This window comes from Stenotrophomonas capsici, from assembly GCF_034961085.1.
Taxonomy (GTDB): domain Bacteria; phylum Pseudomonadota; class Gammaproteobacteria; order Xanthomonadales; family Xanthomonadaceae; genus Stenotrophomonas; species Stenotrophomonas capsici.
Genome location: NZ_JAYFUH010000128.1, coordinates 1 through 57,349, shown reverse-complemented (window position 1 = coordinate 57,349; position 57,349 = coordinate 1). Strand labels below are relative to the sequence as shown.

The window sequence follows — 57,349 nt, the reverse complement described above, 5'->3', positions numbered from 1 at the left end:
AGCTGGAGCGGGCCTGGCAGCTGCGCGCGGCCAGGGCATTGTGCGAGCAGGGTGCGCGCCTGCTCGACCCGGCGCGCCTGGACCAGCGTGGCACGGTGAAGGTCGGCCGTGACGTGCAGATCGATGCCAACGTGGTGCTGGAAGGCGAGGTTGAACTGGGTGACGGGGTGAGCATCGGCGCGTTCGTGCGGCTGAAGGACGTCAAGCTCGGTGCCGGCACCGAAGTGCGCCCGCACTGCGACCTGGAAGGCGTGGTCAGCGAAGGCGCCGCGCAGATCGGCCCGTTCGCGCGGCTGCGGCCGGGCACGGTGCTGGCCGACGGCGTGCACGTGGGCAACTTCGTGGAGACCAAGAAGGCCACGCTGGGCAAGGGTAGCAAGGCCAACCACCTGACCTACCTGGGCGATGCGGTGATCGGCAGCGGCACCAACATCGGCGCCGGCACCATCACCTGCAACTACGACGGCGTGAACAAGTTCCAGACCGTCATCGGCGACAAGGTGTTCGTCGGCTCCAACAGCTCGCTGGTGGCGCCGGTGACCCTGGCCGACGGCGCGACCATCGGTGCCGGCTCGGTGATCACCCGCGATGCGCCGGAAGGAAAGCTGACCGTGGCGCGCACCCGGCAGCAGACCATCGATGGCTGGACACGGCCCGTCAAGAAGTCCTGAGCCGCGCCTGGCGCGGCCGGAGGAGCTGGCGCTGCTGCCGTTGATCGAGCAGCAGGCCGGGCAGCGCCTGCGCGGGCATCCGGCGTGGGCGGTGTTTTCCGCCTGCCCGACCGATGCGGCGGCGTTCGCGCAGGGCCTGCACGCGCGTTCGTTGTGGGTTGCCGAAAGCGCGCAGGGCGGGATCGCCGGCTATCTGTTGGCCGGCGTGCTGGATGAGGATTTCCACGTGCTGCAGATGGATGTCTTGCCACAGCAGGGCCGCCAGGGACACGGGCGGGCGTTGTTGCGGCATGCGCTGGCGCAGGGCGCCGGCCGCGGACATCGGCGCGCGGTGCTGACCACCCTGAGCGACGTGCCGTGGAACGCCGGCTTCTATGCGAGCGAAGGCTTTGCCGTGTGGCCACGCGAAAGCTGGAGCGCGGCGATGCACGCGGTGATGGCCGAGGAGGCCGCCGCGGGCTTCCCGATGGCGTTGCGCGTGGCGATGCAGCGGACGCTGTGAGCGAGGGGACTGTCGCCTAGTCGTGCGGCAGCAGCACCGTCACGCACAGACCGCCCTCGGTGCGGTTCTGCAGCGAGATCCGGCCGGCGTGGGCCTCGATGATCTCGCGGGTCAGGGCCAGGCCCAGGCCGGTGCCGTTGCGCTTGGTCGAGTAGAACGGCATCAGCGCGTTCTGCAACACCGCTTCGTTCATGCCGATGCCACGGTCCAGGATCTCGATGCGCAGCCAATGTGGCAGGCGCGCCAGGCGCACTTCCACGCCCTCGCCGGCGGCACCGTTGTCGTCACTGGCCTCGTGCGCGTTCTTGAGCAGGTTCAGCAGCGCCTGGGCGAACTGGGCCGGGTCCAGGCGGCTGCTCAGGTCCTCCGGCACCGGTTCCATGCGGAACGGGATCTGCTGCTGCAGGCCGTGCAGGAAGTTGGCCCAGATGACCGTCTGCAACTGCGGCTGCGGCAGCTTGGCGAAACGCGCGTAGCCACGGATGAAACCCTCCAGGTGGCGCGCGCGTTCCTCGATGGTGCCGAAGATGTTCTCCAGCCGGTCGGTGCGGTTGCGGCGCACCAGTTCGGCACCGGAGTGGGCGAGTGAGGCGATGGGTGCCAGCGAGTTGTTGAGCTCGTGGCTGATGACGCGGATCACCTTCTTCCAGGTCTGCACTTCCTGGCGGCGTAGTTCGGCGGTGAGCAGGCGCAGCAGCAGCAGTTCGTGCGGGCGGCCATTGAGATGGAAGTTGCGGCGCGACAGGTGGTAGATCTGCTCGTCGTCCTCATCGCCCTCGAAGGCCTCCGGATCGCGGACCGCGAACAGGCTGTCGCCGCCGCGCGAGATGGCGTTGCGCAGCTCGGTGGGCATGTTCTCCAGCAGGTCGGGCATGCGCTGGCCTTCCAGCTTCCAGCCACCGTGCAGCAGTTTGCGTGCGGCGATGTTGGAGAACGCCACGCGCTGGATGCCGTCGCCGCCGTCGGTCAACAGCAGCATCGCCACCGGCGTGTTCTGCACCATGGTGTCCAGCAGCAGCTCGCGCTGCACCAGCGATTGCCGCTGTTCGCGCAGTACCTCGCCCAGTTCGGCATGGGCCTGCACCAGCTGGGCGAACTCATCCTTGCCGCGCCAGTGCACGCCGAAGTTGTACTCGCCGTCGCGGTAGCTGCTGGTGGTGCCGGACAGGGCGCGCAGCAACGAGCGGATCGGCGCTGTGGCCCGGCGCAGCGCCCACCACATCAGGGAAAGCAGGATCACCGTGGAGGTGGCCACCACCCACCAGCCATGGTCCATCCAGTAGGCCAGCAGCCACGGCAGCGCGGCGGCCAGTGCCAGCACCGGCAGCAGGCGCAGGAACAGGGTGAGGGTGAACGAGCGCGACTTCAGCATGGCCGTGTCATTCGCGCGGGATGCCGTGGCGGTCCATGCGCCGGTACAGCGCCTGCCGGCTCATGCCCAGCTCGGCGGCGGCCTGGGCGATGACGCCACCGGCGTGCGACAGCGCGGCGATGATGCGTTCGCGGTCCGGTTCCTCGGCGCCGTGCGCGGCGGTCGGGCGCGCGGGGGCGCGCGGCAGGTTGAGGTCGGCCACCTCGATGCGCGGCCCCTGCGCGAGCAGGGCGGCGCGCTGGATCACGTTGCGCAGTTCGCGCACGTTGCCCGGCCAGGTGTGGCGCTGCAGCGCCTGCGCGGCCTGCGGCGAGAGCGGCTTGTTGTCCTGCCCGAGGAAGAACCGCGCCAGCGGCAGGATGTCCTCGCGGCGTTCGCCCAGCGGCGGCAGCACCAGTTCGACGGTGTTGAGCCGGTAGTACAGGTCTTCGCGGAAGCTGCCATCACGGATCATCGTCGGCAGGTCGGCATTGGTGGCGCTGACCACGCGCACCTTGACCTGGCGCTCGCGGTTGGAGCCCAGCCGCTCGAAGCGGCCGGTTTCCAGCACGCGCAGCAGCTTCATCTGCCCGGTCAGCGACAGGTTGCCGATCTCGTCCAGGAACAGCGTGCCGCCATCGGCGGCCTCGAACTTGCCCTCGCGCGCCTTGTTGGCGCCGGTGTAGGCACCGGCCTCGGCGCCGAACAGTTCGGCCTCGATCAGTTCGGCCGGGATGGCACCGCAGTTGAGGGCGACGAACGGGCCTTTGCGGTTGGGCGAATTGGCCTGGATGATCTCGGCGATCTTCTCTTTGCCGGCGCCGTTGGGGCCGGTGATCAGCACGGGCAGGTCGGAGCGGGCGACCTGGCAGGCCAGGGCGATCACCCGCTCGCTGGCCGGGTCGGCGAACACCACGCCGCGCAGGTCGTAACGCTCGTTCAGGCTCTTGCGCTGGGCCAGCTCGCGCTGGCGGCGACGGGCCAGCTCGCGGCGGGTCTCGGCCAGCTCCAGCAGGTTGTTGACCGTGGTCAGCAGGCGGCCATCGTCCCAGGGCTTGGCCAAGTAGTCGGCGGCACCGGCCTTGACCAGTTCCACCGCGCTGTCCAGGTGGGTCCAGGCGGTGAGCAGGATCACCGGCAGGTCCGGATAGGCCTGGCGGATGTCACGGAACAACGCCTGGCCTTCCTCGCCGGAGGTGGTGTCGGCGGTGAAGTTCATGTCCTGCAGGACCAGGTCGAACTCCTGCTCGGCCAGCATCGCCAGCCCCTGCTCGGGCGAGCTGGCGTGGCGGGTGTCGATGTCATGCAGGGAGAACAGCACCTCCAGTGCGGTGGCCACGGCGGCGTTGTCGTCGATGATCAGGATCTGCGGCATGGGAATCGTGGAAACCGGAAGGGAGGCGGCAACAGGACGTCGGGTCCAGCACATTACACGCTAGCGGTGGCGCTGGCAGCGGGGCCGGTTGCCGGCAGGCCTGGCGGCCCCGCTGCCGGAGCGGCGTCATCGTGCGCTGTCGGCGGCGATCGCGCGGTGCCCATAGCTGAGCACCCGCGTGATCTGCCATTGCCCATCGCGCAGGCGCCAGACGATGGTGAAGTCGGCCAGCCCTTCGCATTTGCCGCTGGCGGTGTCGCAGAAGCGGTGCTGGCCGCGCGCGATGGCACCGAAGTCCTTCACCGGGAAGACCTCCAGCGTTCCCGGCAGCAGTTCGCGGGTGAAGTGGCCGCAGGCATGCCTGGCGGTGTTGGCGAGCATGGCATCACGCGTCCAGGTGACGCCGCCGGTGTCGTGGTAGAACTCCACCGCCGCATCGAAGTAGCTGGCGTGGCGGCGCAGCTGCGCCGGGTCCGAACAGTGGTTGAAGCTGTCGAACACCGCGTGGTCCAGCGCGGTGATGGTCGCGGCCAGGTCGTCTCCTTCGGCGGCCATCGCCGGCGTGCAGGCCAGTGCGAGCAGCAGGGGGAGCAGGGGGGGGAGCAGGGGGGGGAGCAGGGGGGGGAGCAGGGGGGGGAGCAGGGGGGTCTTCATCGATACCTCGCCAGGTTCAGGCGCTGCGCGTGGCAACGGCCGGTGGGATGGAAGCCGCCCGGCGCGCCGGGCCGAGCACCGCCAGCTGGCCAAGCAGCCAGAGCAGCAGCGCGGCGACGGGCAGGTAGGCCAGCGGCAGGCGCGGCAGCTCGTAGTAGTGCATCAGCAGCAGGTTCAGGCCATAGGCCAGCAGCAGGCCGAGCACGATGCCGGCGCTGCTGAGCATGAAGTTCTCCACCTGGAAGTAACGCAGGATGTTGCCGCGCGTGGCCCCCAGCGCCCGCCGGATACCGATCTGCTTGGTGCGCTGCTGCACCCAGAAGCTGGCCAGGCCGAGCACGCCGAACGCCGTGACCGCCAACAGCGCGGCGCTGACGGCCAGCAGCAGCCAGATCACGGAGCGGTCACGCTGGTGGAAGTCGGCACGCATCTGTTCCAGCGTGCCCTGCTGTTCGATGAGGCGGTTCGGGTCGGTGGCGTGGAGCGCGTCGATGGCGGCCTTGAGCACCGCCTCGCGCTGGTCCGGCGTGGTGCGGATCGCGTACGCACCATTGGAGACCCGGATCGGGAACATCATGGAGTGGTAGCGGTTGGCGAAGGTACCCGCCTCGCCCGGCGCGAGCAGGTCCTCGATCACGCCGACCACCGGTGACGGCGGCTGCTTCTCGCCCCACACGTACAGCTGCTTGCCAACAGCGTCCTGGCCCGGGAACAGCGTCTGCGCCAGCGAACGGCCCAGGATGACGGCGGGGATGCCGGTGCTGACCTGGTTCGGATCGAAGCTGCTGTTGTCGATGTATTCGTCGGGGTTGAAGCCGCGGCCCTGGGCGATCCGCAGCGCGAAGGTCTGCTGCATGCGGCCATCGTCCATGTAGATGGCCGCGGTCGCGGAGGGACGGGTCTGGCTTGCCTCCAGACGCACATCGGAGGACCAGATGTTGCCGCCATAGGGGATCTGGTTGACGCTGCTGACCGCCTGCACGCCGGGGATCGCGGCCAGCGCCTGGAGGTCCTGCTTGCGCAGTGCGTCCATGTTGACGTCCGGCAGCAGGCTGCTGGTGGCCAGGTAGACCAGCTCGTCATTGGCAACGCCGCTGCTGAGCTGCAGCTCGGCGATGCGGTTGCGGATGATGAACACCGCGTTGCAGATGATGGCGCAGCTCAACGCGATCTCCAGCACGATCAGCAGGGCGGCGGTCTTGTGCCGCGACAGCGTGGTGAGGATGGGGAGGATTTCCATGGTCATCTGCCTTGGAGTGCGGGGAGCGCGTCGGACGATGGACGAGGCCCGGAAAAAAGGGGAGAGCCGGAGCGTCCCTCCCCAAGCAGGTCCGGTCCGAAGCGCATTACTGGCTCTTGAGCTGCAGGGCTGGCGGCACCTTCATCGCGCGCCAGGCCGGCAACAGGCCGGCAAGCAGGCTGACGGTGACGGCCAGGGCGAAGGTCAGCCACAGCGTGGTGGTGTCCATGTGGGCGAGCTTGGCGTACTCGTCGGGCTGCTGGCGGATCAGCCACAGGCCGAAGGCGGCGAAGCCCAACCCCAGCGCGCCGCCGACGAAGCCGATCACGCCGGCTTCGGTCAGGCATTGCCGGAAGATGTCCGCGCGGGATGCGCCGAGTGAGCGGCGGATGCCGATCTCGCCGCTGCGGCGCAGGAACTTGGCCAGCAGCAGGCTCACCGTGTTGAGCAGGCAGACCAGCAGGAAGCCGAACGCCAGCCACATCTGCAGGCGCACGTCGTTGGGCACGATGCGGTTGAAGTCCAGCCAGTCCATCACGCTGTACAGGCGCACGTTGGTGGGGCGTTCGAAGCGACCACTGGCGCGTTGGCTGTCGGAGTAGTCGGCCAGGTACTTGAGGTAGTCCCGCGCCTTCTGCGGCGAGTCCAGCTCTACCCAATACTGCAGCCATGCGCAGGGCGCGTTGAGGCCATAGTTGCCGCCGTCCACGCCGCTGCTGTTGCCCCAGCAATGCACGTTGCCCTGCGTGTCCAGCTTCAGTGCGCGCGAGGTGGAGAACGGCAGCAGCACCTGCTCGTCGCCACCGTAACGCTGGCTGCTCAGGTCATAGAAGCGCGGGGCCGGGCGCCAGTCGTCCATCACGCCGATCACCCGGAACACGCCCTGCGGCAGCCGCATTTCCTGGCCTACCGCTGCATCATCCCCGAACAGGGTGGCGGCCAGCTTGCGGTCGATGACCGCCACCTGCGCGCGGGCCTCGTCATCGGCCGCGTTCCAGGCATTGCCGCTGTGCAGCGGCACGTCGAACATCGCGAAGAAGTCGGCCGAGGTGTAGCGCGCCATCGCCCGGAACGGCTGGGCCGCGCTGCCGGCCGGCTGCACGGTGACCGCGCCGGCCGACATCACCGCCTGGCGGTCGGCGCGTTTCTGCCGCAGTAGCTCCTCGGCGTCATAGCGGCTCATCTGCCGCGGTGGATCCTTGTCCAGCGTGGCGTCCTTGCCCAGCGTGCGGGGTTCCAGCTGCGCGTAGTACAGCTGGCCGCTCTTGTGCGGGATGGGGTCGCCGGAGAGCACGAAGTACAGCCCCAGCGTGGTCATCGTCGCACCGATGCCGACCGCGATGGTCAGCACCATGAGCGTGGTCAGCACCTTGTTGCGGCCGAAGCCGCGCAAGGCCAGTTGCAGGTAGTAGCCGAACATGGGATCCCTTTGTCGTGGTCAGGCGCTGCGGGTGGCCACGGCCGGCGGGATCGAGGCGGCACGACGGGCCGGGCCGAACACCGCGATCTGTCCGATCACCCACAGCAACACCGCACCGACCGGCAGGTACAGCAACGGCAGGCGTGGCAGCTCGTAGCGCCCCATCAGCCAGTAGTTCAGGCTGTAGGCCAGCAGCATGCCCAGCACGATGCCGATGCCGGCCAGCAGGAAGTTCTCGGTCTGGAAGTAGCGCAGGATCTGCCCGCGGGTGGCGCCCAGGGCGCGCCGGATGCCGATCTGCTTGGTGCGTTGCTGCACCCAGAAGCTGGCCAGGCCGATGATGCCCACCGCGGTCACCAGCAACAGCAGGCCGCTGACGATCAGCAGCAGGCCGATCATGTCGCGGTCGTTGGCGAAGTTCTTGGCGCGCTTCTCCTCGAGCGTGAGGTTGGTCCACACCAGCCGGTTCGGGTCGTTCTTCTCCAGGGTCGCCAATGCCTGCTTCATCACCTCATCGCGGCGCGCCGGGTCGGCGACGCGGATGATGTAGCGGCCACCGCCGGAGAAGCTCATGCGGATCGGGAAGATCACCCCGTAGGTGCGGTTGTTGTTCTGCATGTTGGGGCGCAGCAGGGTCTTGGCCACGCCGACCACGGTGATCGGGATGCCCAGCATGTAGACGGTCTTGCCGACGGCGTTGCCATCGGGGAAGAACTGCCGGGCCATCGCGTCGGTGAGGATGGCGCTGGAGGGCATCTGTTCGGTGGCGGTGGTCTTGGACAGCTCTTCGTTGCTCCTGTATTCGTCGGCATTGAAGTCACGGCCGGCGAGCAGCTCCAGTCCCAGCGTCTTCACCATGTTCTCGCCGAACATGTACTGCGCGCCGTTGACCGACTGCGCATCGGGTTCGGGGCTGGCCGACAGCGAGGTATTCCACGAGCCGCTCTGGAACGGCAGCTGGTTGGTGATGGCGACGTTCTCCACGCCGGGGATGGCGCGCAGCGTGGCGATGTCTTCGGCGGTACGCGCATCGGCATCGACCTGCTCGCCGATGCCGCTCAGGCCGATCTCCAGCAGGTGGCTTTCGTCGATGCCGCTGGGGAGTTCCATGACTTCGATGCGCTGGGAGACGATGAACAGCGCGTTGCAGATGATCGCGCAGCTCAGCGCGATCTCCAGCACGATCAAGGCGGCGGCGGTCTTGTGCCGCGACAGCGTCGAGAGGATGGGGCGGATTTCCATGAGGGTTCTCCGGTGGAGCGAGGAGTAAGGTGAAGAGGTGCGAGGATGAAAGGGGAGTGGATCGAACCCTTCTTCAACCCCGCCCCCCGCCAGGCGTTGGGGACGGCACTACGCGGAAGGTCGTGGCGTGGCGGCTTGCCGCCGCGCACGCCCCGGACCGGTACCTCATTGGCTCTTCAGCTGCAGTGCGGGCGTGACCTGCATGGCCCGCCAGGCGGGCAGGACGCCGGCCAGCAGGCTGGCCAACACGGCCAGCGCGAAGGTGACCAGCAGCATCGAGCCGTCCAGGTGGGCGAGCGAGGCGTACGCGGCGGGACGCTGGCGTACCGCCCACAGGCCGAGCAGCGCGAACACCAGGCCGAGCATGCCGCCGGCCAGGCCGACGGTGCCGGCCTCGACCAGGCATTGCTTGAAGATCTCGCTGCGGCTGGCCCCCAATGCGCGACGCACGCCGATCTCGCCGCTGCGGCGCAGGAACTTGGCCAGCAGCAGGCCCACCGTGTTGACCAGGCATACCAGCAGGAAGCCAAAGGCCAGCCACATCTGCAGGCGCACGTCGCCCGGCACGACCTGGGTGAAGTCCATCCACTCCATCACGTTGCGCAGGCGGGTGTTGGCCGGGCGCTCGAAGCGACCGGAGGCACGCTGCTGCTCGGAATAGTTGTCCAGGTAGGCCTTGAAGTCACCGGCGTCGCTGGGCGAATCAAGCTCCACCCAGTACTGCACCCACGAGCAGGGCACGTTCAATGCCTGCGCGTCGTTGACGATCTCGCGGCCGAAGCAGTTCATGTTGCCGTTGCGCTCCAGCTTCAGGTCGATGAAGGTGGAGAACGGCAACAGCACGCTTTCCTCGCGGTCGAAGCGGCCGGTGGTGATGTCGTAGAACTTCGGGCGCGGATTCCAGTCGTTCAGCACGCCGACCACGCGCATCGCATGGCCTTCGATCAGCACGTCCTTGCCGACGCTGTTCTCACCCTTGAACAGCTTCTCGTTGAGGGATTTGCTGAGCACCGCCACGCGGCTGCGGCCGGCGTCCTCCCCGGCGCTCCAGCCGTTGCCGTACAGGAAGGGGGTCTCGAACATCGGGAAGAAGTCGGCCGAGGTGTAGCGCATCTCGACGCTGAACGGCTTGAGCGCGTCCACGCGCGGATCGAGGATGCCGCCGCCGCCGGTCATCATCGCCTGGCGTGGCGCCTTCTTCTGCCGCAGCAGTTCCTCGGCATCGAAGCGGGTCAGCTGCCGCTCCGGCTCCTCGCCCGGCTGGTAGCCCTCCTTCGTGTAGGGGTCCAGCTGCACGTAGAACAGCCGGTCGCTCTTCTGCGGGATCGGGTCGCCGGAGAGCACCTTGAACACGGTCAGCGTCGTCATCGCCGCGCCGATGCCCAGGGCGATCGCCAGCACCATCAGCGTGGTGAGGATCTTGTTGCGACCGAAACTGCGGATCGCGAGTTTGAAGTAGTAGCTGAACATGGGAAGTCCTCGGCGAGGTCAAACGCTACGGGTGGCGACGATGGGTGGGATGGCAGCCGCGCGCAGGGCAGGGCCGATCACGGCGACCTGCCCGAGCAGCAACAGCAGTACGGCGCCGACGGGCAGGTAGTACAGCGGCAGGCGGTCAATCTCGAAGTAGTGCATCAGTACCTGGTTGCCGGCGAAGGCCAACAGCATCCCCAGCACGATGCCGAAGCCGGTCAGCAACAGGTTCTCGGTCTGGAAGTAGCCGATGATCTGGCGCCGGGTGGCGCCCAGCGCACGGCGAATGCCGATCTGCTTGGTGCGTTGCTGCACCCAGAAGCTGGCCAGGCCGATGATGCCCAGCGCGGTCACCAGCAGCATCGCCAGGCACACGCCGAGCAGCAGGCGGGTCATCGCCCGGTCCTGGCGGAAGTAGGTGTCACGCAGCTGGGCCAGCGTGGCGCTGTAGTCGCTGGACAGGATGGCTTCGGGGGTGACCTTGGAGGCAGCGGCCACCGCGTCGCGGATGATCGCCGGCAGGTCCGCCGCATCGGCGCGCAGCACGTAGGTGCCGCTCTGCGCGTGGGTGAGGACCGGCACGATCACCGACCATTGCGCGCTGGCCACGCCGCTCTCGCTGCGGCCCGGGTCGGGACGGGCGAAGTTTTCCAGCACGCCTGCCACGGTGAAGCGGTTGCTGGACATCCAGAACTGCTTGCCGAGCGCCGATTCCCCCGGCCACAGGTGGGCGGCCAGGGCGCGGGTGATCCACACCTGGGCGCTCTCCGGCAGGTAGTTCTCCACGGGCTGGAAGTCGCCGTCGGTGAAGCTGCGGCCTTGCACCGGCTTGAGTTGCATCACGTCGATCGCGCCGGGGTCGAGCAGGTAGAAATGCGGCACGCCGCCGAAGTGCTTGCCTTCGGGGTCCAGGCTGATGCCGGCGGTGCCGGCACGCTGGCCGAACGGCACGGCGTTGACCACGCCCACCGCCTGCACGCCGGGCTGGCTGCGCAGCTGCTGCAGCCAGCGGCCGTTGAGTTCGGCCGGCTGGCAGCCGTCGCAGTCATCGAGGCTGAGGGCGGCGACGCGGCTCTCGTCCACGCCGCTGTTCATGCCGATCAGGTCCATGCGCGAAACCGCCAGGAACAGCGCGTTGCACAGCACCGCGCAGGCCAGCGCGATCTCCAGGGTGATCAGGGTGGCGGCGATGCGGTGGCGCGACAGTGCGACCAGGATGGGTTTGATATCCATGCTTACAGTGCCTTGATCTGCAGGGCCGGGTCGATGCGGGCGGCGCGCAGCGCCGGCAGCAGTCCCGCCAACAAGGTGGTGACAACGGCAGCGGCCAGGGTCGAGCCGAGCATGGTGAGGTCCAGCTGCATCATGTCCGCGTAGGCCAAGGGCTGCTGGCGGATGTTCCACAGACCGAACGCGGTCAACAGCAAGCCGCCCAGGCCGCCGGCCAGGCCGATCAGCGCCGCTTCGATCAGGCACTGCTGGAAGACCATCGCGCGGGTCGCGCCCAGTGCCCGCAGCACGCCGATCTCGCTGGTGCGGCGCAGGAACTTGGCCAGCAGCAGGCCCACCGTATTGAACAGGCAGATGCCGAGGAAGGCCAATGCCATCCAGGCCTGCAGGCGGACGTCACGCGGCACCACGCCGTTGAAGTCCAGCCACTGCATCAGGCTGGAAAGGCGCGCCAGTTCCGGCTGGCTGATGCGACCCAGCTGCTGTTGCTGCTGCACGTAGCCCTGCAGGAACCGCTCGTAGGCGCTGACCTGCGCCGGCGTGTCCAGCTGCACCCATTGCTGCAACCACACGCAGTTGCTGTTCTCCAGGTGGCCGGGCTGCTCGGGCAGCCCCCAGCAGGTGAACTGCTGGAAGTTGCCGGCATTGACCTGCAGGCTGCTGAACAACGGCATCATCACGTCCTGCGGCGCGCGGTAGAAATCGGCGGTGTCGCCCTGGGAGAAGCGGCCACCGGCCACGGCGTAGTAGAGCGGTGCCGGGCGCCATGGCTTGAGCACGCCGACGATGCGGACCTCGCTGTCGCGGATGCGCAGCATCTGGCCGACGCTGTCCTTGCCGCCGAACAGGCGCTGGTTGAGGTTCCAGGAGATCACCGCCACGCGCGCACGGCGCTCGTCGTCCTCGCGCGACCAGCCGCTGCCGTAGGCCATCGGTACCTGGAACATCGGGAAGAAGTCGGCCGTGGTGGACAGCATCGGGGTGATGCTGGCCGGTGCGCTGCTGGTGGGGGCGGACAGCTTGGCCGGGCTGTTGGCGACCAGAGCCTTGCGCTCGGCCGGGCCATCGCGCCAGAGATCGACCGCCGAGGTGTAGTCGAGCATGTCCAGCGGATCGACGCGCGGCTTCTCGCCGCGCGGGGACGCATCCACCTGCGGGTAGTACAGGTGCTGGCTGCGCCCGGGCAGGGGATCGCCCGAGAGCAGGTGCATCACCGTCAGCGTCGTCATCGACGCGCCGATGCCCACGGCGATGGACAGCACCATCAGCCCGGTGAGCACCGGCGTGCGCCGCAGGCTGCGCATGCCTTGCTGCAGGTAGTACGTGAACAGCGACATGCGTGGTCCTCAGCCCTGCGTGTTGGTTTCGGCGATGCGCGAGGCGTGGGCCAGCACCGGCTCACGCAGCAGGTCGGTGGCCTGGCCGTCGACGATGTGCACGTTGCGCTGGGCGCGTGCGGCCAGCTCCGGGTCGTGCGTCACCATGACGATGGTGGTGCCCTGGGAGTTGATCTCCTCCAGCAGCTCCATCACGCCGCGGGCCATCTGCGTGTCCAGGTTGCCGGTTGGTTCGTCGGCCAGCAGCAGGCGCGGGCTGCCGGCCAGGGCGCGGGCGATGGCTGCGCGCTGCTGCTGGCCGCCGGACAGCTCGGCCGGGTAATGCTTCATGCGCGAGCCCAGGCCGACGCTGGTCAGCGCCTGCTCGATGCGCTGCTTGCGCTCGGCCGCGCCCATGCCGCGATAGCGCAGCGGTACGTCGACGTTGTCGAACAGGTTGAGGTCGGGGATCAGGTTGAAGCCCTGGAAGATGAAGCCGATCTTCTGGTTGCGCAGGCGCGAGCGCGCGTCGTCGCCGAGGTGGCTCACGTCCTGGCCATCGAGCAGGTACTGGCCGCTGGTGAAGGTTTCCAGCAGGCCGGCGATGTTGAGGAAGGTGGTCTTGCCCGAGCCGGACGGACCGGTGACGGCGACGAACTCGCCTTCGCGCACATGCAGGTCCAGCGAACGCAGCGCGTGGGTTTCAACCTGTTCGGTGCGGAAGACCTTGGAGACCGATTGCATATGGAGCATGTCTATTTCCTTTGGGGACGAGGTTGCGGGGCAGCGGGGAACAGGGCGCGGGGAGCAGGGCGGTGGTGCTGCGCGGGGCCGGTTGGATGACTTGCCGTGCCCCGCTCCCGGGGTTCAATCAATTGATGGAGACGCGTTCGTTGTCGCCGAACAGATCCGCGCCGGAGACCACGATCTTTTCGCCCGGCTGCAGGCCGGACACCACTTCCACCTCGCCCAGGCTGCTCACGCCCAGCTGCACGGGGCGGCGGGTGGCGATGCTGCCGGTGACGACGTAGGCGTAACGGCCGCCGGATTGTTCGACGAACGGGCCGCGCTCGACCTTGAGCACGTTGCGGCGGGTGTCGAGCAGGATGCGCGAGCTCATCCGCTGGCTCTGGCGCAGGCCTTCGGGCTGCTTGTCGGAGAAGCGGATGCGGGCCACGACTTCGCCGTTGACCACCTCCGGCGACACCGCCGAGATCTCGCCGGGGAAGGGCTGGCCGCTGCCGCTGGTCAACTGCGAGGGCATGCCGATGGCCAGTTCGCGGGCGAAGCTCTCCGGCACCTTGATCTCGACCTCGAAACGGGACAGGTCGACCACGCTCAGGATCGGGGCGTTGGCGGCGACCTGGGTGTGCTGGGTGGCCTGCACCTGGCCGACCTGGCCATCGAACGGGGCGCGCAGGGTCAGCGCATCGACCTGGCGCTGCACTTCGTTGACCACGGCCAGCTGGCGCTCGGCCAGCAGGCGCTTGTTGCGGGCGTCCAGGTCGGCGCCGCGGCTCTGCAGGGTGGCGTCCTGCTGGGCGTGCTGCAGCTCGATCTGGGCCTTCTTCAGTTCGTCCTGGGCCTTGGCCAGGTCCACCTGCGGTACCGCGCCGCCGTCGAAGCCGCGCTGGTAGCGGTCCAGGTCGCGCTGGGCGGCGATGCGCACCAGGCCGGCCTGGTCGGACATCTTGGCGCCGGTGGCGCGGGCCAGGGTGGCGTCCAGGGCGGCGCGGCTGGCCTCGGCCTCCAGGCCGGCTAGGGTGGCCTGTTCCTGGGCCAGCTTGCTGCGCAGTTCCGGGCTGTCGATCACCGCCAGCTCCTGGCCCTGCTTGACCACGTCGCCGGCCACCACCTTCAGGGTCACGGTACCGGCGGAGATGGCGTACAGCACCGGGCTGTTGGCGGCGATCACGCGGCCATCGGCGGCGATGTCGCGGACCAGGTCGCCGCGGCCGACTTCGGCGATGCGCACGCGGCTGCTGTCGAAGGAGCGGCTGGCGCCGGCCCACTTGTTGGCGATGAAGCCGATGCCGGCCACCACCGCGACCGTGGCCACGGCGGGCCACAGCCAGCGGCGCCACTTGGGCTGTTGGGGCTGGGTGGAGACTCGGTCCTGGGCGGAGGTGTCGCGGATCATCGTGGGCTTCGCAGCAGAGGTTGGTATTGGTTAAGCACGCTGCGTGCCAACTTCAACGTATTGAAATTGTTGAAATAAATTCGATGGCTGGGGGTGTCCGGGTGTCCGCGGACACTTCTGCGGACAGTGTCCGCGCGGGTTGTCCGGCAATGTCTGCTGGATGTCCGAACCGGCTGACTTAGAATGTCCGCCTGTTATTCCAGATGGACGAACTATGTGCGGGATTGTGGGTGCGATCGCCGATCGCGATGTGGTTCCGGTACTGATTGAAGGACTCAAGCGTTTGGAGTACCGCGGCTACGACTCGTCGGGCATCGCGGTGTTCGAGGGGGACGGCATCCGCCGCGTGCGCCGTACCGGCCGGGTGGCCGAAATGGAGAGCGCCGCCGCCGCCGAGCATTTCCAGGCGCAACTGGGCATCGGCCACACCCGTTGGGCGACCCATGGCGGGGTGACCGAGTCCAATGCCCACCCGCACATCAGCCACGGCGTGGCGCTGGTGCACAACGGCATCATCGAGAACCACGAGGAGCAGCGCGAGAAGCTGCGTGCGCTGGGTTATGCCTTCGAGTCGCAGACCGATACCGAGGTCATCGCGCACCTGATCCACCACCACCTCAAGGCCGATCACGACGACCTGCTCGGCGCGCTGCAGCGCACCGTCAAGGAGCTGACCGGCGCCTACGCGCTGGCGGTGATCAGCCAGAAGGAGCCCGAGCGGATGGTGGTGGCGCGGATGGGCTGCCCGCTGCTGGTCGGCCTGGGCGACGGCGAGAACTTCGTGGCCTCCGATGTCTCGGCCATCATCCAGGCCACCCGCCGGGTGATGTTCCTGGAAGAGGGGGATACCGCCGAGCTGACCCGCCAGGGCGTGCGCGTGTTCGATGCCGACAATGCCCCCGCGCAGCGCGAGCAGCGCCTGTCCGACGTGTCGCTGGCCTCGCTGGAGCTGGGTCCGTACCGCCACTTCATGCAGAAGGAAATCCACGAGCAGCCGCGAGCGCTGGCCGATACCGCCGAAGCGGCGATCGACGCCGGTGGCTTCCCGGCCACGTTGTTCGGTGCCAACGCCGAAGCGGTGCTCAAGGACATCGAGGGCGTGCAGATCCTGGCCTGTGGCACCAGCTACTACGCCGGCCTGACCGCGCGTTACTGGATCGAGGCCATCGCCGGCCTGCCGTGCAGCGTCGAGATCGCCAGCGAGTACCGTTATCGCGCGGCTTACGCCAACCCCAGGCATCTGGTGGTCACCATTTCCCAGTCCGGTGAAACCCTGGACACGATGGAGGCGCTGAAATACGCCAAGTCGCTGGGCCACCTGCACACGCTGTCGATCTGCAACGTGCCCGAGAGCGCCATCCCGCGCGCCAGCGAGCTGGTCTGCTACACCCGCGCCGGCGCCGAGATCGGCGTGGCCTCAACCAAGGCCTTCACCACCCAGCTGGCGGCGTTGTTCCAGCTGACCGTGGTGCTGGGCAAGCTGCATGGCAAGGTCGACGCCGCGCAGGAAGCGGACTACCTGGAGCAGCTGCGCCACCTGCCGGGCAGCGTGCAGCATGCGCTGAACCTGGAGCCGCAGATCATCGCCTGGGCCGAGCGCTTCGCCGGCAAGTCCAATGCCTTGTTCCTGGGCCGTGGCCTGCATTACCCGATTGCCCTGGAAGGCGCGCTCAAGCTCAAGGAGATCTCCTACATCCACGCCGAAGCCTACCCGGCCGGTGAGCTCAAGCACGGCCCGCTGGCGCTGGTGGACGCGGAGATGCCAGTGGTGGTTATCGCGCCCAACGACAGCCTGCTGGAGAAGGTGAAGTCCAACATGCAGGAGGTGCGTGCGCGTGGCGGCGAGCTGTTCGTGTTCACCGACCAGGACAGCAACTTCAATGCCTCCGAGGGCGTGCACGTGATCCGTACCCCGCGCCACGCCGGGGTGCTGAGCCCGGTGGTGCATACCATCCCGGTGCAGCTGCTGGCCTACCACACGGCGCTGGCCCGAGGCACCGACGTGGACAAGCCGCGCAACTTGGCCAAGAGCGTGACAGTGGAATGATGGCTGTCACGTGAGCGTAACCGGAGCTGCGGATAATCACCTCCAGCAGCCCGGTTCTCTCTCCCCCGACGCTGTGAGGAAGCCCGGCCATGCGCCGGGCTTTTCTTTTGCCTATCCGCCGGGGCAGGGCATCGGTCCGGGCGGCCGATCAGCGTCGGCAACCGGCGAACGTCAAGCGGTGGCGTTCGCGGACATTCAGTGGCGGTTTCGCCCGCGGTGCCATGCTCCGGATCGTCATCCGGTTCCACGACGAACCATCCCATTCGTGGCGACATATGCCGCCGGGATGCAGCCGTAGAATCGAAGTGGCACAGGACGAGGCGTGCAATTGCACCGGCCCCGTCCGCGATGCAGCGCCCTGCCTGCCGACGACGCTTCGAACGGCAGGCAGGTGCGCCACAAGTGCGCTGGAAGATCTGTTCCCGGGAGGGGCGTATCGGCAGAGCACGGTTTCGACTTCAGTGACCTGCAACAGGAAACAAGAATGAACGTCCGAGAACTTCTGCAATCGAAGAAAGAAACTGTCATCACCATCGACACCCACGACACGATCGGTGCCGCCGCGCACAAGATGAGTGCGAACCGGATTGCCGCACTGGTGGTGCTCAATGACGACGCACCGGTGGGCATCATTTCCGAAAAGGACATCGTGCGCGCGCTGGCCGACGATGGACCGCAGGCGGGACGCCGGGTGATCTCGAGCCTGCCGTCGATGGGACTGGAAGGCATCGCACCCGAAGCCAGCCTGAAACAGGCGATGTCGTTGATGACCTACTCGCGGCGTCGCCACCTGATGGTCACCGAGGGCGGGCGGCTGGTTGGCATCCTCAGCCTGGGCGACATCGTCAAGAACCTGCTGGGCGAACTGGAACTGGAGAAGGCCGTGCTGCAGGACATCTACATGGCCGCGCACTGAGGCGGTCACCGGCCCCGAAGGTGGTGAATCACGGCCAGGTGCATCCGCACCTGGCCGTTTGCGTTACCCGGTCCGGCGCGCCAGCCGGGGGCGGCAGGACCACGGTGTCGGGAACGCGGCGACAGCGGCCCTGCAGGCGACACGCGCCGGTGCCGCAGTGCGGACGCATGCCCGCGCATGGATCAGAACGTGACCTTCACCGAGTCGGCGCTGTAGCGCGCCGGGCCGTGGTAGACCACCTCGATGTTGTTGCCATCCGGGTCGAGCACGAAGGCGCCGTAGTAACCGGGGTGATAAGGGCGCTCGCCAGGGGCGCCGTTGTCGGTGCCACCGGCGGCCAGCGCGGCCTTGTGGAAGGCATCGACGGTGGCGCTGTCGCGCGCCTGGAACGCCAGGTGGTGGCGCCCGGTGAGCTGGCCGGCGGCGGCTTGGCTGCTGGCGGTGGAAATGAACAACTCGTCGGCCCAGAAATAGTCATCGCCTTCGCCGGCGATGGGAATGCCGATCGCATCGAACACTGCCTGGTAGAAGCGGCGGCTGGCGGCCAGGTCACGTACCACCAGTTGCAGGTGATCGATCAGGCGGCCACGGTGCAGTTCCATGGTTTCCATGCAGACCTCGGATGAAGGTGGCGGAGGGCACCACTGGGGCCCGGCGCCATGATGCGCGGGATGCCGTGATCCCTCCGTTACCCAGCGCCGTCAGGTGTTGGAGATGATTTCCACCCAGTAACCGTCCGGGTCTTTGATGAAGGCCAGGTGCTTCATGCGGCCATCGGCCAGGCGCTTCTGGAAGGGCACGTCCAGCGCCTCGAAGCGCGCGCAGGCGGTTTCGATGTCCGGCACCGACACGCAGATATGGCCGAAGCCACGCGGGTCACTGTTGCCGTCATGGTAGACCGGGCCATCCTGGTGCTCGGTACCGTGGTTGTGGGTGAGTTCCAGCACGCCGGGAATGCCGGCCATCCAGCGGCGGCGTTCGGCGTCGTCGGCCGGGACCGGGGTGCCGGCCGGTACGTAGGCCAGGAAGTACAGGCTGAAGGCCGCTTCGGGGAAGTCGCGCTGGTCGATCAGCTGGAAGCCGAGCACGCGGGTGTAGAAGTCCAGCGAGCGGGTGATGTCCTTGACCCGCAGCATGGTGTGGTTGAACACGAAGCCATGGGTTTCGGCGGGGACCTGCGCGGCCACGCCGGGCTGCTGACGGAGGGATTCAACGCTCATCGATTACATCCTGTTGCACAGTGAATGGGGGAGGGGAAACGGGTTGTCGCGGCAGCATCGGGAATGTTGCATCCGTAATCAACAGCGCCGGGAAAAGTTGCACCGGAAATCAGTATTCCAGCCAAAACCAGCGCTTTGGTGCATCGACAGAAAAAATCGTCATTGCCATGCCCCGCGCATCTTGGCGCTGGCAGATGCGCTGGCTATGCTGCGACGCAGGATAGTCGTTGCCGCTCTGCGATCCGCTGAAGTGCGCGTGCATTGCACTTGAATGGGGCGGAGACGACGCCGGTACAAGGGGTATACCGGCAATTGCGCAGGGGGCGCACCCACGGACTGACCCTCGCCGGAAGCCAGCGCAGTTGACAGGCTTTCTCCGGACGCGCTATTGATTGTATGTATATACAAATATACGAGGACCGTCGGGCCCCATGCCGTACCGCTGCTGGCTGCCACTGCTGCTGATCTGCGTGCTCGCGGCCGAAGGCGTGCTCGGGGCGTGGGTGGGCGCGCGCATGGCGCTGGACACGGCGGCCAGCGTGGCCGCCGCCGGCGATGTGGCGGCACAGGCGGACTGCGCGCCGTCCAAGCCGGTCCTGGCCAAGGCCCATGCCGGCCATGGCAAGCCCGGCGGCACCGATGCCACCGATTGCACCTGCGGTGACAGCACCGGCTGTGAATGCGCCTGCGTGCTGGCGCTGTATCCACCCACGACGGTGGCGTTGTTCGCCGGCAGCTACCCGCCGGTCACCTTCGATGTCCCCTTGCCGGTACTGCAGTTGCCGGCCAGCAAACTCTCCCGGGTATTCCGACCTCCCATCGCCTGAGCGGTGTTTTACGCGTCGTGACGACGCTGCAACGCCCTTGCGCGCGCATCTGCGCACGCCCAGCCCAGAGATAGGTTCCCCAGCGGGAGAGAGACCATGTACGTGAAGTCCAACGCCTTGGCCGTGGCCATTGGCAGTTTGTTGAGTGTGGCCGCCATCCAGGCCGCACAGGCCCAGGAAAACCAGAACGAAGCCGCCCGCACGCTCGATGCGGTGCAGGTCACCGGCAGCCACATCAAGCGCGCGCAGTTGTCCGGCGTCGGCCCGGTCAGCGTGGTGGATGCCGAGGCGATCGAGCGCTCCGGCGCCACCTCGGTGGAAACGCTGCTGCAGCGCCTGCCGGCCTCGGCCGGCTTCGCCGGCAGCCAGAGCAACGCCTATTGGGCCGAGAACGGCTACGGCACCACCCAGGTCAACCTGCGCGGCCTGGGCATCAACCGCACGCTGGTGCTGCTCAATGGACGCCGTATCGTCAACGGGGGTACCGGCGCCAACAGCTCGGTCGACCTGAACGTGATCCCGGTATCGCTGATCGAGCGGGTGGAAGTACTCAAGGACGGTGCCTCGGCCATCTACGGCGCCGACGCGGTGGCCGGCGTGGTCAACATCATCACCAAACAGGGCTTCGACGGCGCCGAGCTGGCCGTGCGTTATGGCCAGACCAGCAAGAGCGACGGCGAGGAAACCTCGGTGGACTTCAGCTGGGGCGTCACCGGTGAGCGTGGCTCGCTGATGGCGGCGATCAACTACTACGACGGCGGCTCGGTGAACATGGCCACGCGCGCGCCCTGCGGCCTGATCGAATCCGATGGCAAGCTGGTGTGCTCGGGCAGCTCGACCACCGTGGGCGGTCGTGCGCTGCTGGCCGATGGCAGCCGCGTCAACTTCAACCAGGTGCTCGGCGGCGACGGTGATTTCTACGAGCCGTACTCGGCGGCCAAGCACAACTACAACGGCAACCCCACCCTCAATGCGGTCAATCCGATCGAACGCCTGAGCTTCAGCGTGTTCGGCGACAGCAAGCTCAACGACACCACCGAGGCCTTCGTCGAGCTGATGTACACCAACCGCCAGTCCAGGCAGCTGGCAACGGCCGGCGCGCTGGGCGTGTACCGGCCGATCAACATCGCCGCCGATCACCCGACCAACCCGACCGGGCAGGACCTGTTGCTGCAGCGCCGTCGCCTCGAGGAAGCGGGCCCGCGCCACTTCTTCCAGGAAACCGATACCTGGCGCGTCGTGGCCGGGCTGAAGGGCCAACTGGGCACCAGCTGGGACTGGTCGGCAGCCTTCAACTGGGGCCGCAACACCGGCGTGGACGGCTCGGACAACGTGGCCAACCTGGACCGCGTCGAGCAGACCCTGGACCGCGCGCTGTGCAGCCCGCTGCCGGGTGCGGCCATTCCCTGCGGTGACTACCTGGGCTACGGCGACCTGAGCCGCGAGGTGCTGGACTACATCCTGTACAGCTCGCGCGATACCGGCGGCAACGAGCAGAAGAGCTTCACCGCCAACCTCAGCGGCCAGGTCTTCGAGCTGCCGGCCGGCTGGGTGGGCTTCGCCGCCGGCGTGGAAGTGCGCAAGGAGAAGGGCTGGCGCAACCCGGACATCCTGACCGTGCTTGGCATCGGCAACACCAACCAGCAGGGTCCGACCGACGGCGAGTACACCGCCAAGGAAGTGTTCGCAGAACTGGCGGTGCCGCTGCTGCAGGACAGTGTCATCGCCGACTCGCTGTACCTCAACCTGGCCGCACGCGCCTCCGACTACGACCTGTTCGGGCGTGACTACAACTACAAGGTGGGCCTGGACTGGCAGGTCAACAGCTCGCTGAAAGTGCGCAGCACCTATGCCACCGCATTCCGCATTCCCAACATCCCGGAACTGTTCGGCGGTGTCTCCGAAGGCAATCTGACCACCACTGATCCGTGCAGCAAATGGAACAAGCTGCCATCCGACTCGGTGGTACGTGCAAATTGCCAGGCGCATGGCGTGCCGGTCGACTATGTACAGCCGGGCAACACCATCTTGACCGCGACAGGCGGCAACCCGGAGTTGGTGCCGGAGGATGCCACCTCGTTCACCGCCGGCGTGGTGTGGACGCCGGCGTTCGTGTCGGGCCTGACGTTGACGCTGGACTACTACAGCATCCGCATCAAGAACGCGATCCAGCGCACCCCGGGTTCGAAGAAGCTGTCGCTCTGCTACAACACCCCGGGCCTGACGCATCCGTACTGCAATGCCAACACCTTCACCCGCAATCCTCGCACCGGTGAGGTGGACTTCCTGGCCCTGCAGCCAGCAAATGCTTCGAACGAATGGGTCAGTGGCGTTGACCTGGGGGCGTTGTACGAGTTCGATATGGCTGGCTTCAATGCCAGCGTCAGCGCCGACGTGTCCTATCTGCAGCGCTATGACGTGCGCCCTTACAAGGGTGAGGACATCATCGAGTACGCCGGCAAGATCACCGGTGGCCGTGGCAGTTACACCAAGTGGCGTGGCCTGGTGGCGTTGAACGCCAGCCGCGACCAGTGGTCGGGTACCTGGTCCACGCAGTACATCGGGCGTGCCGAGGATATCAATGCCGCCCGTGGCGACATCGGCGACCACGCGCCGTCGGTGTTCTACCACAACCTCCAGCTCAAGTATGCGGTGAGCAAGGCGTTCGATGTCTCGCTGGGCGTGGACAACGTCTTCAACAAGAAGGCGCCGTTCATCCAGAGCTACACCGATGCCAACACCGACACCATGACCTACGACCTGCTGGGTCGCCGCTGGTACGCACGCATCGGCTACCGCTGGTGACCGCTGGCGCCCCGCCGGATGACGGGGGGGCGCGACGCTGAGTGAGGATGACTTGATGAAACCCGCATTCTGGGCGCGACGCGCCCACAAATGGATCGGCCTGGTGATCGGCGTGCAGGCGCTGCTGTGGATGCTCAGCGGCGTCTACATGACCGTGGTGCCGCTGGACGTGATCCACGGTGACCACCTGGCGCACGTGCATGGCGAGCCGCTGCCGCCGCAGGCCGCCCGCATCGATGCCGATGCCCTGGTGGCCCGCCACCCGCAGCTGCAATCGTTCCGGCTCAAGCATGTGCTGGACCGCGAGGTCTACGAAGTACGGCAGGGCGCCGCGAAGTTCCTGGTCGATGCCGGCAGCGGTGAACGCCTGCCACCGCTGGACCGTGACGGCGCGATCGCATTGGCCCGCTCGCTCTACCAGGGCGACGGCGAAGTGGCGCGGGTGGAATGGATCACCCAGGCACCGTCGGAGGTGAAGACGCGGCCGGTGCCGATGTGGGCGGTGCATTTCACCGACCGCGGCCAGAGCACGCTGTACCTGTCGCCGGACAGTGGCGAACTGCTGGCGCGCCGGCACAGCCTGTGGCGCTGGTTCGACTTCCTGTGGATGTTCCACATCATGGATTACGAGAACCGCACCGACGTCAACAACACCCTGCTGCGGGTGGCCGCGGTGATCGGACTGGGCTTCGCGCTCAGTGGCATCTGGCTGCTGTTCTACAGCTTCGGCAAGCGGAGGCAGGCATGACGCCCTGGATGCGGACCCTGCACAAGTGGGTGGGCCTGGTGATCGGCCTGCAGTTCGTGGTGTGGCTGGGCAGTGGCCTGATGATGGGCCTGCTCGACCCTGATCGGATCGAAGGCACCGCCCAGCGTGCGCCCAAGGCCGAGATGCCGGCCTGGCCGTCCGGCACCGTGTCGCCGACCGAGGCGCTGCGCGCGGCCCGGCATCCGGCGGCGACGCTGGACAGTGGCTGGTTGCTGGACATGCCGGTCTACCGCCTGCAGTCACCGAAGGGCACCGAGGTGATCGATGCGCTCGATGGCCGTCGCATCGAGATCAGCAACACGCTGGCACTGCGCGTGGCCCAGGCGGCCTACCGCGGTGACGGCATGCCGTCGGCACCCACGTACCTGGAAAAGAGCCTGGAAACGCGGGCCAACCCCGACCCGGTCTGGCGGGTGGACTTCAGCGACGCGCAGGACACCACGATCTACGTGTCCGCGCACAGCGGACAGGTGATGGAGCACCGCACCGCCACCTGGCGCCTGTTCGACATCTTCTGGATGTTGCACATCATGGATTACAGCGAGCGGGTGAACTTCAACAACCCGCTGGTGGTGGGTATGGGCATCGGCGGCCTGTGGCTGGCGTTGACCGGCTTCTGGCTGCTGGTGGCCAGCTTCCACCTGCACGAGTTCATCCCGCGCCGTTGGCGCCGGCGGCGTCAGTTGATGGTGTACGCCCCGGGCGGCGCACACCTGCGCACGGTGACCGCGGCCAACGGCGACAGCGTGTACGTGGCGCTCGCCCGCGAAGGCGTGAACCTGCCGTCCAACTGTGGCGGCGGGCAGAGCTGCGGCCTGTGTGAAGTCCGCGTGCGCGGCGGCGCAGGCAAGGCCACCGCATCGGACCGTTCGCACCTGCCGGCGGCCAAGTTGAAGGTCGGTTGCCGGCTGGCCTGCAACCTGCCGGTGGACGAGGACCTGGAGATCGAGGTGGCCGGTGGCGCCAGCCTGTGGACCGAGCACTGGGCCACGGTGGTCAAGGTGGTCGCGGTGACGCCGTTCCTGCGCGAGGTCCACCTGCGCCCGGACAACCCGGCCGACGCCCAGTTCCAGCCGGGTTGCTACCTGCAGCTGCACGTTCCCGAGTACGAACTGCCGCGCAGCGCGTTGTGGCATCCGGACGAACACCGCGAGGACTGGAAGCCATTGCCATTGCCGGCCACCCTGCAGAACAAGGCATCGGTGCGTCGATCGTATTCGCTGGCGATGCCGGTGACCGCGACCGAAGGCGAGTTGGTGCTGCTGGCACGCTTCAGCCCCGGATGGCAGGAGAACAAGCGTCATCCGCCCGGCAAGGGTTCCACCTGGCTGTACACGCTTCGCGAAGGGGACCGGGTGCGTTACAGCGGCCCGTTCGGTGATTTCGCCCTGAGCGGGGTCGAGCGCGAGAAGGTGTTCATCGGGGCTGGAGCGGGCATGGCACCGCTGCGCGCGATGATCCAGCAGCGTCTGGAGGAGGGCGGCGGCGAACGCATCCATTACTGGTACGGCGCGCGCAATCGGCGTGATTGTCCGTATGCCGAGCAGATGCAGGCCTTGGCCGCGCAGCACCCGAACTTCAGTTGGCACCCGGTGTGGTCGGAGGATGCGTCGAACGGAACGCCACGACGCGTGCACGATGCGATCCATGAGGACCTGCTGCGCCAGCATCCGGACCTGTCGGGCTGCGAGTTCTACCTGTGCGGCCCGCCGGCGATGCTGTCGGCGACGCGCCAGCTGCTGCGCAAGCTGGGGGTCGAGGAGTCGAGGATTGCCTACGACGACTTCAAGATCTGAGGGTTGGTGGTTGCTTGGGCGCGCTTTTCTGTCCCGCTAGCGGGACAGGGAGCGGCGAGTTCGCGGTGCACATTGATCCCCCTTCTTCCGCCTGCGGGAGAAGGGGCCCTGCAGGGGCGGATGAGGGGAGCGTTTGCTTCTGCGTGCTTCAACAGCGCCCTCATCCCAACCCCTCTCCCGCATGCGGGAGAGGGTCTTAAGCAGCAGGACTGCAGCCACTACCTGCCACGAACAGCCGGTCTCAGCCATTTCCCTTCTCCATTGCGGAGAAGGGCTTTTTCATTCGGCTACGAACTCACTCGTGTCGCGAGAACTCACTCAGGCTGCCGTCCTCGGCCAGCAACGCGACGGTGAACGGCTGGCGATAGCCATCCGGCGACTCCATGCCCGGCGAGCCGATCGGCATGCCTGGCAACACCAGCCCGCGGGCCTTCGGTCGCTCGGCCAGCAGCTTCTGGATCGCGGAGACAGGCACATGGCCTTCCACCACGTAGCCGTCGATTTCCGAGGTGTGGCACGACATCATGCCCTCGCCAATGCCCAGGCGTTGCTTCACCAAGGCCATGTCGCTGGTGTCATGGACTTCCACCGGGAATCCGGCTGCCTGCATGTGCTCGGCCCAGCCGCCGCAGCAGCCGCAGTTGGGGTCCTTGTGCACCTTCACCACCGGCAAGGTGGCGCGTGCGGGTACGGCGTCGACCGTTGCGTTGGCCGCCTTGGCGGCAGGCGCGGCCGGTGTCGCGTTGCAGGCGCTGACCAGCAGCGTGCTGGCGGCCAGGGCGAGGGCGGGCAGGGCGCTTGTTGAAAGCAGTTTCATGTCATTGAACTCCGTCGGGACTGCCGCGCCGGTGGTGTGCCGGCGCGGCCAAGGGCTTACAGCATGGACATGCCGCGCTTGAACTCGTTGAGGTCGAGCTTGCCGTCACGGTTGGCATCGCTCATGTCGAAATGCGGCAGCAGTGCATGCCTGGCCGGCAGTTCCTGGCGGGTGAGGGCGCCATCGTTGTTGCTGTCCAGGCGCTTGAAGGTCGCCTCGACATCGCTTGCCGCCGCGTTGGTGGCCGGCTTGGCGGCGTGTGCGCTGTGGTCGTGCGCGGCGTGGCCCGCATGCTGGGCCTGGGCGAGGGTAGCCGGTGCGACAGTGGCGACGGCGATGAGCAGCAGGGTGTGCAGGATCTTCATGGGATGTTCCTTGGATGAGGTAGGTGCTGGCGCGCACGTCGCACGCCAGCGATGGCGGTCAGAACCAGAAGCGGATACCGGCCACCCAGCGTGATTCGCGGGTACCTTCGCCGGCATCGCGATGGATGTCGGCGGTGCGGCCGAACTTGCGCTCATGCACGAAGCCGACGTAGGGCGCGAAGCGACGGGTGATCTCGTAGCGCAGGCGCAGGCCGGCCTCGACATGGCCCAGCCCGCTGCCCACGCCGCGGCGGGGATCGTCATCGGCGGCGATGCTGGCTTCGATCACCGGCTGTAGGATCAGGCGGTTGGTCAGCAGCACGTCGTACTCGGCTTCGACGGCGAGCTCGGCCTTGCGGGTGCCACCGAGGTAGGCCATCGCCGAGACTTCGAACTTGTACGGCGACATGCCCTGGAAACCGATCGCCGCGCGGGTCAGGTCCGGTATCTGGCGGCCGTTGTCGTGGCGGACACCGGCCACGGCGTCCCACCACGGCGAGATCGAACGCCCGTACAGCGCATCCACCGACCAGTCGCCGAGCTTGCCGTCGCTGCGGCTGCCTTCGCTACGCACCCACAGGCGATCGATGTCGTTGCCGAACCAGGCGTTGATGCCCCACGACTGGCCGCTGCCCTGGTCGTTGTCCCAGCCCTCCAGGTGGTCGAACACCACCAGGCTGTTGAACGCCGGTGCATGTTCCATCGCATGCGGCTTCAACACCGGGAACGCGGCGGCGTGATCCTCGGCCGTCGGCACCGGGATCGGCTCGCGGGGGGGGGCGCTGGTGGCCTTCGCCGGCATGGCGTGCCCTGCATGTGCGTCGTGGTCCATGGCCGACATGTCATGGCCGGCATGCGGGTCCTGCGCCGGCGGTTGCGGCATCACGTGCCCGGCGTGCGGGTCGTCCTTCGGCGCCGCCGGCATCACGTGTCCGGCATGCGCATCGGCGTTTGCCTTCGGTGGTGCATGGCCGGCGTGCGGATCTGCGGCCGGACTCGTCGTCGTGCCGTGTCCGGCGTGCGGGTCCTGGGCCAATGCCGGGCCGCTGGCGGCCAGCGCGAGGAACAGCAGGGAGTGGGAAAGTGTCTTCATGCCTGGATCCTCACTTCGCGCATCATCCCCGCTTCCATGTGGTACAGCAGGTGGCAGTGGAAGGCCCAGCGGCCCAGGGCATCGGCACGCACGCGGTAGGTGCGGCGGGTGCCCGGCGGCATGTCGATGGTGTGCTTGCGCAGCTGGAACTGGCCATCGGCGTCCTCCAGGTCGCTCCACACGCCGTGCAGGTGGATCGGGTGCTGCATCATCGTGTCGTTGACCAGCACGATGCGCATGCGCTCGCCGTAATTCAGGCGGATCGGCTCGGCACCGCCGAACGGGATGCCGTCGAAGTTCCAGGCGAACTTCTCCATGTGGCCGGTGAGGTGCAGCTCGATCTCGCGGCCGGGCTCACGGCCATCCGGGTCCTCGAACAACGAGCGCATCGCGCCATAGGTGAGCACCTGGCGGCCGTTGTCGCGCAGGCCGATGCCCGGGTCGTCCAGCTTCGGTTCGGTGGCCGCGGTCTGCATGTCCACCAGCGGGTTGCCCGCCTCGCTCGGCTTGTGCTTCGGCGCCTTGTCACCACCGCCGTGCGCGCCGTGGCCCATGGCCGCGCCGCAGCCACCTTCCATGCCCTTGCCCATGTTGGCGCCGCAACCGCCTTCCATGCCGGCATGGCCGCCGCCGCCCATGTCATGGCCCATGTCGCCCATGGTCAGCAGCGGGCGCGGGTCCAGTTGCGGGATCGGCGCCTGCAGGCCGTGGCGTACCGCCAGGGTGCCGCAGGCGTAGCCGGTGCGGCCCATGTCCTGGGCGAACAGCGTGAACGCATCCTGCCCGGTCGGCTCGACGATCACGTCGAAGGTCTCGGCCGGCGCGATGCGGAACTCATCGATGCTGACCGGATGGATGTACTGGCCGTCGGCCGCGACCACGGTCATCTTCAGGCCCGGGATGCGCACGTCGAAGTAGGTCATCGAGGCGCCGTTGATGAAACGCAGCAGCACCTTCTCGCCGCTGCGGAACAGCCCGGTCCAGTTGCCCGCCGGCGCGGTGCCGTTCATCAGGTACGTGTAGGTGTGGGCATTGATGTCGGAGATGTCCGAAGGCGTCATCCGCATCCGGCCCCACATGCCGCGATCGGCCAGGGTGGCGCGCAGGCCATCGGTGCGGGCATCGCGCAGGAAGTCGCCGACGGTGCGCTGGTAGGTGTTGTCGTGCATCGGCATCTTCTTCATGCGCCGGTGCAGGGCATTGGGATCCATGTCCGTCCAGTCCGAGAGCATGACCACGTGCTCGCGGTCGAAGTGGTACGGCGGTGGTGCCAGCGGGTCGACGATCAACGCGCCGTACAGGCCGGCCTGCTCCTGGAACAGCGAGTGGCTGTGGTACCAGTAGGTGCCCGATTGCTTGAGCTGGAAGCGGTACTGGTAAGCCTCGCCCGGTGCGATGCCGTTGAAGCTCAGGCCCGGCACGCCGTCCATGTTGGCCGGCAGCAGGATGCCGTGCCAATGGATCGAGGTCATCTCATCGGTGAGCGTGTTGGCCACGCGCAGGTTGACGGTATCGCCCTCGCGCAGGCGCAGGATCGGCGCCGGCAGCGAGCCGTTGACGGTGATCGCACCGCGGGTGCGCCCGGTGAAGTTGACCGCCGAGCGGCCGATGGCCAACTGCAGGTCGGTGCCGCGCAGTTCGGTGGCGCCGGTGGCCATGGCGGCAGGGGTACGGGCGAGGGCATCGGGGATGCGCCCCAGCCCGGCACCGGCGACAACGCCGCCCAGGGCCAGGCCCTGCACGAAGCGGCGTCGCGACAGCGCCGAGCGCGAATCGGAAAGGAAATCGGATGACATGTGGAACTCCCGGCCATGCCCGCGCATCACGATGCGTCGTGGCATGTCCTGAACAGATCAAGGAAGCACCGCGGCAGGGCCGTGGCGCAGGCATCTGCGTACCGGCGCGCGGGGCGCCAGCGGGAGATCAGGCGATGGGAGGCCGGTTCAGCTGGCCGGGGGCCACGTCGTAGCGCGAGGGCACCGGTGGCACCGGCGCGAGCGTGTGGCGGGGATTGCCCAGGCGGGCCATGGCGGTGGCCGGCAGCATGTTGCAGTGCTGCTTGCAGTCGCAGTGGTTGCCGTCGGCACAGGAGGCGGCGGTGGCGTCGCTCCCGTCGTCGGCGCATTGCAGGCTGGCTTCCTCGTGACAGCAGTCGTGGCCGGCGTCCATGGTCATGGCCATGTCGTCCATCGGCATCGCCATCACCGTCGCAGACCATACCGACCCGACCGCACCGGCGATCAGGGAAAGGCACAGCAGCAGGGGCAGCAGGATGCGCGGCACGGGCTGGGGTCCGGGAACAGGCCTGAACCATACCATTTCAGTGTGAAGAAAGGCCTGAATGGTTTGTCGGGTTTCGGGTGTGTGCGAAGGGCATACCCCTCCCCGGCCCTCCCGTGGCTGCGCCAAAGGGAGGGGGCGGAAAGGCGGCATTGCGACGACCTCGCAGGTCGATGGCTTTGTCCCTTCCCTTTGGCGCAGCCAAGGGGAGGGCTGGGGAGGGTGGCTTCCAGCGTCGAACCATCCCCCAGCCGGTAGAATTCCCGGCACTCTTCACTGAAGTGGCGTTCCATGTCCCAGCGTGCATGGGTGGCGTCGGCCATCCGCAAGATCGAAGCCGATTTCAACCGTTCGGCCGACACCCACCTGATCCCGATGGACCTGCCGGGCTTCCCCGGCATCGACCTGTACCTGAAGGACGAGTCCAGCCACCCCACCGGCAGCCTCAAGCACCGTCTGGCGCGTTCGCTGTTCCTGTACGCGCTGGCCAACGGCTGGCTGCGCGAGGGCTGCCCGGTGATCGAGGCCTCCAGCGGCTCCACCGCGGTGTCCGAGGCCTACTTCGCGCGCCTGCTTGGCCTGCCGTTCATCGCGGTGATCCCGGCCAGCACCTCGCCGGAGAAGATCGCCGCCATCGAGTTCCACGGTGGCCGCTGCCACCTGGTGCAGCGCGCCTGCGACCTGAACTGCGAATCGGAGCGCCTGGCGCGTGAAACCGGTGGCCACTTCATGGACCAGTTCACCTACGCCGAGCGCGCCACCGACTGGCGCGCCAACAACAACATCGCCGAGTCCATCTTCAAGCAGATGGCCGAGGAGCCGCACCCGGTGCCGGAGTGGATCGTCTGCAGCCCCGGCACCGGTGGCACGGCCGCCACGCTCGGCCGCTATGTCAGCTACCGCCGCCACGACACCCTGATCCTGTGCGCGGACCCGGAAGTGTCGGTGTTCTACGACGGCTACTGCGCGGCATTGGCCGGCGATGATTGGCGCACGCTGACCTGCGAGGGCGGCTCGCGCGTGGAAGGCATCGGCCGCCCGCGGGTGGAGCGCAGCTTCATCCCGACCAGCGTGGACGCGATGGTCAAGGTGCCCGATGCGCTGAGCCTGGCGGCGATGCGCCACGTCAGCGCCACGCTGGGGCGCCGGGTCGGCGGTTCCACCGGCACCAACTTCATCGGCGTGCTGTACGCCGCGCAGCAGATGCGTGACGCCGGCCGCAGCGGGTCCATCGTCACCATCCTGTGCGATGCCGGCGAACGCTACGCGCACAGCTACTACAACCCGGCCTGGTATGAGCAGCAGGGCATCGACATCGCCGCTGCTGATGCGGTCATCGCCGCCGCCGTGGCCGGGCAGGGCGCGCTGGCGCTGCCTTGTGCCTGGCTGGAAGCGTCGCCATATCAGGCGTGAAGCCGGCCGGGCCGGCGCTGTTTTCCCAGGATGACCATGAACACCAACCCCCTGCTCGATTTTTCCGGCCTGCCGCGTTTTGACGCGATCCGCCCGGAGCACGTCACCACGGCCATCGACACCCTGCTGGCCGAGGCCGAGGCGGCGGTGAAGGTCGCCGAGACGGTGGCGCCGGTCAGCTGGGACAGCTTCGTGACGCCGCTGGACGACGCCACCGAGCGGCTGTACCGCGCCTGGGGCCAGGTGTCGCATCTGCAATCAGTGGTCAACACGCCGGCGCTGCGCGAGGTGTACAACGCCAACCTGCCGAAGCTCAGCCGTTTCGGCAGCGCGGTGGCGCAGAACCCGGCGTTGTACGCGCAATACAAGGCACTCGCCGCCGCCCCGGAAGCAGGCGCCTACGACGACGCCAGGGCCAAGGTGCTGGCCAACGCCCTGCGTGATTTCCGCCTGGGCGGCGCTGAGCTGGGCGAGGCCGACAAGGCCCGTTTCGCCCAGTTGCAGGAGGAGCTGTCCGGCCTGCAGGCGACGTTCTCGCAGAACGTGCTCGACGCCACCGACGCCTTCGCGCTGTACGTGGACAACGAGGACGAATTGTCCGGGCTGCCGGCCGATGTCATCGCCGCCGCCCGCGCCGCGGCGCAGAAGGACGGCCGCGAGGGCTGGAAGCTGACCCTGCAGATGCCGTGCTACCTGCCGGTGCAGACCTATGCCGACAACCGCGCGTTGCGCGAGCGGCTGTACCACGCCAATGCGGTGCGCGCCTCGGAGTTCGGCGACGCGGCCTTGGACAATGGCGGCAACATCGACCGCATCCTGGCCGTCCGCGCCGAACTGGCGGCGCTGCTGGGCTTTGCCAACTACGGCGAGTACTCCATCGCCACCAAGATGGCCGATGACGCGCCGCAGGTGCTGGGCTTCCTGCGTGACCTGGCGGCACGCGCCAAGCCGTACGCACAACGCGACCGGGCCGAACTGGAAACCTTCGCCCGCGATGAACTGGGCCTGGATGATCTGCAGGCCTGGGATCTGGCCTATGCCGGCGAGAAGCTCAAGCAGGCGCGTTACAGCTATTCCGAGCAGGAGGTGAAGCAGTACTTCACTGAGCCGAAGGTGCTGGCCGGCCTGTTCGGCGTGATCGAGCGGCTGTATGGCCTGACGGTGCAGCCGGACACCGCGCCGGTCTGGCACCAGGACGTGCGCTTCTACCGGCTGGTGGACGCCGAAGGCGCGCTGGTCGGCCAGTTCTACATGGACCTGTACGCCCGCGAGGGCAAGCGTGGCGGTGCGTGGATGGACGACTGCCGCAACCGTCGCGTCACCGCCGGTGGCGTGCAGACCCCGCTGGTGTACCTGGTGTGCAACTTCGGCCGCGGCAGCGACGGCACGCCGGCGACCTTCAGCCACAACGAGGTCACCACCCTCTTCCACGAGATGGGGCATGGCCTGCACCAGCTGCTCACCCGCGTCGGCGAGTTGGCGGTGGCGGGCATCAACGGCGTGGAGTGGGACGCGGTGGAGCTGCCCAGCCAGTTCATGGAGAACTTCTGCTGGGAGTGGGAGCAGGTCGAGGCGATGACCGCCCATGCCAGCACCGGCCAACCGCTGCCGCGCGCGCTGTTCGAGCGCATGCTGGCCGCGAAGAACTACCAGAGCGGCATGTTCACCGTGCGCCAGTTGGAGTTCGGCCTGTTCGACATGCTGCTGCACAGCCAGTACCAGCCGGCGCAGGACAGCGTGCTGCAGGTGCTGGAGCGGGTGCGCGGCGAAGTGGCGGTGAATTTCCCGCCGGCATGGAACCGCTTCCCGAACCAGTTCAGCCACATTTTCGCCGGCGGCTACGCGGCCGGGTACTACAGCTACAAGTGGGCCGAGGTGCTCAGCGCCGATGCCTATGCGGCCTTCGAGGAAGCACCGGACAAGCTGCAGGAGACCGGCGCGCGTTTCCGCGCCGAGGTGTTGTCGCGTGGCGGCAGCCGCAGCGCCGCTGAGAACTTCCGTGCGTTCCGCGGCCGTGACCCACAGCTCGACGCGCTGCTGCGGCACAGCGGCATGGTCGCCTGAGCCGGCACCCGGCGGCAGTGACGCCGTAGCACCTGCCTTGGGCGGGCTACGGCGTGGCTTGGCCGGGGTTTCGGTTTCATCCACATTGGGCGTGGCACACTGTGGGGACATTCGCGCCAATTCACATTCACCATGAAAAGGTGGTTCGGCCCCTCCAGGGGCAAGCCCGGTACCGTATTCCGCATCGTGGCCTCGGCCGCGATCATCGGTGTGGTGATGTGGTTCCAGCCGCGCATCAATGAGCCGGCGGCCGAGGTCAGCAATGGCTTGAACCTGCGCAGCGCACCGGACCAGCGCGCCGAGCGCCTGGCGGTGTTGCCGGTGGGCACGCAGGTGGAAGTGCAGCGCTGCCTGGACGACCTGCAATGGTGCAACGTGCGTGCCGCCGGCAAGAGTGGCTGGGTGGCCGCCGATTACCTGGTTGCCCGGAGCGACGGCAAGCGCGTGCGCCTGGCCGAGGCCGGCAAGCAGATGGGCGTGGTGATCGAGACCGCGCGCCCGGGCGGTTAAGTGAGAAGGACACCGCCCCCTCCCTTTGGCGAAGCCAAGGGGAGGGTTGGGGAGGGGGAGCACTTCGCGCGATGGTGGTCTTCCAGCGTCGCCGCCAACGCCGCTCCTACGAAAACAGCCGCTTGCGCGGCTGTTTTCGTGCATCCACAACGGAAGCGATCACACCCGGCCGAAGATCAGCGTGGCGTTGGTGCCGCCGAAGCCAAAGCTGTTGGACATCACCGTGTCCAGCGTGGCCTCCTGCGTCTGGCGCAGGATCGGGAAGCCTTCGGCACGTTCGTCCAGCGTTTCGATGTTGGCCGAGCCGGCCATGAACCCGTCGCGCATCATCAGCAGGCAGAAGATCGCCTCGTGCACGCTGGCCGCACCCAGCGAGTGGCCGGACAGCGCCTTGGTCGAGGACAGCGGCGGCACCGCCTCGCCGAACACCGCGCGCACCGCGCCCAGCTCGGTCACATCGCCCAGCGGCGTGGAGGTGCCGTGGGTGTTGAGGTAGTCGATCGGGCGATCCACGGTGGCCATGGCCATCTGCATGCAGCGCACCGCGCCTTCGCCGGACGGGGCGACCATGTCGGCGCCGTCGGAAGTCACGCCGTAACCGACGAGCTCGGCGTAGATCTTCGCGCCGCGCGCGATCGCGTGGTCGTAGTCCTCCAGCACCAGCATGCCGCCGCCGCCGGCGATGACGAAGCCATCGCGGTTGGCGTCATACGGGCGCGAGGCCACCGACGGGGTGTCGTTGAAGCTGGTGGACAGCGCGCCCATGGCGTCGAACATCACGCTCATCGACCAGTGCAGGTCCTCGCCGCCGCCGGCGAACATGATGTCCTGCGCGCCGTGGCGGATGAGGTCGGCCGCCGCGCCGATGCAGTGCGCCGAGGTGGCGCAGGCGGCCGACAGCGAGTAGCTCAGGCCCTTGATGCTGAAGGCGGTGGCCAGGTTGGCTGACACGGTCGAGCACATCGTGCGCGGCACCATGTACGGGCCCACCTTGCGCACGCCGCGGTTGCGCAGCAGGTCGGCCGCTTCCACCTGCCATTCGCTGGAGCCGCCGCCGGAGCCGGCGATCACGCCGGTGCGCACGTTGCTGACCTGGCTTTCGTCCAGGCCGGCATCGGCGATGGCATCGCGCATGGCGATGTAGCTATAGGCGGCCGCATCGCTCATGAAGCGCTTGAGCTTGCGGTCCACCTGCGCCTCGATGTCCAGCTCGACCTTGCCGGCCACCTGGCTGCGCAGGCCGGCTTCGGCGTGGTCGGGCATGGCGACGATGCCGGGACGGCCTTCGCGCAGGGCGCTGGAAACGATATCCAGATCGTTGCCAAGGCAGGACGTGATGCCCATGCCGGTAATGACGACGCGACGCATCAGAAGCTCTCGGTAGAAGTGAACAGGCCCACGCGCAGGTCCTTGGCGGAGTAGATCTCACGGCCATCGACCAGCATGCGGGCATCGGTCTGCGCCATCACCAGCTTGCGGTTGATCACGCGCGCGACATCGATTTCGTACTGCACCAGCTTGGCGCTGGGCAGCACCTGGCCGGTGAACTTGACCTCGCCGCAGCCCAGGGCGCGGCCACGGCCTTCGGCGCCCAGCCAGGTCAGGAAGAAGCCGGTCAGCTGCCACATGGCATCCAGGCCCAGGCAGCCGGGCATCACCGGGTCGCCGATGAAGTGGCAGCCGAAGAACCACAGGTCCGGTTTGATGTCGAGCTCGGCCCGGATCAGCCCCTTGCCGTAGGCGCCGCCGTCCTCGCGGATGTCGGTGATGCGGTCGAACATCAGCATCGGGTCGTTGGGCAGGCGGCCCTTGTTGGGGCCGAAGAGTTCACCGCGCGCGCTGGCCAGCAACTGGTCGCGGGAGAACGTGTGCAGACGGGTCATCCGGGGGGTGTCCAAAGCCAGGAACGAGGCGCCGAGCATGCGTCAGCACCTGCGTTCAATCAAATGTTTTAACTGGACGGTTGCGTATGTTCGGCGCAGTTAGCAGCCGTTAGAAGGCTGTTACGGAACGTTTTGAATTGCACAATTGTGAGGACAAGTGTGCATTTAGCGACAACAGCTATCATGTTGGCGACCGTTTCGGACTGTTGTCGTGGCCCAGCTTCGCAAGATCATCCATGTCGACATGGACGCCTTCTATGCGTCCGTGGAGCAGCGCGATGACCCCGGTTTGCGCGGGAAGCCGGTGGTAGTGGCCTGGCGGGGCGCCCGTTCAGTCGTCTGCGCGGCGTCCTACGAGGCGCGCACCTTCGGGGTGCGCTCGGCGATGCCGGCGCTGCGTGCCGAGCGGCTGTGCCCGGACGCGATCTTCGTGCCGCCGGATTTCGTCCGCTACAAGGCGGTGTCCCGGCAGATCCGCGAGATCTTCCTGCAGCACACGCCGTTGGTGGAGCCGCTGTCGCTGGACGAGGCCTACCTGGACGTGACCGACTCGCCGACCTGCGACGGCATCGCCACCGAGATCGCCCGCACCATCCGCGCGCAGATCCGCGAAGCCACTCAGCTCACCGCCTCGGCCGGCATCGCGCCGAACAAGTTCCTGGCCAAGATCGCCTCGGACTGGCGCAAACCGGATGGACAGTTCGTGGTGCCGCCCTCGAAGGTGGAACAGTTCCTGACGCCGCTGCCGGTCAACCGCGTGCCCGGGGTGGGCAAGGTGATGGAAGGCAAGCTGTCGGCGCTGGGCATCGCCACCGTCGGCGACCTGCGCACGATCCCGCTGGAGCAGCTGCAGGCCCTGTTCGGTACGTTCGGCGGCAGCCTGTACCGGCGCGCGCGTGGCATCGACGAGCGGCCGGTGGAGCCGGACCAGCCGGTGCAGTCGATCTCCTCGGAGGACACCTTCAGCGAGGACCTGCCGCTGGGCCAGTTCGACGAGGTTATCACGCAACTGGCCGAGAAGACCTGGCGCGCGACGGGGCGCACCGAGCGGGTGGGGCACACCGTGGTGCTCAAGCTCAAGACCGCGCAGTTCCGCATCCTCACCCGCAGCTTCACCCCGGAAGCGCCGCCCTCGTCGGTGGAGGAGCTGCGCGACATCGCATTGGCGTTGTGTCAGCGCGTGCAGCTGCCGGCGGACACCTTGTACCGGTTGGTGGGCGTGGGCCTGTCCGGCTTCCGTGACCGCGAGGACGTGGTGGTGCAGGGCGATCTGTTTCGGAATGTAGGGAGCGAAGATTGAAATGAGCGGCGGGTTGATGCCGCAGCGTTGGGCGCTCTCTGCGACACAGCTTCTCCCGCCTGCGGGAGAAGGAAGGGTGTTCAGATTCTTTGCTTCGAGCCCCTCTCCCGCGTGCGGAAGAAGGGGGAGTTTTCAGGCGTTTCGCTACAATCTTCTGCTTTCGCAAACGGAGTAATGCATTGGCAACGTCGGCAGTGGTTTTCGATCTGGATGGCACGCTCGTGGACAGTGCCAGCGATATCGCCGAAGCGGTGAACCGCACGCTGGAAGATCTCTCGCTGCCACGTGTGAGCGAGGCCACGGTGCGCAGCTGGATTGGCGAAGGCGTGCGCAAGTTGGTCACCACTGCGCTCAATGACGCTGGCAGCGAGCGGACGCTGGATGAAGTAATGCCGACCTTCATGCGCCATTACCGCGATTGCCTGCTGCGCAGCCCGCAGTTGTACGACGGCGTGGTCGAGACGCTGCAGGCACTGCGCCAGCGTGGCCTGCCGATGGCCATCTGCACCAACAAGCCGGCCGCGCTGGTGCCGCCGTTGCTCGAGCATCTGGATATCGCCGGCTTCTTCGCGCACATCATCGGGGGCGACTCGTTGCCGCAGCGCAAGCCCGCAGCCGAACCCCTGCTGCACACCGCGACTTTGCTCGGGCAGCCGGTGCAGGCCTGCCTGATGGTGGGCGATTCGGCCACCGACCTGGGCGCGGCCGACAACGCCGGCATGCCGATCGTGCTGGTGCGCTACGGCTATCCGCGCGATCTGGACCTGGATGCCACCGATGCGGTGGCGGTGATCGATGCGCTGCCGGAGTTGCTGGGCCACCTCGCATGACCGGCCGGTAGTGCCGGGCCACGCTCGGCAGGCGCTTTCCCGGTACAGCCCGGCGCCAATGGCTGCGCTCCACCCCGCGCGCGGCGCTTTGTCGCATCCGAAAGTTAGTAATAATCATTATCATTTGGTGTAGACTGCTCGTCATTCAGCAGCGCGCCTGGTGTGTGATCCCGGTGGCTGCATCGTGATCCACCGTTCCTCAAGCCGTCGCCAGAGGTTCGCAACCCCACTGTCGAGAGGCTTTGCCATGTCCCGTCGTTCCTCGTCGCGGTTGTCCGCGCGTGCCCTGTTGTCCCGTCGTCGCCCGCTGGCCGTCGCGCTGGCCCTGTCCGCCCTGGTCGCCGGCCCGGCCGCCGCCGAGGGCGTTGCCGCCGCGACCGACATCGACACCGTGCATGTCACCGCCGAACAGATCGCACGCCAGGCGCTGGGCACCTCGGTGATCACCTCGGTGGACCTGGAGCGCCTGCCGCCGGCCAACGACCTGTCCGAAGTGATCCGCCGCATGCCGGGCATCAACCTCACCGGCAATACCGCTTCTGGTGCCTACGGCAACTTCCGCCAGATCGACATCCGCGGCATGGGCCCGGAGAACACGCTGATCCTGATCGACGGCCGCCCGGTGAGCTCGCGTGATTCGGTGCGCATGGGGCGCAGCGGCGAACGCAACAGCCGCGGCGACAGCAACTGGGTGCCGGCCGAAGCGGTGGAGCGCATCGAAGTGCTGCGTGGCCCCGCCGCCGCGCGCTATGGGTCCGGCGCTTCCGGTGGCGTGGTCAACATCATCACCAAGAAACCGACCGGTGACCTGACCGGTTCGCTCACCCTGTACGGCAGCCAGGCCGAGCACAGCGCCGAGGGGGACAGCGAGCGCGTTGGCTTCCAGTTGTCCGGCCCGCTCAGCGAGCGCCTGTCCTTCCGGCTGTTCGGCAACATCAACAAGACCGACCCGGATGCACTGGAACTCAACCAGGACTTCGCCACCGGCGTGACCCCGCCGGCCGGCCGCGAGGGCGTGCGCAACCGCGACATCAGCGGCCTGCTGCGCTACGACATCAACGACGACCACGTGGTCGAACTGGATGCCAGCGTCAGCCGCCAGGGCAACATCTATTCCGGTGAACGCGGCGTCAGCGGCGACGGCTTCCAGCGCCTGAACGACCTGTTCGGCGCGGAGACCAACATCATGCTGCGCCGTTCGTTCGGCCTGACCCATCGCGGTCGCTACGACTGGGGCACCTCGCGCATCACCGCCGCCTACGAGGACACCGACAACACCCGCCTCAACGAAGGCCTGGCCGGCGGACCGGAAGGCTCGATCAACGAGAACGCCAGCTTCTCCACCTCCGAGCTGACCTCCGCGCGGGTGGACGGCGAGATCAACGTGCCGCTGGGCTGGGGTGGCATCGACCAGGTCGCGACGGTCGGCTTCGAATACCGCGACCTGAAGCTGGATGACCCGTACTCGGTGACGCAGAGCTCCAGCAGCGGCGGTGGCATCCCGGGATACAGCGGCGCGCGCACCGGCAAGACCGACCAGCAGTTCGCCGCGGTGTTCATCGAGGACAACCTGTACGTCGGTGACCGCTGGACGGTGACCCCCGGCGTGCGCTTCGACCATCACTCGCAGTTCGGCAACAACCTCAGCCCCAGCCTCAACGTGCAGTTCAAGCTGGCCCAGGACTGGGCGATCAAGGGCGGCATCGCGCGTGCGTTCAAGGCACCGAACCTGTACCAGGCCAACCCGGACTACCTGTACTACACGCGTGGCAACGGTTGCCCGGTGCTGAGCCCGAACATGGGCTCGGGCTGCTACGTGATGGGCAACGCCGACCTGGATCCGGAAACCAGCATCAACAAGGAGATCGGCATCGAGTGGGCGCCGGACAACGGCTGGCACGCCTCGGTCACCTATTTCCACAACGATTACAAGGACAAGATCGTCGCCGGCCAGGACCGCATCGGCGTGACCAACGACACCAAGGGCCAGGTGTTCCAGTGGACCAATGCGCCCGAGGCGATCATCCGCGGCGTGGAGGGCAACCTGAAGGTACCGCTGGTCGGCGGCGGCGACGTGCTGTCGTGGAACACCAACGTCACCTGGATGATCGAGAACGTCGACAAGACCACCGACCAGCCGCTGTCGATCATCCCCGAGTACACCATCAACACGTTCCTGGATTGGCAGGTGAACACGCAGCTATCGTTCATGCTGACCGGCACCTTCTACGGCAAGCAGGAGTCGGCCACGCAGTCCAGCACCACCGGTGCGGTGCTGCCGCCGGACACGCGTGGTGCCTATGACCTGTGGAGCCTGGGCGGCCAGTACCGGATCACCCCGAAGGTGCGCGTGGGTGGCGGCGTGAACAACCTGTTCGACAAGCGCCTGTTCCGCGAAGGCACTACCAGCACCAGCGCCACCGGTGCGGGCGCGGCCACCTACAACGAGCCCGGCCGCAGCTACTGGGTCAACCTGACGGTCGGCTTCTGAGGGCGGTGGCGATGCACAGGGGCACGCACGGCGCGCTGCGCCGTGCCATGGTGGTGATGGCCATGGCGATCATTGCAACCACGACGCTGTTGGCAGCACCGCCGTTGGCGGCACAGCAGCGCAATCCCGCGCAGGTGATCGGCGAGACGGTGGCCGACCGCAGCTCCGCGCACTACCGCTTCGAGCGGTTCGTGGTGAGCAGTGCCGACGGCAGCCGTCGCTGGCGGGTGAACCTGGGGATCCCGACCGGCAAGGCGCCTGCCGCGGGTTTCCCGGCGATCTGGATGCTGGACGGCAATGCGGCGTTGATCGAGTTCGATGACAGCGTGCTGGAAGAACTGGCGCGGACCACGCCGAGCCTGCTGGTGTTCGTCGGCTACGACAACCCGTTGCGCATCGACTCGCCGGCACGCACCCGTGACTACACGCCGTTCGCCGATGAAGGCGAGGATGGCACCGTCTCCGGCGGGGGCGCCAATGCCTTCCTGGACGTCCTGGAACGCCAGGTCCGGCCGGAAGTGGCGCGCCGGGCCGCGCTGGACGCCAGCCAGCAGACGCTGTGGGGGCATTCCCTCGGTGGCCTGTTCGTGCTGCACGCGCTGTACACCCGCGCCGGGGCGTTCCAGACCTATGCCGCGGCCAGTCCATCGTTGTGGTGGACGCAGGGCGCGATGCTCGGCGCACCGGAACGGCAGTTCATCGCCAACAATGCCGGCCATCACGCACGCCTGCTGCTGATGCTCGGCGGCGGCGAGCGCACGCCGGACTTCAGCAACCGCGACATGGGCAACCCGCGGGTGCAGGCCCACCTCAAGCGCATCTCCGGCGCGCCCTCCGGGGCCGCCACCGCGCTGGGCACGCGACTGCAGCAGGTGCCGGGACTGGACACCGAGTACATCGAGTTCGACGGGCTCAGCCACGGGCCGATGTTCCGCGCCTCGTTGATGCGCACCCTGCACCGGGTGGCCGGCATCGGCGACCGCAGCGGCGAGCCGCGTCCCTGAGCCGCAACCGCGGCCGACCTTCGCACACGGCGGCCGATGCGCCGCCCGCCAGACAACCCAGGCCGCGTCATGGCCCAGGCAATCACCCCACCCGCACGCCAAGGGCGTGCATCGATCGATGAGGTAATGCGCCATGGCAGTCATCCCTTCCCGTTTCCCGCGCCCGGCCGTGCTCGGCCTGGCCCTGCTGCTTGCGACCGGCGCCGCCGGCGCACAGGTATTCGGCCAGCCCGACGTCGACTTCAAGGGCAGCGTCCGCGCGACCGCGCCGGTGGTGCTGCCGGGCAGTGAAACCGGCATCGAGGGCAGCGGCTTCACGTCGGGGCAGAAGGTCACCCTGCAACGCGGTGACAGCGTGCTCAACGCACAGCCCTACGTGGCCGATGGTGAAGGCCGGTTCCGGGGAACGTTGCACATCCCGGCCGATGCGGCCGTCGGCGCGCAACCCATCGTGGTGCGCGCCAGCAGCCCGGACGCGGCGTCGATCTTCGCGCTGAAGGTTTCGCGGGAGGTGCCACTGTCCGGCCAGGAGCGCATCCAGGCCGCCAGCAACCGGTTGGTGCAGGGCCTGTACCAGGTGGCCTACAGCCCCGCGAGCAAGGCCGCGTTCGTGACCAGCGCGGTGGGCCGCCCACCGGTGAAGCAGTCCGAACTGCTCAAGGTCGACCCGGAAACCCTGCAGGTCCTGGCCCGCGTCTCGCCGCAGGCGGCACCGGCACCGGCCGCGCAACCGGGCCAACCCGCGCGCGAAGGCGGGCTGTTCGCCGTGTACGGGGTCGGCGTGGATGACACCCATGGCAACGTGTGGGTGACCAACACCCGCCAGGACACGGTCGCGGTGTACCGCCAGTCGGACCTGGCGCTGGTCAAGCAGTTCCCGGTGGGGGCGGTGTCGCATTCGCGTGACGTGGTCATCGACCCGCAGCGCAATCGTGCCTATGTCTCGGCGACCGGCGAGGATTTCATCAGCGTGTTCGACACGCGCACGCTGCAGCAGCTGGACAACATCACCCTGGCTTCGGGCAAGCGCGGCGAGAGCTTCACCCCGACCAGCCTGGACATCGATCCGGCCACCGGCAAGGTGTACACCGCCAGCCTCGGCTCGGCCGAGGCGGCGATCATCGACGGAGCCGCGGGCAAGGTGGAGAAGGTGATCGCGCTGGGCAACGCGCGCAGCGCGATCGGCGTGGCCTGGAACCCGCTGGCCAAGCGTCTGCTGGTGGTCGCGCAGGGCAGCGACAACCTGCTGGTGGTCGAGCCGGAAAGCGGCAAGGTCGAGCACGATGTCTACGTCGGTGCCGGTGCGTTGAACGTGTCCTACAGCCCGGCCACGCGCCTGGCGTATGTCAGCAACCGCGGTGCCGGCACGGTGACGGTGGTGGACGAGGCTGGCAACATCGTCGCCAACCTCGATGGTGGCACCTACCCGAACCACGTCAGCAAGGGCCCGGGCACGGCGATGTTCGCGATCAACAAGTCGCGTGGCGAGGACGATGCCAACGGTGATCGCATCACCCGCTTCATCCCGACCCGGGAGTAACCGCCACGCCGGCACGCGACGTCGTGCGGGCATGCGGGAGGTGCCGGTGACGGCATCTCCCGCCCTGCCATGAAAGGGCTTGCCGTGGCACGGACCGCGCGCGCAAGCGCCACCAACGAGGAACCCCTGATGAAGAACCCCACCATCCTGCCAACGGGATTGGGCCTGCTGCTGGCGGTGCTGGTAGTGGGTTGCAACCGTGCCCCATCGCCTACGCCGGCATCGCCCACGCCCTCGGCAACCGCTGGCGGCGGCGCCGATACCGCTGGCCTGCCGCAGGGCTGGAAGCGCGTGGCCGGCCAGGATGTCCCGCAAGCCACGGCGGCCGCGCCGCGACTGCCGGCGCGGGTACGTTCCGACGACGGTGCCGAGGTGGAGGTTCGCGACGTCGGCCGCATCGTGGCCGGCGGCGACGACGTGATCGCCGTGCTCGAAGCGCTGGGCCTGGCGGACAACCTTTACGCCGCGCCCGAGCGCTCGGCCACCGCGGCCGGCAAGGCCGCCGAGAAGCATTTCCTGTTCAACCGCACCACCGGCGTGGAAGGCGTGCTCAGCCTGGACGGCAGCCTGTTCCTGGGCAACAGCCTGCGCCGCCATGGCGTGCTGGCCGAGCGCCTGCGTGCCACCGGGCATGCAGCGGTGGTGATCGATGACCTGCAGCCGCCGCCGGACAAGGTGCGCAAGGTGGCCGAGGCGGTCGGGCTGCCCGTGCAGGGGCAGGCACTCGCCATGCAGGTGCAGGCGCAGATGGACCAGGCCGCGGCCATGGCTGCGCACAACCCACGGCGTCCGCGCGTGATCGCGCTGTCGGCCAGCGGTGCGGGAGGGTTGCCGACCGTCGCCGGCGCCGACAGCGCGGCCAACCAGCTCATCACGCTGGCCGGTGGCATCAACATCGGCGAGGAAGCCGGGGTAGCCAATTACTCGCAGCTCAGCAACGAGGGCGTGGTGGCGGCAGCACCGGAGGTGATCCTGGTGACCGACAACGACCTGCGCCTGTTCGGCGGTGAAGCCGGGTTGTGGAAGGCGTATCCGACCCTGCGGCATACGCCGGCCGGCGCCGCCAACCGCGTCTGGGTGATGCCGGACATCGCGTTGAAGGCCACCAGCGTGGGCTCCGGCGCGGGCGCGCTGGCGCTGGCGCAGGCCCTGGCCGAACTCGCGCGCGGATGATCGCCGGGCAGGTGCGGCGACCGAACGGTGCGCTGTTGCTGGTGTTGTTGGCGGCGGTGCTGCTGGCCGCGGTGCTGCTGTCCTTCGCCGTCGGCCCGCTGAAGCTGCCGCCTGCTGACGTCCTGCAGGCCATCGCCGCCCGGTTCGGGCTGGCCGATCCGCACACGGTCAGTGCCCGCGACATGGGCGTGGTCTGGCAGCTGCGCATCCCGCGCGCGCTGCTGGGAGCGCTGGTGGGCGCGTCGTTGGCGATGGCCGGCGTCGCCCTGCAGGGATTGTTCGGCAACCCGCTGGCCGACCCGGGCATCGTCGGTGTCAGCCAGGGCGCATCGCTGGGTGCGGTGGCCGCCATCGTGCTTGGCGCCGGAACGCTGGGCGCCTGGCTCATTCCCCTCGCAGCCTTTCTCGGTGGCGCTGGTGCCACCACGTTGATCTACCTGTTGGCGCGGCCCGGGCGCGGTGAGGGCACTGCCACATTGCTGTTGGTTGGCATCGCCATCGGTGCGGCCTGCTCGGCGGCGGTTGGCTTCCTGACCTACATCGCCAGCGAGAGCGAACTGCAGTCGCTGGTGTTCTGGCAGATGGGCTCGCTGGCGCACGCGCGCTGGAACGACGTGGCAGCGGTGGCACCGGTGTTCCTGGTCGGCCTGCTGGCGCTGTGGCGCCTGGCGAGGCCGTTGGACATGCTGGCCCTGGGCGAGCGCCAGGCGCGCCATATCGGTCTGGACGTGCCACGCACGCGGCTGCTGCTGGTGGTGTTCAGCGCGCTGCTGGTGGGCGCGGCGGTGGCATTCGCCGGCAGCATTGGCTTCGTCGGGCTGGTGGTGCCGCACCTGGTGCGCATGCTCGCCGGCCCGGGACACCGTTGGTTGCTGCCGCTGTCGGGCGTGACCGGGGCGTTGTTGATCGTGGTGGCCGATACCGCCGCGCGCACGCTGGATCCGCCCTCCGAAATCCCGCTGGGCCTGTTCTCGGCGGCACTGGGTGCACCGTTCTTCCTGTGGCTGGTGCTGCACAGGCGTGGCCGGGGGGCGGCATGAGCACGCCGTTGCTGGAGCTGCGCAACGCCGGGGTGATGCGGGGCAATCGCCGGGTGCTGTCCGGGGTGAGCCTGCGCCTGGAAGCCGGCACGCTTACCGCGCTGGTGGGTCCCAATGGCGCAGGCAAATCAACCTTGCTGGCGTTGCTGGCCGGTGATGCCGTGCCAGACCAGGGCAGCGCGTTGTTGTCCGGGCGTGCACTGGCGGATTGGCCGGTGCGCGAACTGGCGTTGCAGCGTGCGGTGATGGCGCAGGATCACGTGGTGCGGTTCGCCTTCAGCGTGCACGAGGTGGTGGCGATGGGGCGCTTGCCGCATCCGCCTGACCGCGAACAGGACGCACGCATCACCGCGCAGGCCATGGCCGAAGTGGAGGTGGGTGCCTTGGCCGGCCGCGACGTGCAGACGTTGTCCGGTGGCGAGGCCGCGCGCACCTCGCTGGCACGCGCGTTGGCGCAGTGCACGCCGGTGCTGTTGCTGGATGAGCCCACCGCCGCGCTGGATCTGCGCCATCAGGAGCGCACGTTGCGCAGTGCCCGTGAACTGGCCTGGCAGGGGCGCTGCGTGGTGGTGGTGCTGCATGACCTCAATCTGGCCTCGGCCTATGCCGACCGCATCGTGATGCTGTGCGAAGGCCGCATCGCTGCTGATGGCGCACCACGCCTGGTGCTGACCCGCGACATCATCGGGCAGGTGTACGGGCAGGCGGTGCAGGTGATCGAACATCCCACCCGTGGCGTACCGCTGGTGGTGCCTTGCGAGGAATGATCGGCGGGGACTTTGCCGGTAACGCCTCCGCGGAGCACGGCCCTGTTCCATAACACCCAAGAAAATGCCCCGGCGAACCGGGGCATTCTTCATTGCTCGTTACTTGGTAATTATTTGGAGCGGTAACGCAGCGTCAGCTGGTACTCGCGGCCCGGCTGGTTGTACCAGGCAACGGTTTCGTACGCGCGGTCGAACACGTTGGCGGCCTTGGCCTGGACACTCCATGCATCGTTGATGGCGTACTCAGCGCGCACATCCACGGTGCCATAGCCGGCCAGACGCACCGTGTTGGCGGCGTTGTCGAAGCGGTGGCCGCTGCCGGCCGCGGTCACGCCCAGGCGCACCGGGCCGAAGCTCTTGTCCACGTCCAGGCGACCGCTGGTGCGCGCACGACGGGCCAGCAGGTTGTCGTAGGTGGCCGCGCCGGAGGTGTGGTCGCGCGGGTCGGTGAAGCTGGCCTGGGCGTTGATGTCGAAACCGGCCAGCGACAGGTAGCCGGTCAGCTCGGCGCCACGGATGCGGGCCTCGGCGACGTTGACGATGTTGAAGCTGCTGTCGTAGCCGATCAGCTGGTCCACGCGGGTTTCGTACGCGTTCAAGGTCCAGTTCCAGTTGTCGGCGTACTGCGCGATGCCGATGTTCAGGCTCTTGGACTCTTCCGGCTTCAGGTCCGGGTTGCTGAAGCCCGGGTAGTACAGGTCATTGAAGGTCGGTGCCTTGAAGCCGGTGCCGGCGCTGGCGGTCAGGCGGAAGCCGTTGCCGAAGGCGAAGCCGTAACCCAGGCTGCCGGTGGTGTGGTTGCCGAACTGCTCGTTGTCGTCATTGCGCACGCTGGCCTGCAGCGAGTGCGCGCCGAACTGGCCCTGGTACTCGACGAACACGCCGAGGTTGTCGCGGTCCCCGATGTCGTAGGCGGTGGAGCTGGTGACCTTGTCGTTCTGCCAATCGGCACCGGCGGTCAGCTGCTGGCCTTCGGCGAACTGGAAGTCGCCCTGCACGCTGGCGGTGTCGCGACGGGTGTCGAAATTACTGGCGAAGGTGCGGCTGCCGTTGGCGGCGAAGTAGTTGTCGGCCTGGTCGCGGTTGCGGCCGACCTGTGCGGTCAGCTGGAACGCATCGGACGCGGCCCATGCCAGCTTGCCGCCGTAGACCTGCTGGCGGTTGTCGGCCTCGTTGCCGCCGAAGATGCTGCCGTCGTATTCGTTGAAGCTGTCGGCGTTGAGCACGTGGCCTTCCAGGCTCAGCGTGTCGGTCAGCGCATAGCCGCCGCGCACGTTGATCGAGGTGTTGCGGTAGCCGTCGCGGTCCGGTTCATCGGCGAAGCAGCCAGCGCCCCAGCCAGCGGCGGTGCCGCGGCAGGCATTGATGCCATCGGTCTTCTGGTAGCCGCCCTGGGCCGAGATCCAGCCGCGCTCGCCACGGTTGCTGAAGCCGGCGCTGGCCTGGCGCAGGTTGTTGCTGCCGGCGGTGATGGACAGGTTCTGCTGCAGGCCCTGGCCGGCGGTGCGGGTGAAGATCTGGATCACGCCGCCGATGGCCTCGGAGCCGTACAGGCTCGAACGCGGGCCGCGCACGATTTCAACGCGCTCGATCTGGTCCACCGGCAGGTCCTGCAGTGCGGCCATGCCGCTGGTGGCCGAGCCCACGCGCACGCCATCCACCAATACCAGCACCTGGTTGGAGTTGGTGCCACGCAGGAACAGCGAGGTGATCTTGCCGGTGCCGCCCTGGTTGGCGAAGTCCAGGCCGGCGCGTCCGCGCAGCAGCTCCAGCACCGAGTTGGCCTGGCTGCGGTCGATCTGGTCGCGGTCGATCAGTTGCACCGGGACCACGCTGGCCTCGACGGCAACCGGGGTACGGGTGGCGGTGACGGTGACGTCGTCCAGGTCGGTGGTCCTGGACTGCGCGGCGGCAACGGCCGGCAGCGCCATCAGTACGGCGAGGGAGAGGGTGTGGTAATGCAGTTTCATGCTTGCTCCTGGGCCTGCGCGCTCCCGCGCAGACAAACGGGTGGGGCTGCCAGGAGAGGGAAGGGACGGAAGCAGGCGCGCACGCGGCGCCGCAGCCGCCGCCATGCCCTCCGCATCGCAACCAGTCGGCTTTCGGGCCGGTCTCCGGACTCGCAGGCGAAGCAGCATGGCTGCTTCCGGTCAGGCGCCTTCCCGTGCCTTGCACAGTGGCGGTGTTGCCTGGCCTTGTCCTGCTTACCGTTGCGGGGGCAGCGCCGGAATGGCGACAGGCTGGAGATCCAGCCGTGCGCGGCACCGGCTTCCCGTTTCAACCCGCCGGCCAAGCCGGTGGGTCACCCGAAAGTGCGCGCATTCTATGCCATTGGCCCTGACGGTGCCCGTGAATGCACATCACGCCCTGCTGCGCGGTGTCCTGAGGTTCCCGGGCGTGGCGGTCCGCAATCCCGTGGCGGCGGCTAAAATGCCCGATTGCCTTGGCAGTATCGGAACACTCGTGACAGAAACATGGTTCGGGCAGGCCTGCGGGCTGCCTTCGCAGGAGCACCGGCAGCAGGCCATCGTCCGCCAGCGGCAGCTGACCAAGCCGGAAGGTGCGCTGGGCCGGCTGGAAGCCTTGGCCATCGAACTGGCGGCGCTGCAGGGCACGCTGCAGCCACAGGCCCGGCGGGTACCGGTGCTGGTGTTCGCCGGCGACCACGGCGTGGCCGCGCAGGGCGTCTCGGCCTATCCGGCCGAAGTCACCGTGCAGATGCTGCACAACTTCGCCGCCGGCGGTGCCGCCATCGCGGTGCTCGCGCGTGAGCTGGGCCTGCCGTTGCACGTGTGGGACGTGGGCAGCCGCGCCACGCAGCCGATCGCCGGCGTGGTCAGCGACAAGCCCCGGCCGGGCACGGACGACTTCAGCGTCGGGGCGGCGATGTCCGCGGCGGATCTGCACGCGGTGTTCGACGCCGGCCGCCGTGCGGTGGATGCGGCCTGTACCGACGGTGCCGACCTGCTGGTGTTCGGCGAGATGGGCATCGGCAACACCACCGCCGCCAGTGCGCTGGCCGCCGCGCTGGGGCCGCTGCCGCTGGAAGACCTGGTCGGTGCCGGCACCGGGCTGGACGCGGTGCGCATGGTGCAGAAGAAGAACATCATCGCCCGCGCGCTGGCCCTGCACGGCGAGGCGATCAACGCCGCGGCATCGCCCGGGATGGAAGCCCTGCAGCGCGTGGGTGGGCTGGAGATCGCCGCGATCAGCGCGGCGATGATCCGCGCCGCGCAGCGCAGGGTGCCGGTATTGGTGGATGGCTTCATCGTTTCGGCGGCGGCGTTGGCCGCGGTACGCATCAATCCGGGCGTGCGCCCGTGGCTGCTGTTCTCGCACCAGTCGGCCGAGCGCGGCCATCTGCACCTGCTGGACGCGCTGCAGGCACAGCCGCTGCTGTCGCTGGACCTGCGGCTGGGCGAGGGCTCCGGTGCGGCGCTTGCGTTGCCGCTGGTGCGCATGGCGTGCGCGCTGCACAACGGCATGGCCACCTTTGCCGAAGCGGCGGTCGCCGATCGCGAGGGCACGCCATGATCCTGGACCTGATGCGACATGCCTCCACCGGCCGCTCCGGCCACCTGGACGGCCGTACCGACCCGCCTCTGATCGACGGTGCGATGGATGCGCTGTACCGCAGCCATGCCGGCATCGGCTGGAGCCGGGTGATCAGCTCGCCGCGCCGACGCGCGCTGGACACCGCGCATGCATTGGTGGCCGGCAGCAACCAGTTCTGCGAGATCCACCCGGACTGGGCCGAACTGGATTTCGGTGACTGGGACGGCCTGCACTTCGACCAACTGCCCGCCGAGCAGCTGGCCGCGTTCTACGAGGAACCGCACGACACGGTGCCGCCCAACGGCGAGTCGTGGCCGCAGTTCCGGGCGCGCGTGGAGGAGCAGCTGCATCGCCTGGTGGACGAGGACGACGGTGACGGCCAGCCGGTGCTGGTGGTCAGCCACGCCGGCGTGCTGCGGCTGGCGGTATCGCGCGTGTGCGGCATGCCGTTGTCGGTGTTGTGGGCGATGCGCATCGACTATGGCACCCGCGTGCGCCTGCGCGTGGAGCGCGGCGACGATGGCCGCCTGTGGGGCGAACTGCTGGAGTTGCGGCAGGCATGAGCATGCGCCGGCTGGTCCTCGCCATCCAGTTCCTGACCCGGCTGCCGACGCCGCAGGTACGGGACTTCCGCCAGGAGGACCTGAGCCGTTCGGCGGTGTACTACCCGTTGGTGGGAGCGATCATCGGCGTCCTGCTCGCGCTGCCGCTGTACGGCTTCGCCGACCGTCCGTGGCTGGCCGGGGTGCTGACCCTGCTGGTCTGGGTGTGGGTGACCGGCGCGCTGCACCTGGACGGGTTGGGCGACGTGGCCGACGCCTTCGGCGCATCGCATCGCGATCCGCAGCGTTTCCTCGAGGTCCTCAAGGACCCGCACATGGGCGTGTTCGGCGTGGTCACGCTGGTGATGCAGCTGCTGCTCAAGTTCGTGCTGCTGACCGAGCTGGCGGTCAGCCCGCTGTGGTACGGCATCGTGCTGGTGCCGGTCTGGGCCCGCTGGGGCACCTTGTGGTGGAGCCGGCGGTTGCCCTCGCTGCATGGCGCCGGCATGGCCGAGCGGTTTTCATGGCAGCTGAGCCTGCGTTCGATGTGGCTGTGGGCGGTGCTGCTGGCGGTGATCACCGCGATCGTCGCCTGGCCGTTGCTGGTCGCCCTGCTGCTGGTGCCGCTGGTGGCGCTGTACTGGCGTCGCCGGCTGGGGGGCATTTCCGGCGATTGCCTGGGCGCCAGCGTCGAGGTCACCGAAACGATGCTGCTGGCGGTGCTGGTGATAGCGGCAGGCGTGTCCTGACAACACACGGTGTCGCGGGAGCGGCCTTGGCCGCTCCTGCACACAAGCGTGGCTCACTCCTCGCCGAAGCGGATCTCGCCGGTTTCCTCGGGCTCGTCCTCCGGCTGCATGCGCGTCTCGTGCACGGGGCCGGCCACCTGCGCGGCGCGCAGCGTGGTCAGCTCGCCGGCCACCGCTTCGTACTCGCAGACCAGTTGTTGCCGGCGTGCCTCGGGTACCTCCTGCCAGTGGCAACCCACCAGCGCGCCTTCCAGCGAATACAGCAGGTTGAGGCTGGGCTTGAAGCCGGCCCGGCGCACCTTCATGAAGGCGCCCACCGCACCGACCGCGGCGATGTCCTGTTCGGTGCGCAGGCCGACCTGGCGCAACCAGGCCGCGCTCTTCGGGCCGATGTTGCGCAGCTTGGTGGTGCTCACCGCAGCGCCTCGACGAAAACCTGCGCGATGGCTTCCAGCCCGAGCTGGTCATCACCATCGAAGCGCGCCAGCACCGGGCTGTCGATGTCGAACACGCCGACCAGTTCGCCATCGCGTACCAGCGGCACGACCAGTTCCGAACGCGAGGCCGAGTCACAGGCGATATGGCCCGGGAACGCATCCACGTCCTCGATGCGCTGGGTCTGGCGGGTGCTGGCCGCCGCGCCGCACACGCCCTTGTGCAGCGGGATGCGCACGCAGGCCGGCAGGCCCTGGAATGGCCCGACCACCAGTTCGGTGCCGTCGTAGAAGTAGAAACCCACCCAGTTCAACTGCGGCAGTGCGTGGTAGACCAGCGCCGACAGGTTGGCCGCGTTGGCGATCCGGTCGGTTTCGCCGTGTACCAGGGCGCGGGCCTGGGCCAGCAACTGGGCGTACTGTTCCGGCTTGCTGCCGGTAAGCGTGTTGGTGCTGAACATCGTGAGAGTCTAACCGCGACGGGGCCGGTGATTTTGCCACCGCAGGCGCATTGCCGCGCCGCCCGCGCTGTGCAGCGGGATGCGCACGCAGGCCGGCAGGCCCTGGAATGGCCCGACCACCAGTTCGGTGCCGTCGTAGAAGTAGAAACCCACCCAGTTCAACTGCGGCAGTGCGTGGTAGACCAGCGCCGACAGGTTGGCCGCGTTGGCGATCCGGTCGGTTTCGCCGTGTACCAGGGCGCGGGCCTGGGCCAGCAACTGGGCGTACTGTTCCGGCTTGCTGCCGGTAAGCGTGTTGGTGCTGAACATCGTGAGAGTCTAACCGCGACGGGGCCGGTGATTTTGCCACCGCAGGCGCATTGCCGCGCCGCCCGCGCGTCACTGCCTCCTGCAAGGCAGGCCGGTGGCGGCAACGGACGGGCAAAAAAAGACCCGTCAGCGGGAGGGGATGCTGACGGGTCTGGGATTGCGCGGGGGAGGGGACCGCGCAAATTCGGTTGCAGGTTCAGCGCGTCTTGCCGCTGGCCTTGGGCGTGGCGGTGAACGGCTGGCTGGCCAGTGCACCCAGCGCCTCGCTGGTCTTCAGGTTCAGGCCGATCACTTCCTGTCCGGCCGAGGCAAGGCGCTCGAAGTTGTCACGTGCCAACTGCATGCCCTTGGGCAGCAACGCCTGCAGGTCGGCCTGGGCGCCGGCCTGGGCCAGCTCACCGAAGAAGCCCGCGGTGGCATTGGTGTTCCGTTCCAGGGTGCGCAGCTGCACCCCGAACACGCTTTCGGCATTCTCCAGCGTCAGCCGGTTCGCGCGGTTGGCCGCGGCGGCGAGCTGCTGGGTGTAGCTGCTGAAATCGTTGAACTGGGCGGACATCACGGCGTTCCGGAGGGCCTTTGTTGCGTTGCAGCATAGCGCGGATTTTGCGCAGTGCAACACCGCGGGACAGATTTTTCTGACCCATTCAGTTTTGCGCGCCGTTTCCCCGCCCTTTCGCCGCAGGCGGAGGGGAGGGGGGAGCGCTTGGCGCGGTGCCGGATGTCGGCAGTGATGCGCCGCCGATGCAAGTGGGCGGGCCGGTGCCTGTACTGGCTTCGCGGCCGAGGCCGCGCCTACGGCAGGGCTGGCGCCCTTCAGCTGCCGCGATAGCTGCAGCCGGAGGTGCAGGTCTCATGCACCACCACTTCACTGAGCAGCGGCAGCGAAGGCTTCAAGCGTTCCCAGATCCACATGGCCAGGCGCTCGCTGGTCGGGTTCTCCAGGCCGGGGATGTCGTTGAGGTAGTGATGGTCCAACTGGTCATACAGCGGCTGGAAGGCGGCCTTCAGGTCACTGAAGTCCATGATCCAGCCGGTGTCGGCGCCCGGTTCGCCGCTGACCCGCAGTTCCACGCGGAACGAGTGGCCGTGCAGGCGTGCGCACTTGTGGCCCGGCGGCACGTTGGGCAGCCGGTGTGCGGCTTCGAGGGTGAAAACCTTGAAAATATCCATGCGCGCAATTGTAGGGCGATGACAGGCCATGTGCCGGCCCGGTCCGATGCGGGCCGCGGACGCAGGTTTTCATATATTCATCCATCTTGATGAAGAGATGTAACTTTTCGTCATGTGTGGATGAGCGGAGGTTATTGGCCGGACATTTACCGCGCATGTCCTACTTGCCGGGCAATTTCCGCTTCCTCCCCCCCGAGCTCATGCCCAATCGTTCCCTGCTTGCCATCGCCGTCGCGGCTGCCGCCGCGGCGCTCTCCCCCCACGCCTTCGCCGAGGCCGCCAACGACAGCAAGACGCTGGAGGCGGTGCGAGTCACCGGCTCCAACATCAAGCGCAGCGACACCGAGACCGCCAACCCGGTGCAGGTGATCGAACGCCAGCAGCTGGAGGAATCCGGCAAGGCCACCGTCGCCGACCTGCTGCGCTCCATCTCCGCCAACACCGGCAACGCCGCCAACGAAACCAGCAACAGCGGCTGGGCCTCGGGCTCGGCCGGCATCGGCCTGCGTGGCCTGTCGCAGAAGAACACGCTGGTGCTGCTCAACGGCCGCCGCTTGGCCAACTATGGCTTCCCGTCCGGTGGCCTGTCCGACACCTTCGTCAACCTCAACGCGTTGCCGCTGGTGGCGGTGGAGCGCATCGAAGTGCTCAAGGACGGCGCCTCGGCCGTGTACGGTTCCGACGCGGTGGCCGGCGTGGTCAACATCATCACCCGGCAGGGCTTCGAGGGCGCCGAGCTGGGCGTCAGCGGCGGCACCTCCGACGCCGGCGGCCTGGACCAGCAGAACGTCAAGTTCATCGGTGGCATCGGTGACCTGGACACGGATGGCTACAACATCCTGGTCTCGCTGGAAGGCTACAACCGCGACCGCCTGGACCAAGACCAGCGTGCGCTGACCCGCTCGGGCATCTACACCGACCTGGCCGGTGGCCGCTGGAACGGCTGGTCGGCCAAGGGCGCGCGCTTCCTGGTCAACGGCAAGTCGGTGCCGATGCTCGATGCCAGCGGCAACTGCCCGGAAGGCACGGTGCTCACCGCCAGCGCACCGATCGACGGCCTGGCCGGCGATACCTGCGCGTTCAACCAGGCGCCATACACCACGCTGATCCCGTCGACCAAGCGCTGGCAGGCCTACGTCAACGGCACGCTGCGCCTGAATGATTCGGTCGATGCGTTCGCCGAAGTGATCTACAGCGACATCAAGGGCGTGTCCTGGTTCGGCTCCAGCCCGTTCTTCACCCTGGAAAGCGGGCGCTTTGCGCTCAACGCCGACACCGGGCTGGCCGAGCCGGTGCGTTCGACCTTGCCCGCCGGCAACCCGTACAACCCGTACGGCGTGGACGTGCCGATCGAATACACGTTCTTCAACCTCGGCGGCACCATCAAGACCAACCGCTCCAAGGCGTACCGCGGGGTGGTTGGCCTGCGTGGCAGCGGCGAGAAGTGGGATTGGGAAGTGGGAGCATTCCAGGCCGCGAGCAAGGAGCGTGAAACCGTCTCCGGCGGCTTCGCCAACCGCTGGGCGCTGTACGACGCGCTCGCGTCGGGCAGCTACAACCTGCTCAACCCGTCGGCGACCGACCCGGCCGTGCTCAAGGCCATCGGCCTGAGCACGCTGCGCCCGGCCGATTCGGTGCTCAAGGGCCTGGATGCCAAGGTCTCCGGCACGCTGGGCTCGACCTGGGCCGGCACCATCGGCTTCGCCGCCGGCGCCGAATGGCGCCAGGAAACGCTGGACTCCGACAACCCCTGGCAGATCGATGCCGGCCTGCAGGTGCGTCCGGCCATTGCCGAGGTGCACGGCGAGCGCAAGGTCAGCGCCGCCTACGCCGAACTGAACGTGCCGCTGCACAGCACGCTGGAGCTGCAGGCCGCCGCGCGCGCGGACCACTACAGCGACTTCGGCAATGCGTTCTCGCCCAAGCTGGGGCTGCGCTGGCAGCCGCTGGACTGGCTGCTGGTCCGCGCCGCGGCCTCGCGCGGTTTCCGTGCACCGTCGCTGTCGGAGAACTCGGCCTCCACCAGCATCGCCTACGGCTCGGTGGTCGATCCGCACGATCCGGACGTGGCCGGTTCGCGGCAGAACCCGACCTTCTTCACCGTCGGCAACAACAACCTGGACCCGGAGCGCACGCGCAGCTTCAACGCCGGCATCGTGCTCTCGCCGTGGCAGCGCACCAGCCTGAGCGTGGACTACTACCGCATCAAGCTGGACAACCTGATCGGCAGCGGCAACACCACCACGCTGGTGGCCGAGAACAACCCGGCCAACGTGCTGCGTGATGCGCGCGGCAAGCTGCTGGCCGTCTACAACCGCTACCAGAATCTGAGCGAGCTGGAGACCTCCGGCATCGACGTGGAACTGCGCCAGGGCTGGTCCACCGCGCGCCTGGGTGCGTTCGGCCTGTCCTCGGCGCTGACCTATGTCATCGACTACAAGCGCCCGCAGGTCACCGGCGGCCCGCTGGTGGACTACGCCGGCTCCAACCTCGGCCCGTCCCTGCCCGATACCAAGGCCACCACCACGCTGGACTGGTCGCTGGGCGACTGGCGCACCGCACTCACCTGGTACTACACCAGCGGCTACGACCAGGAAGGCAGCGCCGCGGCCAAGGCGGTGCAGAAGGAGGTGGCCAGCTACAGCCAGTTCGACCTGTACCTGGGCTACACCGGCATCGACAAACTCACCGTCTACGCCAAGGTGCAGAACATCGGTGACCGTCAGCCGCCGCATGACGCGACCTTCCCGGGCGTGCGCGCTCCGTACGACTTCAGCCAGTACGACCTGCGCGGCCGCTACTACACGGTGGGCTTCGACTACCGCTTCTGACCGTGGGCCCCTCTCCCGCGTGCGGGAGAGGGAGCGTCACGCATTGACTCATGCCTTTCCCGCATGCGGGCGCTTGGCACATTGACTCAAGCCCCTCTCCCGCATGCGGGAGAGGGGTTGGGGTGAGGGCCGAACGGGTGTCCGCAGTGGCTCGGCTCGATCCACCCCCGTACGCCACAACCCAACGCCCGAAGCGCCTTCATCCGCCCCTACGGGGCACCTTCTCCCATGCGTGGGAGAAGTGAACAGCCGGCACCGTTCGTGATCCGTGCCAAACAACCGGGGAATCCGTCGCCCATGTCATTTCGCCTTGTCCTTGTCCTGTTGCTCGCGGCAGCTGTCAGCGCAACACCGGCCTTCGCCCAATCCAGCTACTACTTTCCAGCCGCGCAGCAGTTCGATGCGAAGGTGCCCTCGCCGCAGCAGTTCCTCGGTTACGACATCGGCAGCCAGTACACCCGGCACGATCAACTGGTGGCGTACTTCAACGAACTGGCGCGTGTTTCGGAACGTGTCACCGTCGAGGTCATCGGCCAGAGCTACGAACATCGCCCGCTGTTGCTGGTGACCATCACTTCGCCGCGCAACCATGCGCGCCGCGCGCAGATCCTGGCGCAGCGACAGGCGCAGGTGGACCCGGCGCAATCGGCCCCGGGCGCCGACGCGCCAGCGGTGGTCTGGCTGGGCTACAGCGTGCATGGCAACGAGACCTCCAGTGCCGAGGCGGCCCTGCTCACGGCGTACTATCTGGCCGCCAACCAGGACGCGGAAACCGCGCGCTGGCTGGACGAGGCGGTGGTGGTGATCGATCCGGCGCAGAACCCCGACGGGCGCGACCGCGCCGCCAACTGGCACAACGCCTGGGGGTCTCGCCCGCCGTCGGCCGACCCGGCCGACAAGGAGCACGTCGAGCCGTTCCCCAGTGGCCGCGTCAACCACTACTTCACCGACCTCAACCGCGACTGGCTGGCCCTGGCACAGGCCGACAGCTGGCCCAAGGTCGCGCAGTTCCATCGCTGGTACCCGAACATCCAGATCGACTTCCACGAGATGGGCAAGGACAGCACCTACTACTTCGAGCCCTCGCCGAAGAGCATGGAAAGCCCACTGCTGCCGAAGTCCTCGTACGCGGCCAACCACTGGCTGGCGCGCTTCCATGCGCAGGCGCTCGATGCGTTGGGTTCGCTGTACTACACCGGCGAGAACTTCGACAACTTCTCGCCGATCTACGGCTCCACCTATCCGGACTTCCACGGCGGCGTCGGCGTCACCGTGGAGCAGGCCAGCTCGCGCGGCTTGGTGCAGGAGTCGGTCAACGGTCCGCTGCATTTCAACTTCACCATCCGCAACCAGGTCGCGACCGGGTTGGCCAGTGTGCGCGGGGCGGTCGAGGACCGGGTGCGTCTGCTCGCCTTGCAGAAGGACTTCTTCCGCAGCGCGTTGACGCAGGCGGCGGCTTACCCGGTGCGGGACTGGGTGTTCGGTGATGCCGCCGACCCCACGCTCACCCACCGCTTGCTGGCCGTGCTGCTCCAGCATCGCATCCAGGTGCACGCGCTGGCCCGCGATGTCGAGGTCGATGGCAAGCGTTTCCAGGCCGGTTCGGCCTACGTGGTACCGGCGCGACAACCGCAGTTCCGGCTGGCCCATGCGATCTTCGAGTTCACGCCGCCGGTGAAGGGCGACGTGTTCTACAGCGGAACCTCCTACGCCGTGGCCGCTGCCTATGGGCTG

The 57,349-nt window shown here is 67.8% G+C and carries 49 protein-coding genes, 1 pseudogene and 1 riboswitch (1 of these 51 cut by a window edge); of the genes and pseudogenes, 24 read left to right on the top strand and 26 right to left on the bottom strand.

Features of this window, described 5'->3' with window-relative positions; all coding sequences use genetic code 11:
• On the top strand, window positions 1-671 hold the final stretch of the coding sequence (glmU, locus tag VA603_RS09925; RefSeq protein WP_323438706.1) for a bifunctional UDP-N-acetylglucosamine diphosphorylase/glucosamine-1-phosphate N-acetyltransferase GlmU. It extends 697 nt beyond the left edge of the window; 671 of the gene's 1,368 nt are visible here — the last part of the coding sequence; its start codon lies beyond the left edge, outside the window; its stop codon occupies window positions 669-671.
• Window positions 640-1,173 carry a GNAT family N-acetyltransferase gene (locus VA603_RS09920; protein WP_323438705.1) on the top strand — a complete coding sequence of 178 codons (534 nt, stop codon included), beginning with the start codon at window positions 640-642 and terminating at the stop codon, window positions 1,171-1,173. The genes glmU and VA603_RS09920 overlap by 32 nt, the downstream gene beginning before the upstream one ends.
• A 16-nt stretch (window positions 1,174-1,189) precedes the next feature.
• Here the strand turns inward: VA603_RS09920 and VA603_RS09915 are convergent, their stop codons facing one another.
• From VA603_RS09915 to VA603_RS09865, 11 genes are all read right to left on the bottom strand, one after another.
• Complete coding sequence (locus VA603_RS09915; protein ID WP_323438716.1) at window positions 1,190-2,542, bottom strand: sensor histidine kinase; 1,353 nt, start codon at window positions 2,540-2,542, stop codon at window positions 1,190-1,192.
• Window positions 2,543-2,552: 10 nt separating this feature from the next.
• Complete coding sequence (locus VA603_RS09910) at window positions 2,553-3,899, bottom strand: sigma-54-dependent transcriptional regulator (protein ID WP_323438704.1); 1,347 nt, start codon at window positions 3,897-3,899, stop codon at window positions 2,553-2,555.
• Window positions 3,900-4,025: 126 nt separating this feature from the next.
• Window positions 4,026-4,454 (bottom strand): nuclear transport factor 2 family protein, encoded by a 429-nt coding sequence (locus tag VA603_RS09905; RefSeq protein WP_323438703.1) that lies wholly within the window; start codon window positions 4,452-4,454, stop codon window positions 4,026-4,028.
• 115 nt (window positions 4,455-4,569) lie between these two features.
• The gene (locus VA603_RS09900; protein WP_323438702.1) at window positions 4,570-5,793 is read right to left on the bottom strand and encodes an ABC transporter permease; all 1,224 of its coding nucleotides are present in this window, start codon (window positions 5,791-5,793) and stop codon (window positions 4,570-4,572) included.
• A gap of 106 nt (window positions 5,794-5,899) precedes the next feature.
• Entirely contained in the window at window positions 5,900-7,213 is a 1,314-nt protein-coding gene (locus VA603_RS09895; protein ID WP_323438701.1) for an ABC transporter permease, read from the bottom strand.
• Between the two features lie 18 nt (window positions 7,214-7,231).
• Entirely contained in the window at window positions 7,232-8,455 is a 1,224-nt protein-coding gene (locus VA603_RS09890) for an ABC transporter permease (protein WP_132865758.1), read from the bottom strand.
• 165 nt (window positions 8,456-8,620) lie between these two features.
• Window positions 8,621-9,925, bottom strand: a complete 1,305-nt coding sequence (locus VA603_RS09885) for an ABC transporter permease (protein WP_132865757.1) — start codon at window positions 9,923-9,925, stop codon at window positions 8,621-8,623.
• 18 nt (window positions 9,926-9,943) lie between these two features.
• A complete protein-coding gene (locus VA603_RS09880; protein WP_323438700.1) occupies window positions 9,944-11,161 on the bottom strand; it encodes an ABC transporter permease in 1,218 nt (405 codons plus the stop codon).
• 2 nt (window positions 11,162-11,163) lie between these two features.
• The gene (locus VA603_RS09875) at window positions 11,164-12,489 is read right to left on the bottom strand and encodes an ABC transporter permease (RefSeq protein WP_323438715.1); all 1,326 of its coding nucleotides are present in this window, start codon (window positions 12,487-12,489) and stop codon (window positions 11,164-11,166) included.
• A 15-nt stretch (window positions 12,490-12,504) separates the two neighbouring features.
• On the bottom strand, window positions 12,505-13,227 hold the full coding sequence (locus VA603_RS09870) for an ABC transporter ATP-binding protein (RefSeq protein WP_132865755.1): 723 nt from the start codon (window positions 13,225-13,227) through the stop codon (window positions 12,505-12,507).
• A 118-nt stretch (window positions 13,228-13,345) separates the two neighbouring features.
• Complete coding sequence (locus VA603_RS09865) at window positions 13,346-14,614, bottom strand: efflux RND transporter periplasmic adaptor subunit (RefSeq protein WP_132865754.1); 1,269 nt, start codon at window positions 14,612-14,614, stop codon at window positions 13,346-13,348.
• Window positions 14,615-14,828: 214 nt separating this feature from the next.
• Here VA603_RS09865 and glmS point away from each other — a divergent pair, with 214 nt between their 5' ends.
• On the top strand, window positions 14,829-16,661 hold the full coding sequence (glmS, locus tag VA603_RS09860; RefSeq protein WP_323438699.1) for a glutamine--fructose-6-phosphate transaminase (isomerizing): 1,833 nt from the start codon (window positions 14,829-14,831) through the stop codon (window positions 16,659-16,661).
• Between the two features lie 484 nt (window positions 16,662-17,145).
• A complete protein-coding gene (locus VA603_RS09855) occupies window positions 17,146-17,577 on the top strand; it encodes a CBS domain-containing protein (protein WP_132865752.1) in 432 nt (143 codons plus the stop codon).
• Window positions 17,578-17,759: 182 nt separating this feature from the next.
• Here VA603_RS09855 and VA603_RS09850 read toward each other — a convergent pair whose 3' ends face one another.
• Both VA603_RS09850 and gloA read right to left on the bottom strand, forming a co-directional pair.
• Window positions 17,760-18,188: a VOC family protein gene (locus VA603_RS09850; protein ID WP_132865751.1), complete on the bottom strand. Its 429-nt coding sequence runs from the start codon at window positions 18,186-18,188 to the stop codon at window positions 17,760-17,762.
• A 90-nt stretch (window positions 18,189-18,278) separates the two neighbouring features.
• Window positions 18,279-18,797 (bottom strand): lactoylglutathione lyase, encoded by a 519-nt coding sequence (gene gloA, locus VA603_RS09845; RefSeq protein ID WP_323438698.1) that lies wholly within the window; start codon window positions 18,795-18,797, stop codon window positions 18,279-18,281.
• A gap of 431 nt (window positions 18,798-19,228) precedes the next feature.
• Here gloA and VA603_RS09840 point away from each other — a divergent pair, with 431 nt between their 5' ends.
• The 4 genes from VA603_RS09840 to VA603_RS09825 all read left to right on the top strand — a co-directional run bounded on the left by VA603_RS09840 (window position 19,229) and on the right by VA603_RS09825 (window position 24,994).
• Window positions 19,229-19,624: a CopL family metal-binding regulatory protein gene (locus VA603_RS09840; protein ID WP_132865749.1), complete on the top strand. Its 396-nt coding sequence runs from the start codon at window positions 19,229-19,231 to the stop codon at window positions 19,622-19,624.
• 96 nt (window positions 19,625-19,720) lie between these two features.
• Window positions 19,721-22,429 carry a TonB-dependent receptor gene (locus VA603_RS09835; RefSeq protein ID WP_323438697.1) on the top strand — a complete coding sequence of 903 codons (2,709 nt, stop codon included), beginning with the start codon at window positions 19,721-19,723 and terminating at the stop codon, window positions 22,427-22,429.
• 55 nt (window positions 22,430-22,484) lie between these two features.
• On the top strand, window positions 22,485-23,177 hold the full coding sequence (locus VA603_RS09830; protein ID WP_323438696.1) for a PepSY domain-containing protein: 693 nt from the start codon (window positions 22,485-22,487) through the stop codon (window positions 23,175-23,177).
• A complete protein-coding gene (locus tag VA603_RS09825; RefSeq protein ID WP_323438695.1) occupies window positions 23,174-24,994 on the top strand; it encodes a 2Fe-2S iron-sulfur cluster-binding protein in 1,821 nt (606 codons plus the stop codon). The genes VA603_RS09830 and VA603_RS09825 overlap by 4 nt, the downstream gene beginning before the upstream one ends.
• Before the next feature lie 295 nt (window positions 24,995-25,289).
• On the opposite strand, the gene VA603_RS09820 is transcribed toward VA603_RS09825, so the two are convergent.
• The 5 genes from VA603_RS09820 to VA603_RS09800 form a co-directional block, all read right to left on the bottom strand.
• Window positions 25,290-25,811: a DUF411 domain-containing protein gene (locus VA603_RS09820; protein WP_323438694.1), complete on the bottom strand. Its 522-nt coding sequence runs from the start codon at window positions 25,809-25,811 to the stop codon at window positions 25,290-25,292.
• 56 nt (window positions 25,812-25,867) lie between these two features.
• Window positions 25,868-26,176 (bottom strand): EF-hand domain-containing protein, encoded by a 309-nt coding sequence (locus VA603_RS09815; RefSeq protein ID WP_165931215.1) that lies wholly within the window; start codon window positions 26,174-26,176, stop codon window positions 25,868-25,870.
• A gap of 58 nt (window positions 26,177-26,234) precedes the next feature.
• Window positions 26,235-27,269: a copper resistance protein B gene (locus tag VA603_RS09810; RefSeq protein WP_323438693.1), complete on the bottom strand. Its 1,035-nt coding sequence runs from the start codon at window positions 27,267-27,269 to the stop codon at window positions 26,235-26,237.
• On the bottom strand, window positions 27,266-29,065 hold the full coding sequence (locus VA603_RS09805; protein WP_323438692.1) for a copper resistance system multicopper oxidase: 1,800 nt from the start codon (window positions 29,063-29,065) through the stop codon (window positions 27,266-27,268). The genes VA603_RS09810 and VA603_RS09805 overlap by 4 nt, the downstream gene beginning before the upstream one ends.
• A 127-nt stretch (window positions 29,066-29,192) precedes the next feature.
• Entirely contained in the window at window positions 29,193-29,552 is a 360-nt protein-coding gene (locus tag VA603_RS09800; protein WP_165931214.1) for a CopL family metal-binding regulatory protein, read from the bottom strand.
• 288 nt (window positions 29,553-29,840) lie between these two features.
• Between VA603_RS09800 and VA603_RS09795 the strand changes: the two genes are divergently transcribed.
• The 3 genes from VA603_RS09795 to VA603_RS09785 all read left to right on the top strand — a co-directional run bounded on the left by VA603_RS09795 (window position 29,841) and on the right by VA603_RS09785 (window position 33,536).
• Entirely contained in the window at window positions 29,841-30,962 is a 1,122-nt protein-coding gene (locus tag VA603_RS09795) for a PLP-dependent cysteine synthase family protein (RefSeq protein ID WP_323438691.1), read from the top strand.
• Between the two features lie 36 nt (window positions 30,963-30,998).
• Entirely contained in the window at window positions 30,999-33,026 is a 2,028-nt protein-coding gene (locus VA603_RS09790; RefSeq protein WP_425603686.1) for a M3 family metallopeptidase, read from the top strand.
• Window positions 33,027-33,158: 132 nt separating this feature from the next.
• Complete coding sequence (locus VA603_RS09785) at window positions 33,159-33,536, top strand: SH3 domain-containing protein (protein WP_132865739.1); 378 nt, start codon at window positions 33,159-33,161, stop codon at window positions 33,534-33,536.
• A 159-nt stretch (window positions 33,537-33,695) separates the two neighbouring features.
• On the opposite strand, the gene fabB is transcribed toward VA603_RS09785, so the two are convergent.
• Window positions 33,696-34,904, bottom strand: coding sequence for a beta-ketoacyl-ACP synthase I (fabB, locus tag VA603_RS09780; protein WP_323438689.1), 1,209 nt, complete (start codon window positions 34,902-34,904; stop codon window positions 33,696-33,698).
• The gene (gene fabA / locus VA603_RS09775; protein WP_132865737.1) at window positions 34,904-35,419 is read right to left on the bottom strand and encodes a 3-hydroxyacyl-[acyl-carrier-protein] dehydratase FabA; all 516 of its coding nucleotides are present in this window, start codon (window positions 35,417-35,419) and stop codon (window positions 34,904-34,906) included. The genes fabB and fabA overlap by 1 nt, the downstream gene beginning before the upstream one ends.
• A gap of 211 nt (window positions 35,420-35,630) precedes the next feature.
• Here fabA and dinB point away from each other — a divergent pair, with 211 nt between their 5' ends.
• The 8 genes from dinB (at window position 35,631) to VA603_RS09735 (ending at window position 45,564) form a co-directional block, all read left to right on the top strand.
• A complete protein-coding gene (gene dinB / locus VA603_RS09770) occupies window positions 35,631-36,719 on the top strand; it encodes a DNA polymerase IV (protein ID WP_323438688.1) in 1,089 nt (362 codons plus the stop codon).
• Window positions 36,720-36,898: 179 nt separating this feature from the next.
• Window positions 36,899-37,549 carry a phosphoglycolate phosphatase gene (gph, locus tag VA603_RS09765; protein WP_323438687.1) on the top strand — a complete coding sequence of 217 codons (651 nt, stop codon included), beginning with the start codon at window positions 36,899-36,901 and terminating at the stop codon, window positions 37,547-37,549.
• 247 nt (window positions 37,550-37,796) lie between these two features.
• A complete protein-coding gene (locus tag VA603_RS09760) occupies window positions 37,797-40,040 on the top strand; it encodes a TonB-dependent siderophore receptor (RefSeq protein ID WP_323438686.1) in 2,244 nt (747 codons plus the stop codon).
• 11 nt (window positions 40,041-40,051) lie between these two features.
• Window positions 40,052-41,044 carry an alpha/beta hydrolase gene (locus tag VA603_RS09755; RefSeq protein WP_425603685.1) on the top strand — a complete coding sequence of 331 codons (993 nt, stop codon included), beginning with the start codon at window positions 40,052-40,054 and terminating at the stop codon, window positions 41,042-41,044.
• A 133-nt stretch (window positions 41,045-41,177) separates the two neighbouring features.
• A complete protein-coding gene (locus tag VA603_RS09750; protein ID WP_323438685.1) occupies window positions 41,178-42,584 on the top strand; it encodes a YncE family protein in 1,407 nt (468 codons plus the stop codon).
• 129 nt (window positions 42,585-42,713) lie between these two features.
• On the top strand, window positions 42,714-43,757 hold the full coding sequence (locus VA603_RS09745) for a heme/hemin ABC transporter substrate-binding protein (RefSeq protein WP_323438684.1): 1,044 nt from the start codon (window positions 42,714-42,716) through the stop codon (window positions 43,755-43,757).
• Window positions 43,754-44,797 (top strand): FecCD family ABC transporter permease, encoded by a 1,044-nt coding sequence (locus VA603_RS09740; RefSeq protein ID WP_323438683.1) that lies wholly within the window; start codon window positions 43,754-43,756, stop codon window positions 44,795-44,797. Before VA603_RS09745 ends, VA603_RS09740 begins: the two co-directional genes overlap by 4 nt.
• Window positions 44,794-45,564, top strand: coding sequence for a heme ABC transporter ATP-binding protein (locus VA603_RS09735; protein WP_323438682.1), 771 nt, complete (start codon window positions 44,794-44,796; stop codon window positions 45,562-45,564). The genes VA603_RS09740 and VA603_RS09735 overlap by 4 nt, the downstream gene beginning before the upstream one ends.
• A gap of 110 nt (window positions 45,565-45,674) precedes the next feature.
• Here VA603_RS09735 and btuB read toward each other — a convergent pair whose 3' ends face one another.
• Window positions 45,675-47,534: a TonB-dependent vitamin B12 receptor gene (gene btuB, locus VA603_RS09730; RefSeq protein WP_192287723.1), complete on the bottom strand. Its 1,860-nt coding sequence runs from the start codon at window positions 47,532-47,534 to the stop codon at window positions 45,675-45,677.
• A gap of 118 nt (window positions 47,535-47,652) precedes the next feature.
• A riboswitch (cobalamin riboswitch) is annotated at window positions 47,653-47,889 on the bottom strand.
• Window positions 47,890-48,027: 138 nt separating this feature from the next.
• On the opposite strand from btuB, the gene cobT reads away from it, so the two are divergent.
• Genes cobT through cobS form a run of 3 tightly spaced genes read left to right on the top strand, consistent with a single transcriptional unit; the run spans window position 48,028 to window position 50,410 of the window.
• The gene (cobT, locus tag VA603_RS09725) at window positions 48,028-49,098 is read left to right on the top strand and encodes a nicotinate-nucleotide--dimethylbenzimidazole phosphoribosyltransferase (protein ID WP_323438681.1); all 1,071 of its coding nucleotides are present in this window, start codon (window positions 48,028-48,030) and stop codon (window positions 49,096-49,098) included.
• The gene (locus tag VA603_RS09720) at window positions 49,095-49,682 is read left to right on the top strand and encodes a histidine phosphatase family protein (protein ID WP_192287721.1); all 588 of its coding nucleotides are present in this window, start codon (window positions 49,095-49,097) and stop codon (window positions 49,680-49,682) included. Before cobT ends, VA603_RS09720 begins: the two co-directional genes overlap by 4 nt.
• Window positions 49,679-50,410, top strand: a complete 732-nt coding sequence (gene cobS, locus VA603_RS09715) for an adenosylcobinamide-GDP ribazoletransferase (RefSeq protein ID WP_323438680.1) — start codon at window positions 49,679-49,681, stop codon at window positions 50,408-50,410. The genes VA603_RS09720 and cobS overlap by 4 nt, the downstream gene beginning before the upstream one ends.
• A 53-nt stretch (window positions 50,411-50,463) precedes the next feature.
• On the opposite strand, the gene VA603_RS09710 is transcribed toward cobS, so the two are convergent.
• From VA603_RS09710 to queD, 5 genes and pseudogenes are all read right to left on the bottom strand, one after another.
• Window positions 50,464-50,826 (bottom strand): TfoX/Sxy family protein, encoded by a 363-nt coding sequence (locus tag VA603_RS09710; protein ID WP_132865725.1) that lies wholly within the window; start codon window positions 50,824-50,826, stop codon window positions 50,464-50,466.
• On the bottom strand, window positions 50,823-51,305 hold the full coding sequence (locus VA603_RS09705) for a GAF domain-containing protein (RefSeq protein WP_132865724.1): 483 nt from the start codon (window positions 51,303-51,305) through the stop codon (window positions 50,823-50,825). The genes VA603_RS09710 and VA603_RS09705 overlap by 4 nt, the downstream gene beginning before the upstream one ends.
• A gap of 72 nt (window positions 51,306-51,377) precedes the next feature.
• Window positions 51,378-51,614 (bottom strand): annotated as a pseudogene (locus tag VA603_RS09700) (GAF domain-containing protein); the annotation flags it as partial.
• A gap of 196 nt (window positions 51,615-51,810) precedes the next feature.
• Window positions 51,811-52,170, bottom strand: coding sequence for a phasin family protein (locus VA603_RS09695; RefSeq protein ID WP_192287718.1), 360 nt, complete (start codon window positions 52,168-52,170; stop codon window positions 51,811-51,813).
• Window positions 52,171-52,427: 257 nt separating this feature from the next.
• Window positions 52,428-52,784, bottom strand: a complete 357-nt coding sequence (gene queD / locus VA603_RS09690) for a 6-carboxytetrahydropterin synthase QueD (protein WP_132865722.1) — start codon at window positions 52,782-52,784, stop codon at window positions 52,428-52,430.
• 200 nt (window positions 52,785-52,984) lie between these two features.
• Between queD and VA603_RS09685 the strand changes: the two genes are divergently transcribed.
• Both VA603_RS09685 and VA603_RS09680 read left to right on the top strand, forming a co-directional pair.
• Complete coding sequence (locus VA603_RS09685; protein ID WP_132865721.1) at window positions 52,985-55,615, top strand: TonB-dependent receptor plug domain-containing protein; 2,631 nt, start codon at window positions 52,985-52,987, stop codon at window positions 55,613-55,615.
• A 297-nt stretch (window positions 55,616-55,912) separates the two neighbouring features.
• Window positions 55,913-57,349, top strand: a 1,437-nt coding sequence (locus VA603_RS09680; RefSeq protein ID WP_323438679.1) for a M14 family zinc carboxypeptidase, incomplete at its 3' end; no start/stop codon positions are given.

Coding starts and splice junctions, on each gene's coding strand:
- VA603_RS09685 (WP_132865721.1), top strand. CDS start 52,985: ATGCCCAATCGTTCCCTGCTTGCCATCGCCGTCGCGGCTGCCGCCGCG.
- VA603_RS09790 (WP_425603686.1), top strand. CDS start 30,999: ATGAACACCAACCCCCTGCTCGATTTTTCCGGCCTGCCGCGTTTTGAC.
- VA603_RS09735 (WP_323438682.1), top strand. CDS start 44,794: ATGAGCACGCCGTTGCTGGAGCTGCGCAACGCCGGGGTGATGCGGGGC.
- VA603_RS09870 (WP_132865755.1), bottom strand. CDS start 13,227: ATGCTCCATATGCAATCGGTCTCCAAGGTCTTCCGCACCGAACAGGTT.
- VA603_RS09740 (WP_323438683.1), top strand. CDS start 43,754: ATGATCGCCGGGCAGGTGCGGCGACCGAACGGTGCGCTGTTGCTGGTG.
- VA603_RS09760 (WP_323438686.1), top strand. CDS start 37,797: ATGTCCCGTCGTTCCTCGTCGCGGTTGTCCGCGCGTGCCCTGTTGTCC.
- VA603_RS09820 (WP_323438694.1), bottom strand. CDS start 25,811: ATGAAACTGCTTTCAACAAGCGCCCTGCCCGCCCTCGCCCTGGCCGCC.
- VA603_RS09830 (WP_323438696.1), top strand. CDS start 22,485: ATGAAACCCGCATTCTGGGCGCGACGCGCCCACAAATGGATCGGCCTG.
- VA603_RS09810 (WP_323438693.1), bottom strand. CDS start 27,269: ATGAAGACACTTTCCCACTCCCTGCTGTTCCTCGCGCTGGCCGCCAGC.
- VA603_RS09825 (WP_323438695.1), top strand. CDS start 23,174: ATGACGCCCTGGATGCGGACCCTGCACAAGTGGGTGGGCCTGGTGATC.
- btuB (WP_192287723.1), bottom strand. CDS start 47,534: ATGAAACTGCATTACCACACCCTCTCCCTCGCCGTACTGATGGCGCTG.
- VA603_RS09900 (WP_323438702.1), bottom strand. CDS start 5,793: ATGGAAATCCTCCCCATCCTCACCACGCTGTCGCGGCACAAGACCGCC.
- VA603_RS09750 (WP_323438685.1), top strand. CDS start 41,178: ATGGCAGTCATCCCTTCCCGTTTCCCGCGCCCGGCCGTGCTCGGCCTG.
- queD (WP_132865722.1), bottom strand. CDS start 52,784: ATGGATATTTTCAAGGTTTTCACCCTCGAAGCCGCACACCGGCTGCCC.
- VA603_RS09910 (WP_323438704.1), bottom strand. CDS start 3,899: ATGCCGCAGATCCTGATCATCGACGACAACGCCGCCGTGGCCACCGCA.
- VA603_RS09855 (WP_132865752.1), top strand. CDS start 17,146: ATGAACGTCCGAGAACTTCTGCAATCGAAGAAAGAAACTGTCATCACC.
- VA603_RS09745 (WP_323438684.1), top strand. CDS start 42,714: ATGAAGAACCCCACCATCCTGCCAACGGGATTGGGCCTGCTGCTGGCG.
- VA603_RS09865 (WP_132865754.1), bottom strand. CDS start 14,614: ATGATCCGCGACACCTCCGCCCAGGACCGAGTCTCCACCCAGCCCCAA.
- fabB (WP_323438689.1), bottom strand. CDS start 34,904: ATGCGTCGCGTCGTCATTACCGGCATGGGCATCACGTCCTGCCTTGGC.
- VA603_RS09795 (WP_323438691.1), top strand. CDS start 29,841: ATGTCCCAGCGTGCATGGGTGGCGTCGGCCATCCGCAAGATCGAAGCC.
- VA603_RS09815 (WP_165931215.1), bottom strand. CDS start 26,176: ATGAAGATCCTGCACACCCTGCTGCTCATCGCCGTCGCCACTGTCGCA.
- VA603_RS09850 (WP_132865751.1), bottom strand. CDS start 18,188: ATGGAAACCATGGAACTGCACCGTGGCCGCCTGATCGATCACCTGCAA.
- VA603_RS09920 (WP_323438705.1), top strand. CDS start 640: ATGGCTGGACACGGCCCGTCAAGAAGTCCTGAGCCGCGCCTGGCGCGG.
- fabA (WP_132865737.1), bottom strand. CDS start 35,419: ATGACCCGTCTGCACACGTTCTCCCGCGACCAGTTGCTGGCCAGCGCG.
- cobS (WP_323438680.1), top strand. CDS start 49,679: ATGAGCATGCGCCGGCTGGTCCTCGCCATCCAGTTCCTGACCCGGCTG.
- VA603_RS09785 (WP_132865739.1), top strand. CDS start 33,159: ATGAAAAGGTGGTTCGGCCCCTCCAGGGGCAAGCCCGGTACCGTATTC.
- VA603_RS09895 (WP_323438701.1), bottom strand. CDS start 7,213: ATGTTCGGCTACTACCTGCAACTGGCCTTGCGCGGCTTCGGCCGCAAC.
- VA603_RS09805 (WP_323438692.1), bottom strand. CDS start 29,065: ATGTCATCCGATTTCCTTTCCGATTCGCGCTCGGCGCTGTCGCGACGC.
- VA603_RS09905 (WP_323438703.1), bottom strand. CDS start 4,454: ATGGCCGCCGAAGGAGACGACCTGGCCGCGACCATCACCGCGCTGGAC.
- VA603_RS09835 (WP_323438697.1), top strand. CDS start 19,721: ATGTACGTGAAGTCCAACGCCTTGGCCGTGGCCATTGGCAGTTTGTTG.
- VA603_RS09880 (WP_323438700.1), bottom strand. CDS start 11,161: ATGGATATCAAACCCATCCTGGTCGCACTGTCGCGCCACCGCATCGCC.
- VA603_RS09885 (WP_132865757.1), bottom strand. CDS start 9,925: ATGTTCAGCTACTACTTCAAACTCGCGATCCGCAGTTTCGGTCGCAAC.
- VA603_RS09720 (WP_192287721.1), top strand. CDS start 49,095: ATGATCCTGGACCTGATGCGACATGCCTCCACCGGCCGCTCCGGCCAC.
- glmS (WP_323438699.1), top strand. CDS start 14,829: ATGTGCGGGATTGTGGGTGCGATCGCCGATCGCGATGTGGTTCCGGTA.
- VA603_RS09705 (WP_132865724.1), bottom strand. CDS start 51,305: ATGTTCAGCACCAACACGCTTACCGGCAGCAAGCCGGAACAGTACGCC.
- VA603_RS09840 (WP_132865749.1), top strand. CDS start 19,229: ATGCCGTACCGCTGCTGGCTGCCACTGCTGCTGATCTGCGTGCTCGCG.
- gloA (WP_323438698.1), bottom strand. CDS start 18,797: ATGAGCGTTGAATCCCTCCGTCAGCAGCCCGGCGTGGCCGCGCAGGTC.
- VA603_RS09890 (WP_132865758.1), bottom strand. CDS start 8,455: ATGGAAATCCGCCCCATCCTCTCGACGCTGTCGCGGCACAAGACCGCC.
- VA603_RS09755 (WP_425603685.1), top strand. CDS start 40,052: ATGCACAGGGGCACGCACGGCGCGCTGCGCCGTGCCATGGTGGTGATG.
- VA603_RS09695 (WP_192287718.1), bottom strand. CDS start 52,170: ATGTCCGCCCAGTTCAACGATTTCAGCAGCTACACCCAGCAGCTCGCC.